Raw genomic sequence first — 57,540 nt, forward strand, 5'->3', positions numbered from 1 at the left:
GAACACCGAGCCTTGAGGTAATCAACGTCCGCCATGGTGAGATTCCCAGTGGCACCCATTCCCTCTCCCCGGCGTCTGAATCCAGAATCAAAAACCACAGTAATCGTCTTCGCGCCGATCTTGCTGAACTGGTTGGTCATGTAGGATTGAAAGCCGTTCGAGATCATCACAGTCATGGTGACCGCCATGACCCCGATGATGACGCCGAACATGGTAAGGAACGCTCGCAACTTATGCAGCCGCAGCATGTCGAGCGCGACCAGAAAACTCTGGATCAGGCTCATTTCTTCGCATCCTTAGCCGCCGCATCATTTCCAACCTTGTCATCAGGATCTCCACCGTCGTCATCAGGACCCATGCTCATAAAGCCTTTTCGAGCGGGTCCGCTAAACGCTGGCTTCACTACATTGTCGCCAGCCTTTACGCCGCTCAAAATCTCGTAGCGACTGTTCGAGATCACCCCAACTTTGATCTTCTGCTTGGTGGGTTTTGCAACCTCACCTTTCTTGACAGCAACCCCTGGGAAGTAAACAAAGAACTCGTTGTCTTTCTTCTCGACGTACTCGACCGGCAAGAAAACCACGTTCTTGCTACTCGCAACGTTCATCGTACACTTCGCAGACATTCCCGAGCGCAGAGCGGGAACGGTCTTGTCGAGAACGATTTCGACTTCGTACTTCACAACCGCGTCGGTACCCACTTGCACCTCTGTACCGGCCGCAGTGAGCTGCCGTGCTGGCGCCATTTTTGAAATCTTGCCCGTGATTTTTTCATTCGGGACGGCGTCGACCGTGACTTCCGAGGGCATCCCAACATTGAGCTTTGCAATGTCGATCTCGTTCACTGCGAGTTTCACGCGCATCTTGGTGCGATCCTCGATCTTAAAGATCGTCGAACCCGCCGAGAATGAGCTGAGCCCGCTCGCCATCTCACCGATCTGTAGCAGTTTCTTGGAAACCGTTCCGGTCAGTGGAGACTTGATCGAGGTCTCATTTAGCTTTCGGTTGCTTTCTTGCAAAGCCGACCGAAGCTGGGCAACACTTGCTTCTCCTTGTTGTCGACTCTTCTCCAGCAAAGCTGGGTCCGATAGGCCGGCCCTTGCCCGCAGAACTTCCGCGCGAGCAGAATTGAGTTCTGCTTTCTTGGAGGGAATTGTATAGAGATTCGTTTTCGCCCGGCGAACCGTTGTCTCCGCAGCCGCGACCGCCTCGTCAGCGCGCTTCATATCCGCCTCAAGCCCGGCTTCCTGGCGGTTCATTGCCACTCGAGAGTTCTCCAACCTGGTCTGTGCTAATTGAACATTGAGCTGCGCATTTTGAACATTTTTCAGCGCAGAGTAGCCCTGTTTCTCTAGTTCAACTTGGCGGTCATACTCAAATTTGGCATTGCGAAGATTCTGCTCAGCTTCTTGCAAGGTGGCTTTGGTGGCGGCAATCTGCGTCGGCTGAGTCGAGTTCTTGATTCGATCTCGATCAGCCTTCGCCGATCTTAGATTTGCTTCAGCAGAAGCGATTTCTGCATTCAAAAGGGCAGGGGTGTTTTTGACTTCCAGTTCAAGTTGAGTTACTCTCGCCTCCGCTTGAGCCAGAGCGACTGCCGCCGTCTTTCGACGCTGAGCAATTTCAATGGTTGAGCGCGCAACTCCGGCCTCGGCCCCGACGAGTTGAGCATTGGTTTGGTCATAGCTCAGCCGAGTCTCCTGCGGGTCGATCACCGCGAGCAGTTGTCCCTGCACAACCTGATCGCCCTCGTCGACTAAAAGGCGAGATATCCGACCAGTGACCTGTGGCTTAACTTCAACGGAGCGGATCGCATCCACTGTCCCCGATTCGATGATCGAAACCGACACATCCCCCTTCGTCACGGTGTACGGTTTTTCAACAACAACTTCTTCGCGCTTGCCGCAACCGACCAAAGCGATGGCGACCAGCGCCATAGAACCAAACTGAACTCTTTTCATTTCCCCAATTCCCCTACTGCGAATAACGCCGATCCGTTGCCAATCAGACCGAAGTCCTATAAAAGTTACGTCTAACGAAAAGTGTACACGCGGTGCGGGTCGTCGGGAGTCTTCACTCCATCCGGGATCATCAGATAGACCGTGCGACTTGAGTAACACCACGCCTTTTCAAAATCGGCTCTCGGATAGGTCTTTCTCACTCGCTCCTTGAAAGCCGGGTCATTGATGATCGGCGTGCCATCTTCCTTAAACCCAACGCACAGCACAAGGTGGCCGCTTTCCGTCTTGCTCAGCTCTTGTCCTCGAAGATAGCTAAAGCTCACGGAGCACGCGACTGGAATACCAGCTTTGGTCAGCCGCTCTAAATCTTCCATCGAGGTCAGTCGCGAAACGCACCCTTTCATGCCCTCCATCGACCCGACGTAAGCCGTATTGAACGGCCAGTTCCCGGCTCCATCATAAACCGGATCCCAAACCGCCGCCTCAACCTCCGGCACATCCTTATTCATGGACGGTCGATCCAACACTTTCGACCAATGCCAAAGAAGCATCGAGGTCGAAGTCGCCGAACAGAGCACGCTCCCATTCGGATAATTCCCTTGGGCCCGCTCCGGAACGTCCACCAAGCTCCCCCAAAACGGCGAAGGAGCCCACTCTTTCGAAACCTGAGTCGTCTTTGTGTTCGCAAAGCAGAGTGTCAACAACTTAAGCCGAACCGGCTTCAAATACTCCGGATTCTGCGTCAGCGTGATCTTCAAATCAACCCGCTCAACCAAACTCTTCGACCGAAAAGTATCTGTGGCGACCGAGGCAAACTCGTCCTTCTGCCCTTTCACGCTTGAGCGAGGCATCCAGCCGGCATCACCCGACCATTCTCCGACGCACAACCAGCCGCTCTTTTCGGTTTTCAGCTCAATTTTTATAGCCCCACCCGCAGCGCCGTCGATGTTCCAAGATGGAATCACCTCATCAAATGCAAACCCCGGCTTGATCCCCTGGAACACCCTGCTCACAGTCTTCCCCGACTCAAAGTTCACCCGCAGAGGAATCCGAATCAGCCTCGCCTGGCTCGGTTGCCACAGCACCGTCGAAGCCACAATCGCAGAAATCATAACTACCTTTTACCCGCCCTGAATCCCCGGCGTTCCCGCTGACGTAACATAACTCACAAGTGGAAACCGTTCGCTACAAACCCGGCCAAGCAATGCGCTGGCTCCATACCGAAGCCGACCGCCTTAAGGAAGACGCTAAAGCAAGCGGCCGCGCCGCCACCGAACCCGCGTCTGGCGACTTCGCCGGATTCACCGAATCCGTAAGAAACGTCGCCGGAGCCGTCTTCAATCTCGGAAAATCCGCTTACGCCGAACTGGCCCACATCCGCTCCACTAGCAGCGAATTTGTCCTTCTCGACGACCGAATGGACGTCGTTTCCGGCAGCTCAATCAAAGCAATCCCTTACAGCTCAATCAAAAAGATCTCACTGGTCAAAGATAAAGCCACCCTCACGCTGGAGAAAGGCACCTTCACCATCAAGCCATTCGCCCACGTCGTCGCCGGCCCTCTCAAAGTCCCGATCGGCTGGGAGCGCAACGGCCTCGAAGCCCCGTACCTACTGATCGTCGAAGAAATTGCCGCGAGAGCTGGCGTCGAAGTAGAAGTCGGCTAATCCGGGAAGGCCCCTGCCCCACTCGGAATGGGTGGGGAAGCCGAAGCACTCCAACCAACTTTGCGCTCAAAATCGCAAGAAATCCCTTGCATAACCGTGCCAAGAGGGATATAGTTGGGTTTCATCGCCTAAACTTAACCACAACCCAGCGGAGCACCCAATGAAGAAGAAGCCGCTCGACCCCTACACTTACATTGAGAACGCATTCCTCGATCGTCCACGGGACGAAGAGGAGGCCCTGCCCAAAATCTCTTCCTATCTAACCGGCAAGAAGAAACGAACGGGCAAATACCAGAAGACCGAGATGCGCGCGCCGCGCCCCCGCGTCGCCGAGCACGACAGCACCCTCAACCCCAAACTGACCCAGGTGCTCGAACAGCTCCCTAAAACTGTCACCTTCCTCAGTAGCGTCTTCGACGATGAAGTCACCGCTCACTACTATCGAGGTGACTTCAAAGAGACCCGCGAGGAGATGATCGAGCGCCTCCTCGACCCCCAGCTCAGCCTGGAAGAAACCAGCCGCCTCCTCGGAGTCTGCCCCGCTACCGTCCGCCGCTATACCAATCGAGGCTGGCTCAACCACCATCGCACCTCTGGCGGCCAACGACGCTTCAAACTAAGCGATATTGTCCTCTTCGTCGACAGACACGGCCGATTCCCGAAGTAAACGTAGATGGGGTGTCCACCTCGCACATCACGGCACTTACCCCGTCGCAGTAAACTACGCCCACGATGCCCGAAAGCTCCAAACCCCAACGGACCCTTCGGATCGCAATGTTCTCCGAGTCCGTGTTGCCTGTCCTCAACGGAGTCAGTATCAGCATCGACACCATCGTCCAAGAGCTTCGGAACCGCGGGCACAGTGTCCACATTTTCGCGCCCAACTACATCCGCCACCGCGAAAAAGACCCGAACACCCACCGGTTCCGAGCCATCGAAACGCCCTGGGCCAAGGGCTACCCTTTCGCCTACCCACCGTTCTGGCGAATGCTTAACACTTTTCGGAAGTACGAGTTCGACGTGATCCACACCCACACCCCCTGGATCGTCGGCTTCGTGGGAATGCGTTGGGCCGAGAGCCACGAGATCCCACTTGTCAGTACCTATCACACCCTTTACGACCGGTACGCCCACTATCTTTGGATGTTCCCTCGCCGCTACATCCGGTTCCGAATCGCCAAGCACACCAACTTCTATTACAACTCCTGCGAGCAAGTGATCGCTCCCACCGCCGCCGCCCACCGCTGGCTCGAACGCCATGGAATCCGCCGCCCCGTCCATGTCATTCCCACCGGAATTCCGCGACCGCACCCCATCGACCGCGCCGACGCACGCGCAAGTTTGGGAATTCCACCTGACCACCAAGTGTTGCTTTATGTAGGTCGCCTCGCTAAAGAAAAGAACCTGGAAACTCTCATCCAAATGGTCGCCAACATCGCCCCCACCCACCCCAGAGCCCGCCTCTGGATGGTCGGCGACGGACCGTACCGCGAGGACATGCGCCTCCTCGCCGCCCGACTCGGAGTCGGCGACCGGGTGAAGTTTGTCGGAGCAGTGCCGCGCAACGAAGTCGAACAATACTACGCCAGTGCCGACCTTTTCACCTTCGCCAGCGTCACCGAAACCCAGGGCCTCGTCGTCCAAGAAGCCATGCAGCACGGCCTCCCCGCCGTAGCAATCTCCGGCGGAGGGGCTAGCGACTCGATCGAAGACGGAGTGAACGGACTGGTCACGAAGAACATTCAAGATGAGTTCAACAGCGCTGTCGCCAGGTTATTGGCTTCGCCCGAAGAACTCGAAAAACTCGCTCTCGGAGCGCACCGAAAAGCCCGCGAAAGCAGTATTGAACTGATGGCCGATAGGATTCTCGAAGTTTACGAACTCGCCATCGCCGGACACGCAACGGAGCAAACCATTGGAACCCGAAATCTCCTATAAACGCTCCGGCTACGCCGACTTCGCCCTAATCCTCGGGGCTCTAGCTCTGGTCCGATTTTTGCTGCCGCGAGTGCCCGTGCCGTTTTCGGTAAAGCCAATTGTTGATGTTTTACTTACTGTCGTCTTTCTGGCATTCCCGCTAATCGCGATTTACAGGGCAATGTCCGAGCAGCCTAAACCCAAACAGGCACTGTATATCTTTCTAGCCGGAGCTCTAATTCATGGCGGATTAGTTGCTTTGGATTTATTGGTCTTCAAGGGCCAAGGCGTTGTCTCGTCTTTCCTGGCTCCACTTAAGCCCGCTGGACTCCAGATCTGGTGCATTGGTTTGGGCGCCCTAGTCGCGGCCCTCATCTCCGACAGAAACATCCTGATCCCCATAGGAATCTTCCTCATCGCCTACGACATCTTCCTAGTTCTCACCCCGCTCGGCTTCACCCAGAAGCTGATGCAAGCCGCTCCAGATATCTTGAAGCAAGGCGGAATGCCAATCCCGGCCTCATCAACAGCTACTCCGCTTAGCGGAAAAGCTGAAATCTCCGGCGTGGTGGGTCCCGCCGACCTGGTGTTCCTCGGAACCTTCTTCCTCGCAATGTTTCGCTTCGACATGAAGCCCTACACCACCCTGCGAGTGATGATCCCGGTCTTGCTTTGCTACCTGTTGTTCGTCATGCTCACCGGCATCGCCCTTCCCGCCCTCGTGCCGATCGGAATCGTCACGCTGGTGGTGAATTGGAAGATGTTCAACATGACCAAAGACGAAAAGCTCTCAACCTTGGTTGTTGCGATTCTTGCGGTGGTGATTCTCGGCTACTCGGCTACTCGGCCAAGGCCGCAAGCTGCGCCTTCGCGGTCGGAGGTCGGTTCAGAATCTCAAAAATCGGGAGTGTTGCCTGGCTCAGCTTTGGAAGGTCAACCCCGGTCGAAAGCCCCTCGCGATGGGCAAAGTAAACCAGGTCCTCAGTAGCCAGGTTCCCGCCCGCGCCTTTGGCATAGGGGCACCCGCCGAGGCCCCCAGCACTGGAGTCGAAGCCACGGTAGCCGAGTTCGAGTGACTTTGCCACGTTGGCTATCGCAGTTCCACGTGTGTCGTGGAAATGCCAGACGATTTTGTTTTGGTCAAGATGCTTGATAGCCTCATGCAACGCCACGACCTCTTTGGGAGTTCCGACCCCGATGGTGTCGCCAAGCGAGATTTCATCAGCTCCCATTTCGAGGAGGGTTTCAGTGAGTTCGGCTACTTTCGACGGTTCGATGCGACCCGCATACGGGCATTCGAAGATGGTCGAAACGTACGCTCTCTTGAACCCCGTGTGTTCTTGCAGAATTGGTCGAAAACCCTCCAGGGAGTCAGCAACCGTCATGTTGATGTTCTTCTGGGTGAATGCATCACTCGCTGCAGTGAAAACCGCAATCCGCTGAACACCAAGTGCCTTCGCGTTCTCGTAACCCTTGGCGTTCGGCACAAGGGCTGAGTAAAGGCCGCCTTTTGGCAGTTGTGTCCATAAATCTGCGACGTCGCCCAATTGCGGAACCCACTTAGGCGAGACGAAGCTACTGACCTCGATCTCGTTCAGTCCGCTTGCTCGAAGCGCGGAAATCAACTCAGCTTTGTTGGGAGTCGGAATGGGCGTCTTCTCGTTCTGAAGACCATCTCTGGGCGAAACCTCAACGATTCGGATCGAATCCATCAAGCCTCTTCTACGACAACCAGCAACTCGCCATCCTTCACCTGCGCGCCTTTGGTTGCGTTAAGCGTCGTGACAGTTCCACCGAATGGAGCGTTGAACGGCTGCTGAGTTTTCATCGCTTCAAGGACAATCAGTTTTTGTCCTTTGCTCACTTTGTCGCCAACTGAAACGAGGACGTCAACGATTTGTCCCGGCATCGGAGCACGATACTCGCCACTCGCCGTTGCACCCTGCGAGCCGGCCCTTGGCCGTCTCGTTTCTAGCCGATACTGATGCCCCTGGTACGAGACGAGGATCGCGTCCCCATCCCGCACGGCTAGAGCTGAAAACAATCCGCTCGGAGTCCGAACAATCAAGCGATCTGTTCCTGCAATTACTTCGGCGCCAGATTCTACAGATGCTTCGATCTCCGAACCATTTAGAAAGAGTTTCATTTTCGTTCCTCTCGATACTTGATTGCTGCCCCAATGAATGCTTTGAACAAGTTCTGGGTCGCCGCATCTTCCGGCGTACGCTCCGGATGCCATTGCACTCCGATACAAAAAGGTCGTGATGGATCTTCGACAGCCTCCACAGTGCCGTCCTCACTGTGAGCAGTAATGACCAGCCCGTCGCCCAACCGATCAACCGACTGGTGGTGATAACTCTTGCCGGAAATCTTCAAGGACTGAGAGGCAGTTGCAAGTCTGCTTTGTTCGGAAACCATATAATCTTGCATCGTTCCCCCACTGTGTTCTTCGTGACCAACGACATCGGGCACGTGCTGGTGCAGCGAGCCTCCGCGGATCACATTCAGGAACTGACAACCGCCGCAGATCCCCAGTATTGGTAGATCTTGGTCAGTCAGCGAGTACATCCGCTCTTCCATTTTCCACCTCTCTGGATGCTGCAGCTCGGCCTTTGGATGAAGTTCTTGACCATAGTGGGCCGAGTCAAAATCCGCACCGCCCGGGATCAGCCATCCATCGAACATGCCAACGATCTCCTTCAAGTCAGTGAGTGGTGAGACGATGACGGGATTTCCGCCAGCTTTCGCGACCTGTTCAGCATAGTTCCAGTTAAGCGTCAGCTTCGAGTCCGCCTGAATATCCGATGTGATCGCGATCAGCGGCTTCAAGCAAGCACATCCTTTATCGACTCCACATTAGCTTTCACTTTGTTGATAAACAACGAGGCACCCACGCCGTTTGCGATGCGGTGATCAAATGTCATCGAGATGTTTACAAACCGTTTCACCCGAATCATATTCGGTGTCGAGTCGAGCCCGTTAAACACTTCGCCCAAGAAGATAGTTGCCATTGATGGGGCAACCACCACCGGAACGGCGTCTCGGAGTCCAAATGCTTGCATGTTAGTCAGAGAAACGGTTACTCCAGCGTGCGCTTGGTCTTTACCGCTTCGAGCAAGCTCGATCTGAGCTCGTGCCGCCGCCGCAAATTCTGTCCAAGACATGGTGTCCGCATTATCCACCACCGCGGTCACCAATTCATCTCCTGGCAAGGAAACGGCGATGCCGAGCGAGACATGGTCATAGGTTCGTAACTTGTCATCCCCTGCTAGGGCTGATCGAAAGGTTGGGAACTCCGCCATTGCTCGAACCACTGCGTAAGCAAACATCGTAAACGCCGATGGCTGGAAACCACGCATCTCTTGCTTCGCCAACGCTCGCTCGGCTTCGATGGCGCTCCACTCGGTAGCAACCGTAATCGTCCCAGGAACGACCAATGAGTTCGAGCGAACCATTCGCGAATTCAACACCCGCTGTTTCGAAGGCAACGCGACCTCTGTATAGCCAGTCCCACTCGACACCGTCGATGCGGAACCTCCGGCTAGAAAAGCGTCAATATCCGCAGGCATCAGCTTCGATCCGCTAAAGGGAATTCCTACCAAAACATCCTCGGAAACTCCCTTCTCCTTTGCATAAGCTCGCGAGCGAGGCGGGATTCCCCGGACATCACCAGAGGACTTCGTCGGAGCTGAGGCGACTTTAGTAGCAGGTGCTACTACCGGAGCCCCGTGCGATGGAGCTGCTGCAACTTCTACGCCAGCCGAAACTGACATTCGGCCAACCTCGAATCCAATTGGAACCACGTCATCCACAGCCGCCAACCATTCGACCAAAGTTCCTTCATAGGGAGACTCGACATCCATAACTGCCTTGTCGGTCTCCATCTGATAGATCGGTTCGTCGCGCTTTACCGCGTCGCCCGCTTGCTTTAGGAAGGCAACAATGCGAGCCTCTTGGAGACCTTCACCGATCTGCGGAATGTAAAGAGCAGCCGCGCTGGGCGATGCCGCAACCGGTGCCGGTGCCCCGTGCGACGGCGCTGCCGGAGCCGCTACCCCGTCCGAAACTGAAACTTCACCGATTGCAAACCCGATTGGAACAATGTCGTCTACCGCTGCCGACCACGAGGCCAACACTCCATCCACCGGCGACTCGACATCCATGACGGCCTTATCGGTCTCCATCTGGTAGATCGGCTCGTCTCGCCGGATCGTGTCGCCAGGTTGCTTCAAAAACGCCACAACGCGCGCTTCTTGAAGCCCTTCACCAATCTGAGGAATGAATATTGAAACGTTCGGCATACCTTCTCTCGCGCTTCATTGCGCCTACTCTGTAGTTTGACATAGCCCGTAGTGGCACGGTTGCAAACTTCCGCAGAATCATGCTTACCCCGCAACCGAACGGCTGGTATCGCGTAAGTACAATGACCGCACTATGTCCGAGAAGCTCTTTTCTGAATCCGAAGTCGCGGAGATCATTCGCCGTGCGGGAGAGCTTCAAGAGGAGAAGTCTGTTGAGGGCTATGTACCGGGAGTCGCCGCTCACGAGCTGATGCAACTGGCCCAAGAAGTTGGGATCCGCCCCGAGTATCTTGAGTTAGCGTTGCGAGAACGCCAGGAGAAAGCCGCTCCGGCCACAAAAAACGCTGATCGGATTGAGCGAGTTATTCCGGTTGAGATCGATCCAGACGATTATGATGTGATTACCGATGGGCTTCGACTGATCCCGGCTTCCAGCGTAAACGGAACCACTTCAGGTGGCATCTCGCAGTTTGGCCGAACCATGCTGGGACAAGTCAGGGAGTCGTGGGATAATCCGCACTTCAAGCTGAGCTCGCGTGGGGGCCGAACCAAGATCGAGGTTTGGACTGACAAAAGTGCAGCTCTGGGCATATCCTTCCTCTGGATGATGCCCCTCATCTTCTCTGCTGGTGCGTTCAAAGTCGGCGGCATTGTCGCAGGATTCGTAGCTCTATTTCTCGTGATCGGTGCAGCCGTAGCGACTTACAGAGGGATGCTTCAGAAGTCGGCTCAGGCGGTCTTGAAGGTGGCTGATCGGCTGGAACAATCTATTCTTGAGTACGGAGAAGGCAGCGACCTACGTGCCAACCTTAGTTCGAGCATCCAGATCATCGCAGAACCAAGCGAACAACGAGATGCGACAAGCGAGTAGCCAAAAAAGAGCCCCACGCAACGATACGTGAGGCCCAATGGCTGGAGAATGGTTTACAAGTTGTGGTTATTCGCCCAAGCGCTGCCGGCGCAGGAACGAAGGGATGTCGAGGTCAATGTCGTCGAGATCTGGCTCGACCAAGGTCGGAGCTGAGCTGACCGGCTTAGCCTGAGCATAGATCGATTCCGATGTGATCGGCTCGACCGCTTTTGGCTGGATGAAAATTCTCTCTGGCTGTGTCGGTGCCACATAAGAAGCTTCCACTCGAGCGACTGGCTCGTCCATGACAGACTGAATGAAGACCGCCTTATCAAATGCTCGATTCACTGTTGGCGTCGCAACGTCCATACCTGCCGCAAGAAGGGTGATCTGAACTTCATGATCTGGAGTCTCGCGAAGGACGTGGCCCATGATGATGTCGGCATTCTCAAGGTCCGTGAACCCGAGGATGTATTCCATCGCCTCGTGAGCTTCGCCAATGGTGAAGTCCGAACCGGCGGTGATATTGACGAGCACTCTTCGAGCGCCTTGGATGTTGGTTTCCAGGAGCGGCGAGTGTGCCGCCGCCTCGGCCGCCAGCCGAGCTCGCTGCTCACCGACGCCTCGACCGAGGCCCATCAAAGCGACCCCGGCGTCTTTCATAATCGAGCGAACGTCAGCGAAGTCAACGTTGATCATTCCTGGAAGAAGAATAATGTCGCTGATTCCCTGAACGCCCTGTCTCAGAACGTCGTCCGCAGCCGCAAAGGCCGCCGACATCGAGGTCTTCTTTTCAACAACATCAAGAAGGCGGTCGTTAGGAACCGTAATCAACGTGTCAACAACTTCTCGAAGTCGCTCGGCACCTTCGGCGGCGAGTTTTCGTCTTCGAGGGCCCTCGAAACCGAATGGCTTGGTAACGACGCCGACGGTCAGGATTCCCATCCGTCGAGCGATGTCGGCGATCATCGGAGCGGCGCCGGTCCCAGTTCCACCGCCCATTCCGGCGGTGATGAAGACCATATCCACATCTTGCAATTCCTCTTCGATGATTGCTTGCGACTCCTTTGCCGAAGCTTGGCCGACCTCAGGGTCTCCCCCAGCCCCGAGGCCACGAGTGATGTCGGTTCCGAGCTGAATCTTCTTAGGCGCCAACGAACTCTGAAGTGCTTGGGCATCGGTGTTCATCGCAATGAAATGAACGCCCATCACGCCTTCGCGGATCATTCGGTTCACGGCGTTGCTACCCGCTCCGCCGACCCCGATCACCTTGATCGTCGCCTGGTTCTCAAACAAATTCTCCGGTCGCATCGTATCTTCCATTTTGTTGACCTCCATTTCGCCGTGCCATCGAGCAATCCCGCGCACGTCATTCCGTTGTTGGCTGTATGGACGGAAGGGCGATTCAAAAAGATTCACATGAAGAGATTCGCTAGTGCAAATGTGGATAAATGCGCTCTTTGGGGATAATTGCCCAGAGTTATCCACACACTGATAAATGTTAACGGATATATGAGTTAGCTGTAAACTAGCTTCATGTCGTTCACGCTGATCCGGGCTGCCAAGTTGGCCGAACTCAACGCTAACCCACTTAGCATCAACGCTGAACAGGTATCGGATTGGCTGATCGAGTTTCTAAAGGCCGAAGTCATCAAACGGCGCGGCATGAACAAGGTCGTGCTCGGCCTTTCGGGCGGGGTCGATTCTGCCGTTGTCGCGTATCTCTGCGCTCGTGCGTTCGGACCGGAGAACACGTTTGCCTTCCGGATGCCCTACAAAATCAGCAGCCAAGAGAGCTTGGATCATGCTCAGCTAGTGATCGACGATCTTGGCATCCAGGTGCGAACGATTGAGATTACGGGGATGGTTGATGGGTACGTATCGCAATATGAGGATGGGATTTCTTCCCAGCGCCTAGGAAACGTCTGCGCCCGCTCGCGAATGATCGTGCTCTTCGACCAATCTGCCGAAGTCGGGGGAGTCCCCATTGGCACCGGGAACAAGTCCGAACGACTCTTTGGCTACTATACTTGGCACGCCGATGACGCTCCCCCGATCAACCCGCTAGGTGACCTGTTCAAGTCCCAAGTGTGGGAAGTCGCCCGCGCCCTTGGGGTCCCCGAAGTCATCATCGACAAACCCGCCACCGCCGACCTCGTGAAGGGCCAAACCGACGAGGGCGACTTTGGAATCAGCTATGCCAAGGCCGACCGCATTCTGCACTACGTCGTCCAAGGCTACGGCCGCGAGCGCCTGGTCGCCATGGGCTTCCCTTCGGCGGACGTTGATATCGTCTGGAAACGAGTCAGCGGCACCCACTGGAAGCGGAAGCTTCCGACGGTCGCGATGCTGAGCAACACCGCCATCAATGAGTACTACCTACGGCCTGTGGATTTCTGACTTTGGGGCGCGCTAAACTTGTAGTCCCTCAGCAGTTGCATCCCTGCGGGCGAAATGCTGTAAGTCGCCGCGTACTCTTGGTGACAATGGGCGCAGCTTCCCAATGTTGCCTTCGACGAGTTGGCCCCACCTCTGCTGTGGAGAATCCCCCCTCCGTACTTGCGAAAATACTCCTTCATCACTTTTCGAGTTCTCAAATCTATCAGCATGTAGTGCCACTTGTCGGCCCCCGATCCTGGGCGAACCTTTTTCATCGTGGTGATGAAATCAGGGGGACCGTACTTCTCCGGCAGGGGGTTTGGGACGGGCTCATAAAAATTGAACGGCTTGGAGAATTTTTCTTTGATGAAGACCGAACCTACTGGCAGCTCACCGTTCAGATTATGGGATAGAGCAACATCGTTTGCGTAGGTTCGAATCCCGCCTTGAACATGCGGACCACGACTCAAGTCCGGCCCTATGCACAGAACCATGAGTCCGTCATCGCCATCTCGTGGCACCTCATTGAGCCTCGTCAGTTTTTGGTAATCAAGTGCCTCTTCTAGAGTCAGCGGAGCCTTGGGGTCGGATACCGGGCGCTTCGGCACCAGAGCCGCGGCGAAGAGACCGACTCCGGCACTGGCTGCGATCATTAACCAGGGCTTCATTCTTCACATTGTAACAAGAAAGCGTCGGTAAGGTGTCCCCCAAAGTACTCTATGAGACGGAAAACAAAGCGCGGTTAGCACCGCGCACTCCACACTAGCTTACGGCAGACGTCAGCCCGGTCACGGCATCCTCAAAACTTGAACCCTCCGCTTTTGCTTGGCGAAGGAATTTGTTGATGCCATCGATCGATTCGATTGCTTTGTCGGTCAGGGGGCGGGCGCCTTTTTTATAGGCCCCAATCGAGACCAGGTCCTCTACGTCGTTGTAAGCCGCCATCAATTCCCGAACATCGGTGGCCGCCTGAATCTGTTCGGGTCCAACCACAAAAGGCATCGTTCGGGAAAGACTATTCAAGATGTCAATCGGCGGATAGTGCCCTCGCGAGGTGAGTTTGCGGTTCAGGACGATGTGGCCGTCCAAGATACCGCGAGTGGCGTCGGCGATTGGCTCGTTGGTGTCGTCTCCGTCGACAAGAACTGTATACAGAGCCGTAATCGCACCCTTCGGTCCCATTCCGGCTCGCTCCATCAAGCGGGGCAGCAGAGCAAACACCGACGGCGTGTAGCCCTTCGTCGAAGGCGGCTCGCCGATAGCAAGACCAACTTCCCTTTGCGCCATGGCGAATCTGGTCACTGAGTCCATCATCAGAAGAACTGACTTGCCTTGATCTCTAAACCCCTCGGCCAGAGCGGTCGCGGTCAGCGCGGCTTTAATACGGACCAAAGCAGGCTGCTCGCCCGTAGCACAAACGATAATCGACCGTTTCAGACCCTCTTCACCCAGGTCGTTCTCCATGAACTCGCGGACTTCCCTACCACGCTCACCAACCAGGCAGATAATGTTAATCTCCGCCTCACAGTTCCGCGCAATCATGCCCAGCAGTGTCGACTTTCCAACGCCCGAGCCCGCGAAGATGCCCATCCTCTGGCCCTCGCCTAGCGTCAACATTCCATCAATCGCCCTCACGCCTGTCGCCAATGGCTTTTCAATCATGCGCCGAGTCATGGCGTTCGGAGGGTTTGCGGTCACGGGATAGTAAACATCCGCCTCGATCGCCGGCCCTCCATCCATCGGCTGACCCAAACCATCCAAAACGCGTCCCAACATCGACTCGGAGATTGGTACGGATAAGCACTGCCCGGTAGATTCCACCAAGTCTCCCGCCCGGATGCCATCGAGGTCACCCAAGGGCATCAGCAAGACTGTGTTGTCTCGAAAGCCAACCACCTCAACGGGGACATTGCGAGTCTCGCCGTTCATGCCGTCGGTTTTGATGTGGCACAGGTCGCCCACCCTGGCAATCGGTCCGTTGGACTCAATTACCAACCCAACCACCTTGCTGACTCGGCCCGAAAGACGATAGGAAGGAGCGTTCATCGCGGCAAATTTCAGCCGAGTGAATCGAGGTTCACGAATCTGAATCATGCTGCGTTCCGAAACTCGTTATCGATCAACTCAAGCCGGGTCTGCACGGTGGCGTCGATGATGCCAGCATCCGTCTCAACGACTACTCCGCTCCGAATCGAGTGATCCTGGACGATCTCGATGTTCTCAAGCTGACGGGACTGCATCACCAGCGCCTCGCGATGGCTCTCGAAAAGCGCAAAGTCGGAGGGGTTGATCATAATCCTAGCCCGACGCGCGTGGGTCACATGCTCCAAAACGTCTTTCGCAATCTCGAGCGCGTAATGCTTGTTAATTTCTAGCTCTGCCGCAAGGATCTGTCGGACGACCTCCATCGACATTTCGGTCAAGACTTCTTCCGATTGCTCGAACCAGGAAATCACGGCTTGCTCGAACTCCTGTCGCAATGTTTCCCAATCAGCAAAAAATTGCCTCGCTTCGATTTTCCGGTCGGCTTCCGCCTGATTTTGGGCCATGATCAATCCCGCGCTTCGCCCTTCGTTGCTCCCTGCCTTGAGGCCGTTTTCGTAGCCAGCGTTGTAGCCGTCTTCGTAGCCCTTTTCCTTTAGGAGATCAACTTGATCTGAAAGGCGATTCGAGACGCGCTTTAGATCGGCAGATAAACGAGGAATCTGACCAAACAGTTGGTCCTGGTTCAGGCTTTGAAACCCGCTCGTGACGACGTTAGACAATCATCTCCTCCTCGCCGCCTCGGCTCAGAACAATTTCGCCTGACTCTTCGAGCTTACGGATAATCGCCACAACTTTCTGTTGGCCCTCTTCGACAACCTTTGTTCGCACCGGCCCCATGAACTCCATGTCTTCCTTCAGCATTGCAACCGCACGGTCTGACATGTTGGTGAAGATTTTCTGGGCAACTTCTGGCTTACTACCCTTGAGAGCCGTCGCCAAATCCTTCATATCAACTTCACGCATCACCGCCTGAATCGCGCGGTCGTCGAGCTGAATAATGTCCTCAAAGACAAACATCATGCCCTTGATGACATCGGCAAGCTCAGGTTCGTTCGCCTCCAACATCTCGATAATCGTTCGCTCAGTAGTTCTATCCACTCGGTTCAGGAGGTCGACCAGTGCTTTGGGACCACCAGCTTGAGTCATCTCCTGCGAGAGAACGCTTGAAATCTTCTTCTCCAGAACTTGCTCGACCTTCTTGATCACTTCAGGAGGCGTTTGCTCCATCATGGCAATCCGGCCGGCGACGTCTCCCCGAAGTTCCTGGGGGAGCTTTCCGATAATTACCGCTGCGCTCTGCATCGGCATGTAGCTCAGAACCAACGCAATGGTCTGTGGATGCTCATCTTGGATGAAGCTGATCACCTGGTGGGGATCTGCTTTCTTAAGGAATTCGAACGGCAAGACCTGCATCGCTGACATGATCTTGCTAAGAATCTCATTTGCCCGATTGGCACCGAACGCTGACTCAAGAACTGCTCGAGCGTTGGCAATACCACCCTCTGCGATAAAGTCTTGAGCAATTGCAAGCTCATAGAACTCACTTATAACCGCCTCTCGAATTTCGGGGAACACCTTTTCCATTCGAGCGACTTCTAGCGCAAGGAGCTCGATTTCCGCTTCCGAGAGATGCTTGACGATATCGCCCGCGATCTCGGGACCCAAGACCATCATCAGCACTGCAGCCTTGGTCTTATTCGGCAACTCTTTCATTTTTGCTGTCGTAGACATCTTCTTAAACCTCCGCTAGCCAAGTTTTGATGAGCATGGCCGTAGGCTCAGGTCGGTCCTTTGCCATCTGTTTGATGGCGGCAAGGTGAACAGATTTCTTCTCTGCAATCTTTTCGACTTCCATGACCGCGCCATTGTCCCGATAGATGATTCCGCCCTCAGCAAGCTGGGCTAGCTCCTCCTCGGTGTACTTGGCCAAGTTGTTTTGCAGGTCCTGAGCGTGTTGCTCAGCCGGAACCAAGCCAGGCTGCTGTCCGATCATCGCGTAGTTCGCCGGAATCTGGCCGTTAACTAACGGAACGCTGATCGTCTGACCGTCAGCTAGGACGATTGAGGTCGATTGAGCAACTGGCTTCATCTTGCCGAGCTGCTTCACGACCATCACACCGATGACCAGGAGGGCTGCGATTGGCAAGAGAGCCATCATCTGCTGCAACTTTGCCCCGGACTCGGCTTGAGCAACCGATTTCTCAACGGCCGACTTGACCGTCTCGTCGAACTTAACTGGCGTCACCTTAGTCTCAAGGATCGTATCACCGGTTTTCTTTTCTGAGTCCACAAACTGCTTCACCTGGGCGACAAACTCGTCCGCCTTAGCCTCTTGCCCTTCTGGGAATCCGGAGGTGTTGGCGGCAACGTTGATCACCATTGACTGGATGCTGCCTACCGCCTTGTTCGAGTGAGTCTCAATCTGAGTGGTGTTCGGCTGCAGTTGCTCGACCTTTGAAGAATAGGCACCTTCTTTGTCCCCCGTGTCTGAATTTGCAGGTGCTCCAATGTTTGCAGCGGAACCTGCGGCACCACCGGCGGGCTTCTTGCCAGCACCCATCTTTTCTTCCATCGACTTAAGCGCAACACCCTTCTTGACGATGTTCTCAGTCTTTCGAACCTCGTTTTCATCCAGGTTCACCGTCGCCCGCACACTGACCCGAGTCTTGCCAGGTCCAAAAATCGCGTCCAGATTATTCTGAATCCGCTGCTCCTCCTTGCGTGCCACAGACTGCTCAAGCTCAATCTTGGAAGAAGCTAGAGCATCCGAAGAACTGCTATCGCTACCACTAAACAGCGGGATGGACTTCTCATCCAAAACCACGACATTCTTCATGTCCATCCCGTCAACCGAGTGAGACACCAACATCGCGATCCCCCGGGCCTGATCTCGAGTGATCGAGCCGGTCCCGTTGGTGACGAGGTTAACGCTCGCGGAAGGCGGTCGCTGCTGATCGCCAAATGGTGATGGATCGCCTAAAGTGATGTGGACTCGTGCCGAACGGACGCCAGGGTTTGTCTCAACAGATCGGGCCAGCTCACCTTCGGCAATCGCCTTCAATCGCTCACGCTCCTTCGCCGGAGTGTCCGATAAGCTCATGTCGGCCAAATTTTCGTAACCCATGTGAGCGGACTTCGGAACCTTCCCAGCCGCCGTTAAGTTCATTCGCAGCTGAGCAACCTTATCCGATGGCACTTCGACCGCACCAGGCATGTCGTACTTTACATTGATTCCCTGAGCCTGAAGCTCGGTGACCATAGCGGCCTTATCGACCTCCGACAAGCCGCCGTACAACATGTCGTACTTGGGCCGCGAGGCGAACGAGAATACTCCGCCAAGCAAAAGGACAAAGAGCATCACTCCGCCCAGCGTCGTATAACGCTGAGTCGGACTCGACTCCGTCCACCAATTCTTCAACCGATCAATAAGTGCCATTGTTGGGTCCTAAACAGGAAGCCAACGCCGCATAGAAATAACTAGACCTGCATTCTTGAAAGCTCTTGATAAGCCTCAAGAACCTTATTCCTAACCGCCATGGTGAGCTGCAGCGAAGTGCCAGCTTTCTCCATCGCGACCATAACGTCCTGAATTTCTATACCGCGTCGACCCGTCATGAAGCCCTCACGTATGTCGCCCGCTTTCGCTTGCGAATCGTTCACTTCTCCAATGACGTCCATCAACATCTGGGCAAAATCACTGCCCTGGCTCTTCCCCGCTGACTGAGTCGCAGTCCCAAGCGAACCCTTATCTAGGGCCTGCTCGATTGCGGGGTTAGACGAAATCCTCATGTGCTACTTTAGGTTTCGGTTAGGCTTTGCCAATCTGGAGGGCGGAATTCATCATTCCTTTCGCGCTGTTAAAAGCCGCGATGTTCGCCTCATAAGCTCGGCTCGCTCCGATCATATCGACCATTTCACTGATCGGATCGATATTGCTCATCGTGACCATGCCTTTTTCGTTGGCAAACGGGTGACCTGGTTCGTACTTCATCTGGAAGTCGTGCTCCATGTCGTTCTCCACGCCATCGATCTTCACACCATTTTCAGAGGCGGTTAAGACAACTGCCCGACGCCGATATCCCTCTTCACCGGGTCGAGCGACCGAGTTAGCGTTTGCCAAGTTGCTCGAAATAGTGTCCATACGAAACCGCTCGGCGGTGAGTCCGGTGGTGCTGTAGCGCATTGCGTCGGCAAGTGATCCTATTCTCATCTAATCGTTACCTTCCTTCCCTGATGACGGATTTGAGCCCGGTGAAATAACGGCTCGTGAGTTCTGTGAGGGCATTAAATCGGTGCTCCGTCTCGGCGATCGACATGACCTCGCGCTCGACATCCACGTTGTTGCCATCAAGCCGGAGCGAGCTGTCATTCTCCGAGTTTCGGGCCTTCCCGCGCTGAAATGCCATGTCAATCTCGTCACCATCTCCGCCCATTGCTTCTTTGAGCTGGAGATTGAAATCCATGTCCTCGCGCTTGTAGTTGGGCACGTTGACGTTTGCCAAGTTCTTCATCAGCATCCCCTGACGTTCTGTTGCCAGGTTCATCGCCTTGTTCAGGCGATCCGATGTCGGTCCAAAAATATTATCCAGATAAGCCACGGCTGTTCCCTTCCGTGCATCCCTGCTGGTTCAACGCCCACCCATCCGTAGGTGCGCTACTTTGGTTATCGGAGAGGTTTCGATTTTCTGGAGTGGGTGGAGTGCGCGATGCAAGCCGCGAATTCACTTTGGTCTCCGATTGACTCGTTTCTGGGCACCACATCCTCTGGCCCTCGCCAATCAAACTCCGAAACCGAACTGTAAAAGTCCACCGAGCGAAGCGAGCCCAGCTATCCAAGCAAGCCGCAAACCCCGAAACACCACCAAACCGGGGCGGGTGGGTGGGAACGGGCGCGATCAGAATGATCGCGCCAGTTCTTCAACTTAAAGCTTTCGCCCCGCCTTCTTCACGAACACCCAGCAAAGCGCCCCTGGCGCTAGCATGCAGCCCAGAGCCGACGTGATCACAAAATACGGATACTTACCAACCAACAGCCCGATTCCGCCACCTACAATTGCCGACAAAATGCAGCCAAAACCCAGGAAACAACCATCCGTCTCGCTCTGGGCCGCTCGACCGAGTTTCTGAGCATAGATGTAGAACCCGATGGCACTGCTCAGCCAGCTAAAGCCGAGCAGGAAGTACGCGCCGCCGGTGCTGAGGAATCCGTTCAATCTACACCGTTGCCAGCCGATAAAGAATCGCCGCGTAAATCCGGCTCATCTTGTAAAGCGACTCAATCGCTAGCCGCTCATCGGTCTGGTGCGCTTCTCCGTCGCCGAGCCAGCCAGTGCCAATCGAAATCGTATTCGGAACAGCTCGCGCATAGGTTCCACCGCCCATCGTCTGCGGCTCCTTCATATCGCCGGTTTGCTCACGATACACGTCCACAATTGTCTGAACCATCGGATGATCCTTGGGGAAGTACAGCGAAGGAGAATCTCGTTCTACTGCCACGGACCAAGCTGAACCCAGTTTCACCATTTTCGCCTCAGCCAACGCCAACAACTCTGATCCCTTCCAAGTGGCCGGATAGCGAACGTTTGCTAGCAAGTGCGCTGCGCCGTCGGAGAACGATACAACTCCAATGTTGCAAGTGAGATCGCCCGTCGCGTCGTCCCGGCCATGGATGCCGAGCCCAACGCCGCTAGGATGGAACGCCTCAAGGAAGTCATCAAAGAACTGCTGATGACTCAGAGGGCAGATCGCTAGAAGCAACCGGGCGACCCGAGTCGCCGCATTATCGCCGTAAAACGGTGTCGACCCATGCGCTGCCTTACCAAAGGCGTCGAGGATCAGCTCATTTCCGGACCAGGCAAAGGTGATATTTTGATCCCAGTTATCCGCCAGTTTCGACTCAACATGCGCCCGGACCTCTGTGCCAACCTCAACAACGGCCCGGCAAGAGTCGATCACAATATTGGGCCGCTGTCCGCCCTCAAACGCAGTCAGCTCAAACGGCCCACCGGGCACTTTGATCGAGACGAGCAGATCTCCTATTCCCTTCTCACCGTGATAACAGGGCCAACCCGAGTCGGGGGCAATCCCGTACGTCGGAGCCTCTTCGGTCTTCACATACCGCTCGACGCATCCGAACCCGCTCTCCTCATCACAGCCAAACGCCGCTCGGAAGCGAACACCAAGATCGGGGAAACACTCTTTGATCGCACGAAGGGCAAAGTATGAAGCAATCGTCGGGCCTTTGTCATCCACGGCGCCACGAGCATAGATGTAGCCGCCGTCGATCTCCGCTCCAAAAGGCTCGTGCTTCCAGCCCGGCCCAACCGGCACCACATCGATATGACCCAACGTCATCACCAACCGATCGCCCGACCCAAAATCGGCGTAGCCCAAATGACCTTCCAAGTCCGTCGTCTTCATGCCATGGCTCTGCGCTAGGTTGAGCATGAAGTCTAGAGCTTCGCGATTGCCTTTTCCGTAAGGTGCATTTGGCTCGGCAGGACCCTCAATCGTATTGAACCGAAGTATCGACTGAGTTGTCTCAAGAAGTTCTTGTTCATGATCTTTCAACCATGCATGCAGTGTCTCAACGGGAGTGGACATCTCCGGAGTTTACTTTGGATGGAGGACGGCACTGGGCGCAGGCGGTTGAATTCGCACCCGCACCGTCCGAACCTATCATTCCGAGTTCGCCACCAGTACCACCCGGTAAGGATGACAGGTCAAGCGTGACAACCCCAGAACCTGGTATCTACTACAGGATATGTCATTCGAGCGGGCTCTAACTCTGCATCGCAACTACTTCGGAGTTGAACCTAAAGCGGCAGTGTTTGCACCCGGACGAATCAACCTCATTGGCGAGCATACGGACTACAACGGCGGATTCGTAATGCCTTGCGCCATCGATCGAGGCATCTGGGTAGTCGGCAGAATCGTTGACGGCGAGTCTAAATTGATGTCCGATTCCGCTGGTCCCGGAAAGCCATTCGACTCCGCGAACCCGGATCGAAAGCCCACCGGCTGGGCAAAATATCCTGCAGGAATGGCAAGTGTGCTGACCGAGCCATTTGGCATAATGCCTAACATCGAGGCAACCGTCGTGAGCAACCTCCCCATGGGGAGTGGCGTCAGTAGCAGCGCCGCGATGGAACTTGCCTTCGCCAAGCTTTACCAAGCTCTTACCGGTTTTGAAGCGAGCGCAAAGCAGCTTGCCCTCTTGGGTCAGAAGTGCGAGAACCAGTATGTTGGGGTCAACTGCGGAATCATGGATCAGATGGCATCTGCCTGTGGGAAAAAGAACCACGCCATCTGCATTGACACGCGGTCTTTGGAAATTGAATACGCACCCGTCGATCCATCGCTCGCCGTCGTTCTGCTCGATACAAAAAAGCCAAGAGCACTCACGGACTCCGCATACAACGAACGACGATCTCAGTGTGAGGCAGCCGCAGCGGCAATTGGAGTCCCACAGCTGCGAGACGCAAACTTGGAAATGCTCCTTGCCAAAAAGAGCGAGCTGAACCACGTCACTTTCCGCCGTGCCCGCCATGTCGTCACCGAAGACGCACGTTCAATTGCCTTCAAGTCGGCCCTTGCCACCCGGGACCGCAACGGCATTTTCGCGTTGATGAAAGGCTCCCACGACTCGCTTCGGGACGACTATGAAGTCTCTTGCGCCGAACTTGATGCAATGGTCAACGCCGCCTGGCTAGCACCGGGCGTCTTTGGGGCTCGGATGACCGGAGCCGGGTTCGGCGGGGCTTGCGTCGCCTTGGTGGCCCGCGATGAAGTCGAAGACTTCTGCATTTCAGTGCTCCCGATCTACAAGAAGAACACGGGCAAGGACGGAGAGGCAATCGTCTGCGGAATCGATGACGGGGCCCGGGTCTTGTCATAGTTTCTCATGACAGGAAGCTAAAGATTTCTACCGAGCTGGTGAAAGTGATGGGTCTGACCAATGATTGAGGAAACTAGGAGTCTCTTTAACGATGAAGTCACAGGTAACTCTGCTACCCCTCGCCAAGATTCAAGCAACCCTTGATGCCTACCGCATCTCAAATGGGGACCTCGACGCCCTCAAAACGTACGGTCCGAAGCTCTTCGCGGCGATGGATCAGATTGTCGACGAGTTCTACGCTCACGTGCTCTCACTTCCCGGTGCCGTCGAAATCATCGAGGGAGCCGGCTCAAGTGTCGCAACGCTGAGGAAGTCCAACCCGGACTACTTCAAACACATGGTTGCTGGCGAGCTCAGTTCGGATTACTTTGAAAGTCGTCGCATGATCGGTGCGATCCACGCGAGAATCGGTCTTGCACCCGACCTGTTCTTTGCCGGTATGAGCACCTACGTACAAGTTCTCTATCCAAAGATCATTGCGGATCATCGGTTCAAACCAGCGCAAGGCGTCAAAGTCCTGGTTGCACTCGGAAAACTGTTCAACCTAGACCAGTCACTGATTCTAGAGTCCTATATTGAGAATGGATTCAAAGCACAGATATCGAAGGTCGCGGAGGACACCTCCGGCGTCCTGTACCAAATCAGCGATGACTTGGTGGCAAAGTGCGACGACATTTCGATGAATGTCTCTGGTCTTGCCGGTGTGGTCGATCAAGTCAAACTTGCAACGGATTCACAAGCCAATGCCGCACAAGAAGTCTCAATCAAAACCGAGTACTTCGAGAGTGAGCTCGTTGGATTTGACGAGAAGTTCCGCGAGCAGATGAATGCGGTGGAAACCGCTCATCAATTGATCATGGACACTGCGGAGTCGATGTCCTTCATGGAAGTTCTTTCTTCCGAGGGATCAAGTATGCGGACTCAGCTGAAAATCATTGATAGCGTGGTGCAATCCGCTCAGCTAACCGCTGAGAAAGCGTCGGAAATGGATAGTCGGGCAAGGGAGATCGGAACCATCACCCAAACCATCGAGGCGATTTCTGCACAAACAAACCTTCTCGCACTCAACGCCGCAATTGAAGCAGCGCGAGCCGGAGAAGCCGGTCGTGGATTTGCGGTCGTCGCGGACGAAGTTCGCAAACTGGCTGAGAACTCGAAGGAGGCTGCAAACACGATTTCCCGCCTCGTACGGGCGGTTCAGCTCAGTAGCGTCGAAGTCGATGGCGCGATGAAGACAATGGTTGAAACGCTTGGTGAAACGATTGAGATTACAAATAAGAGTTCCCAGCTGTTTGAAGACATCCGCTCAAAGACGGTTGAGGTCAGTGGGAAGCAAGATGAGCTTTCTGCGAACATGACTCATGTGCTCTCGGTTGCGGACGACACGACGGCACGGTTGAGTACGATGAAAACCGAATCTGAGGGAATCACGTTGCAGATGTCCACGGTGGCAGCAGCTGCGGAAGAAAACTCGGCAGCTGCTGGTGAGATGAGCAACACTGCTGTTCAAATGCAGCGTGAACTGTCTAAGTTTGTCGATGAAATCGGCTCCTTGAAAGAGACCATTTCTATGCTCGAACAGGAGATCAAAGGAGCAGACTTACGAAAGGCTCAGAAGAAAGTTGCGAAAGCCGCTTAGGCTGGTTTCAGGCCGCGCGCAGCTCGCGCGCGGTCGATCGCTTGTTGCGGAACCGCCTTCTCGAACGACCGGAACCCTGCTAGTTCGAAGCCGTGTTTGTCAGCCCACGTCATTGTCTCTTCCACCTGCGCTACGCTAACTTCTTTGCCAAGCGTAAAGCTCTCGATCCGACCCTCGAGAGCTAGCATCATCGTTTCGCTCATGCAGGCGTAAGCGGTGCCTTCTGGAAATCCAAACTGAATTCTGAAGTTCGGGTTGCCGGGGACTTTCACGACTCCGCCTTCTATAACCAGTACATCGGGGCGTTCGGCCGCGACTTTTCCGCTGACATCGCGTGGCCGCGAAACATCGCAGACCACTGCACCCTGTTTAAGATGCTCAGGATAGATCAGATCGGCCCCCGCGGAAGTGACAGTGATGATTACATCCGCATCTTGGATATCGGCGACCTGCACGGTAGCTCGTGCGCGATCCAGTTCATCAGCGATCTGCTGAGTTCGTTCCTCATCCCGGCCGACCACGATGGTTGATCCAAACTGAGGGGCAAGCATTCGGGCGCAAGTCTTGCCGATCGAGCCCGTTGCTCCGACAACCCCTAGAGTAGCGTTTTTGGGATCGACCCCTACGAGGCTTGCTGCCTTGAGCGCACCTTGAACCGCGGTCGCGATCGTGTAACTGTTTCCTGTGGTGATAGGGAAACCGGTTCGCTTCTGAACGGTCACTCCACCATCCCCTACTACCGAAGTAAACGCGCCTAGACCCATCACTTCGGCACCTTCGGCTTTGGCGAGTTCGGCGCACTGTTCAAGCCTTTCGTAAACTCTCTCCAGCGGCAGTTCCTTCATCATCATGTCCGGCGTCAGCGGGCAGATGATGAACCAGCCTTCGGTTTTTGCCCCAGTTGTGGATTCAATTCCATCTACAAATGAGCCGATGAATGGCTTACGTGAGCCATAGACCTTCTTGATCACCCATTCCGGAAAATACTTAGCGATGGGGAATTTTCGTGCGGCGTCTTTCGCCTTGAGCGGATGGATGACGAATGCGAATCGGTGCAATGTGGCTCCTAAGGTACCTTACGTCGCAGAATTGCTAGGCGTTGAGGGTGATCACGTTCGGCTTCCAGTTCAGCTGATCGAGAACGGCAAGGTATTCCTGTTCCGAAATCTGGTCGGGATGCTTGCCGAGGTGGGCGACAATCACGCCTTGCATCACGTTGGTCGCAAAGGTCTCGCCGTTGATGACCGGAGTTGTGGTGATCGCTTGCTTCACCCCGGCCGCCTTAAGCAATTCTAGATCCGCTGCTCGAAGGGTTTGGGTCAGGATGGTTTTTCCGGGTAGCTGGTCGGGCATGAACCGTCGAATGTAGTGCCAATCGCCACAGATGAGATCGGCATCTAGGAAGTACTTCGGGAATTTCGGAGTCCGCTTTTCTTGCTTTTCTCCCGTGGGATAAAACCACTTGAACGGAAGGTTCGTGATGATCGGAAGAAGAATTCTGCCAAGGATTTTGACCGCGCGGTAGCTCCGAACCGGAATCGGAAGGCCGATTCCAAACAGGAAGTCGCCGTAAACCACACTAGCTCCCGACTGATCCAATGCTTGAGCCATTCCGAAGCGGTCCACCGCGCTGACGATCAGCGCTTTCTTGCCCTTCAATGGAAAGATTCCTTCTGTGGTCAGCTGCTCGATCGCCTTCCTTTCAAGGGTGTGTTTGAGGCCACCGCCGTCCACAACGGGAGTTGTCTTTGCGCCAGTGATCAGAGCCTTGATCTCGCGAAAAGCGAACTTTTGATTTTCGACCTGAAGGTAGATGTCTGCCCCGCCGACCCCAAGGCAGTCGACCTTTCCATCCAGCTCAGTAAACAGTTCGCCAAACCGCTTCATGTCTCCGTCAGTTCCTCGGCGTTCAAGGCTGAAGGTCTCGCCAAGCATCTCAACTTCCGCGATTTTGTCGCGTTTGCTGGTTCCGAGGCTGATGGAGATGATGCGTTTCAATGGTGGCTTTTCGCTTTGGGCATTTCGCTGTTCGCTGCGGGGAACGATTGGCGAACTGCTTACTAGAAGACTGCGATGGCTTCGATTTCGACATCGACTCCACGGGGGAGTTTAAGGACGGCGACGGTTGAGCGAGCGGGCGGGTTCTCGGGGAACTTCTTGCCATAGTGCTCATTCACGACCGCGAAGTGATCCATGGAGGAGAGGAAGATTGTGGTCTTGACGATATTGCTCCAGCCGAGTCCGGCCTCGGTGAGGATGGCCTCCATGTTGGCAAGAACTTGCTCGGTCTGAGCCGCGACGTCCCCTTCCACCTGCGTTCCGTCTGACCGAAGCGGAATTGACCCGCTCATAAAGAGGAAGTTGCCGGAGGCTTTGATTGCCTGGCTATACGGCCCGATGGCGGCGGGTGCGTTCGACGTTGAGACGATCTCGCGTATCATGCCTTGAGATTACCGCCTCTTCACTTGGAGCTTTTCCCTGTTCGCTGCTCGCTCTTCGCGCGGATGGTTGATCCACGGCGTACCAGCGCAACTTCTCTCGCTGTAAACTAGCTTCCATATGCCGAGCGGGCTTGAGACTGAGGTGCAGTTTGTGAAGGGGGTGGGGCCTCGGGTGGCGAAGCTGTATACCAAGCTCGGGGTGGTGACGGTGGATGATTTGCTGTTTCATCTGCCGCGCAAGTATCAAGATCGGCGGAACATCCCGCCGATTTCGCAGGCAAAGCCGGGTGAAGTTGTCACAGTAAGGGGCAAGTTGCGGCGGGTCGAGTCGCGGCCGATCAGCGGCGGACGCGTGATTCTGAAGGCGATTATCGAGGATGCGAGCGGGGCGATTAACCTCACTTGGTTCAACCAGCCGTGGGTTCGCAAGCAGCTTGAGGAATCGAGCGGGGATATTATTGCTTATGGGTTGGTCAAGGCGGGATCTCACCTGGAGGAAATGGCGGCTCCGGAGTGGGAGTCGGTTGAGGATGAGGACGGGATCGATGGGTTTGCGCGGATTGTTCCGCTGTACCCGTTGACCGAAGGGTTGCCTCAGAAGCTGGCGCGGCGAGCCGCGCAGTCGGCGGTTGACACGTTTGTTTCGCTGGTTGAGGAGCCTTTGCCGCAGTTTTTGCTTGAAAGCCAGAAGCTGAAGGGGGTTCAGTGGTGCCTGCGGCAGATCCATAACCCGGAGAACGAGGAGTCGCGGATTCAGGCGAGGCGGCGGCTGGTTTTCGAGGAGTTTTTGTATTTACAGTTGGAGCTCGCCTTGCGGCGGGCGGAGACTCAGCAGGAGTTGGGGATAGCGTTTCCGGTTGCGGAACTTATTGCGGGAGAGGATCCGGCGCCACCGGCTCCGGCGAAGTCGGATCGGAAGGTCGAGGCGGCGGAGAATCTGTTTAACTTGATCGAGGAAGAAAAACGGAAGGGCGAACCGCTATGGGAGCAGATTGATCGGATGCTTCCCTTCTCGCTGACGGGGGCACAACGGCGGGTGATTGGCGAGGTTTTTGGAGATATGGAGCGGCCGTTTCCGATGAACCGTTTGGTTCAGGGCGACGTTGGATCGGGAAAGACGGCGGTGGCGGCGGCCTGTATGTTTGCGGCGGTGCGGAGCGGGTACCAGGCGGCGCTGATGGCTCCGACGGAGATTTTGGCGGAGCAGCACGCGAAGGGCTTGCGTCGCCTATTGGAACCACTCGGTATCCAGATCGATCTCCTGGTCGGCAAGATGAACTCGAAGGAACGGAAGCACGCTTATCAGAACGTGCGGGATGGCTCTTGCCAGGTCGCAGTTGGAACTCATGCGCTCATCCAGGAAGGGGTTGAGTTCAAAAGCCTCGGTTTCGTGGTTGTGGACGAGCAGCACAAATTCGGAGTTCTTCAACGCAAGGCGTTGCGGGATAAGGGGTTGGGAAATCCGGACGTGCTCGTTTTGACCGCGACTCCGATTCCGCGGACTTTGACGATGACCCTGTACGGCGATTTGGATGTCAGTGTGATCGACGAGCTTCCTCCAGGTCGAAAGCCGATCAAGACTCACTTTAAGCGGAAGGGGGATCGGCGTTCGGTCTATGAGAATGTTCGATTGCTACTCGACCAAGGGCGGCAGGCTTACGTGGTTTGCCCAATGGTGAGCGAGAGCGAGAAAATGATGGCTCAGGCGGCGGAAGAGCTATTTCTTGAGTTGTCTCAATCGACTTTCTCGGATAAGCGGGTGGGGTTGTTGCACGGGCAGATGAAGCCGGCGGAGAAGGACGCGGTGATGGATGCGTTTCGGCGGCATGAGCTGGACGTGTTGGTGGCGACGACGGTGATTGAAGTTGGCGTGGACGTTCCGAATGCGTCGGTGATGGTGGTGGAGGACGCGAACCGGTTTGGGCTTTCGCAGCTTCACCAGCTAAGGGGCCGGGTTGGACGGGGCGAGCATCAGTCGTTTTGCATTTTGGTAGCGGATGCTAAATCTGAGGACGCGATGGCTCGGATGGACATCATGGTTGCTACGACAGATGGGTTTAAGATCGCTGAGGAGGATTTGGTCCTGCGGGGTCCGGGGAACTTGGCGGGGACGGAGCAGAGTGGGCAGATGGATTTTAAGGTCGCGGATCTGATTCAAGACTCAAAACTGCTCGAGGTCGCGCGGCAATGCGCCTTGCGGATCATCGAAGAGAATCCTCGGCTGGAAGGGGCCGAATGGGCGAAAGTGCGCGAAAGATTGTCAAAACGTCGGTCGGATGTAGCCCTTGTGACGGTTTCTTAGTGGACAATCTAGATGTTATGAGCAGCATCGCCGAAGTCACTCCTGTCGAACTTTCCGCCGAGATGGAAGGAGGGGCAACACCGTTCCTGCTTGATGTTCGCGAGGCCGATGAGCTTGAAGTGATCGCCCTGCCCGGAATCCATCACATTCCGCTCGGGGAAGTTGAAGCGCGATTTGCGGAGGTTCCTATGGATCAGGACGTGGTTGTGATTTGCCGTTCCGGGGGACGGAGTGGAAAGGCGACGGCGTTTTTGATGTCGCAAGGCTACACTCGGGTTCGCAACATGGTCACGGGCATGAACGGCTGGGCGACTACGGTTGACACAACAATGACTCCGTATTGAGTTTTGTGCCATAATATTGGTTCGACTGCTCGGGGCATTTGCCCCCGAATTGGAGACCACGAGCATGAGTGAAGAACTAAAAGCCGGCCTCGGAGCCGTTATGGACAAGGATGCGGATGCTGCCGCGCGCCCTCGCAAAACGCGAAAGCGCAAGATCAGCTACCTCACCACCAACAAGATTTACGTCGTTGACTACAAGGACACTGCCCTTCTGCGAAAGTTCATTAACGATCGCGGCAAAATGGTTTCGAGCCGACAGTCTGGTACGACTGCAAAGCAGCAACGACAGGTCGCCAAGGCGATTAAGCTCGCGCGAGAAATGGCTTTGTTGCCGTTCGTTGTGACCGAAATGAACACCGAGCGACGCGAGCGACGCAACGTGGAAGCCCCATCTGCCGAGCGAGCACCAGCTCCAGCAGCAGCAGCTGAGTAAGATCAGACAAAGATAGATGTCCTAGATGTCCCGTAGGGCATCTAGGACTTTTTAATTTTGAAGCCAATCGCCGTCTACGTTCACACCCCGTTCTGCCCATCGAAGTGTGGGTATTGCGACTTCAATAGCTATGCCATGGACGGTGAGATTGTGGATCGTACGGTTCGGGCGATCTGTTCCGAGATTTTGCGCTCGCCTCTGCGGGGTGCTCCGGCGAAGACGATTTTCTTCGGCGGTGGAACGCCGACGTTTCTTTCCGGTTTGCAGTTGGATTCGTTACTGAAAGCGGTCTTTGAGGTTCATCCTCCGATTGAAGGGTGCGAGATTACAAGCGAAGCGAATCCGGGGACGGTGGATGCCACCAAGTTTGCTTCGATGAGGGAGTCAGGTTGGAACCGGATTTCGCTTGGGGCACAGAGTTTTTTGGATTCCGATCTTCTGCGCCTCGAGAGAGTTCACAAGGCCGGAGAGATTGAACGGGCGGTTTTAGCGGCTCGGGAAGCCGGGTTTGATAATGTCAACCTCGACCTGATGTTTGCTTTGCCGGATCAGAGTCGTCACGCTTGGCGGGCGAATCTGGAGCGGGCGCTGGCTTTATCGCCTGAGCATCTTTCGTTGTACTGCTTGACGATTGAACAGAACACAGCCTTCTACAAGAAGAATCTACGCGGCGAATTGAACCTGCCGGATGATGATTCGCAGCGAGAGATGTATGAGGACTGTCTTCGGATTTGTGCGGAGCGGGGGTACGAGCAATACGAGATCTCCAATTTTTCGAAGCCGTCTATGGAGTGTCGGCATAACCTTTGCTACTGGTACGGCGAACCGTACGCGGGGTACGGGCCCGGAGCAGTAGGGTGTTTACCCGGTGGTTCGGATCTTATCAGGTACACCAATCTTAAGCACCCTGAACGTTACTGCGCCGCCGTCGAAAACAACGACCCTATCCCCTTTGAGAGCGAAATCATTGATGCCGCCACGCAAAGGGTGGAGCGAATTATGCTTGGGCTTCGTCTGAATAAGGGAGTGAGCCACGAAGGGATGCCCGAAGGCACCCTGGCGAAGCTTGAACAACGAGGGTGGATCGGACGGGACGACCGGCGGGTCTGGTTGACGGCGGAGGGGCGACATTTTTGCTCCGAAGTCGCGCTAGAACTGATATGATGTCTCTATAGATTTGCCGGGTTTTGGACTTGGTTTAGGTTCTAGGTGTGAAAACTTTACAAAAAGTGTGAGGTTTTCTCTAAAGAAATCTGATGAGGTGCCGATAACCGTAGCGTGGGAGAAATCTCACAGAAAATTTGGGACAGAAAACGGCACGACGGGGGAGACCCCGATCACGCAAAGCCTAAGGGTCTGTTTGTTGTATGACGAACAGAAAGCCGGGTTACCTGTCTGAGATCATTGGAGCAATAAACATGCGGATTTCAGATGCGGAAGTAAAAAAGGCCCTCAGTGGATTCACTGCGGTTGATCATGCGGCGGAAGTCGAAGCCCTCAAGCAAGTTCTTGGGGTCGAGTCGGAAGCAGAGGCCGCCGAGCGCGACGCGCTCATGGTTCGGGATCTCACCCGAAAAGTCCTAGACGCCCCCGATCGCGAGGACATGATTGAGTCCCTGAAGGAACGGATTGCGGCAGGAACCTACAACCCCTCGGCGGAGGACATCGTGGATACGATGGTTCGACGCGCGATTGCTGATCGGATGCGCTGATCCAGTTAGCAGTGGGAGGTTAACTGCTCACTGCTAACTCTGCAACCACTGGATAGTGGTCGCTTGGCCAAAAGCCGTCGACTTGCGCCCGGATCACTTCAAGTTTTGTACAGCGAAAGTCGATCGAGCTAACCACGTGGTCGATCTTCTCTCCTTCGGTGCCGCCTCTAAAGTCGTGGAAGGTTCCGCCTTCGAGTCCAGCGGTGTGCAAGATTCCGGGGAGGGCGAGGACTTCGGGCCAGTCGGGCTCGGCGTTGAGGTCTCCGACGACAATCCAGGGAGTGAGTGGCAAGTGGCGGTGGATCAGGTTTGCGCTCTTCTGTCTTGCTTCTTTCGATTCGTGATCCCAGTGGGTGTTGAAAAGGGCAAAGGTTCCAAAATCGACCCAGCTACAGATTCGGGTGATGTTGTTCCCCCAGCTTTTGCTTCCCGGTTCGTTCGGCGTATCGCTGAGCCAAAAGGTGCCTTGGTCGAGCGGAGCGAAGCGGCTCTTGCGCCAGAGGATGCTGCAGGCTTCGCCTTGGTTTTTTCCGTCATCGCGGCCGACGGAGTAGGCGGCGTAGTCGGGGAGTTGTTCGAGAAGATACTGGAGCTGGAAGTCGAGGTCTTCTTGAAGGCAGACGATGTCGGCGTTGGCTTCGCGGATTGTTTGGGCAGTGGCGTGGCGGCGCAGCGGCCAGGAGTGGTTGCCGTCATCGGCGAGGCCGTAGCGAATGTTGAAGGTGAGGATTGTCATTTTGGCTGAAACTCTCGAAGCCTACTCATGAACGACTCAATCGCACCATCAAACTTGACGTCGCTCTCACGAATACTCCTTGACAAAGACACTCCTTCCAGGGTCGTCGCTCGGCTTAACGCTACGTAAAGTTGCCCAGTTGAAAACAGACTACTACCGAGATCAATGTGTACCCGTTCAAGAGTTTGCCCTTGACTCTTGTGTATCGTCGTCGCCCACGCAGGCATGAGTGGAAACTGTTCGAAGGTCCCCACCAACTTACTCTTCAGAACATCCGCGTTCGCATCGTAATCTACTTCAAAGTTCTCCCAACACTCACGGAGGACGGTTTCAGTTCTCCCAGAGTTATCGATCTTCACTTTGATTTCGTCATCGTCTAATTTTCGAATTGTACCGACCGTGCCGTTAACCCATTTAGATCCGTTGTTCTTCGTAAACATCACTCTAGCGCCAACTTTAAGTTCCAGCACCTGGGGTGCTGGCAGCTTGTCCGGTTGTTTGTCTTTTGCTATTCCAATGTACTTTCTTAAGTTGCTGTTGATCAATGAGAGCCGAGTCTGATTGATTTGAGCGGCGTCTCTGTTCGTAGGGCAGAGCACTAAGAGATTATCCTTTTCAGCCCCATTCTTATCAACAAGCGTATTCAGCATCGCAACATGAGTTTTTGACAGCTTTCCAATCCGCAAAGCATTTAGCAATGAAGTGAAAACAAGGTCAGACTGTCTTTTCACATCAAGCAACTCGTGCAATCGAATAGGCAAATTCTTGAATGCAGGCGCCGAGAAAAAGTGCTCTGAGCCGTATCTCTTCCTCAACATTTCTAACTCAGGCTTCTCAACCACGACAGGTGGCAACTGGTACAAATCCCCGACTAAAAGAAGATTAACACCACCGAACGGCGCGTCCGGTTGCTCTCTATATTTCCGAAGTGAAAAATCAATATTGTCCATGACATCGGCTCGAACCATCGATATCTCATCAATAACTAGAGTCTCAATGCGCCTGAAAAGCAACGAGTTTTTGCTTAACTGAAGGGCATCTTTGTCTACTGAGCGAGCTGGAAAGCCAAAAAACTTGTGGATTGTCTGACCACCACAATTTAACGCTGCGATGCCCGTCGGTGCAACGACCGCCGTTCCGCCTGGATATTTTTCAACAAATTGTTTGAGCAGCGTGGTCTTTCCAGTACCTGCTCCGCCAGTCACGAAGACACAAGAATACTTTTCCACACCTAAGTCTAGCTAAATCACGCGCTGATTGTCTTCGACAACAGTTCGTTCGCCAGAGCTTCCTGAACCACGCCGACGTACCAGACATCCCCCTCTACCGGCGGAGATTCGTGCCAGTCGTACAGGTAGCCGGTCACCAGCTCCTCGCCCGGCAAGCGGTCGATTAGCCGATACGTCGGCAGGTAGGTCTCCCGAAGGATCGGGTAGAAGTCGGAGGGCAGGGGGGGTTGCATCAGTCGATAGTCATCCGTGACATCGACCACTACCACCCTGGCCATATTGTATTCCCAGAGGTTTCCGGCGAGATTTGCCATGTTGTGAGTCCGTTCGATAGGTACAGACGGTATCGAGTGTTAAAACGAAGCGCGAGTTAGTCACCACGGTGAAGATCGGGCTGGATGGCAGGCACCTTGTCGACGGGTGCTGGGGCTATATTTGCCTTGATCGCGTTGTTCGCTTCCTTGGTTTGACTGACATTCAGCGACTTATCCCACGGCAGCAGCAGTGAAACGCGACGATTCTTTGGGCTCAGCGGTTTGAGTGGGTATTTGAGCTTGGTATCGGCAAACCCTGTCACACCACGAAATCGCGAAGTTGGAACCCCCGAATAGGCAAGAACCTGCCGCACGGAGATCGCGCGTTCGCCCGAAAGCTCCCAGTTGGTCATGATATTGCCCGAGTAAGGCTGGGCGTCCGTGTGACCTTCAACCGCAATATTTCGTTGGGTATTGATCAATACCGGAGCGAGCTTCTTCAGAAGCTGACGTCCGACCGGGCTGACAACTGACTGACCCGATTGGAAGAAGACGCTTCCCTTGTCTTCGAGAAGCTCGATGCGAATACCATCGGTGCCGACCGTCACCTCGATGTGATCCAGCATCTTCTTGAGGTCGGGAATTCCTTGGATCTGCTTTTGAATTTGAGTCTGGATTAACTGTCCTTCGCTCGCGGTTGTCACGCTTAGTCCTTGGAAATCTCCAAGTCCTTGGCCCTTGGAACTCGTCTGATCCGAAGCAGATTTCGCTTTGTTGACGCCATTAATTGCCGTGATGACGTTCTTTGAACGAGGCGGATTTTTCATGAATCCGTTTGGGTCGTTAAAGTAGCCACTGATGCTCATTTTAGTCTCATCGCTGAGACCCATAATCCACATGACCATGAAGAACGCCATCATGGCGGTAACGAAGTCAGCATACGCAACCTTCCATGACCCGCCATGATGACCTCCGTGCCCAGAGACCTTTTTCTTTTTGATGATGATGGAGTCGTTGGCCATGTCTTTCAGAGTCTTGAGTCTTGGGTCTTGAGTCTTGAGTTGGGGGCTACAATGAACTGGTGCAACGATCCGACTTCAAGGATTTGAAGGTGTGGCAGAAGGGCATGAGCCTGACTGAGGATATCTACGACATAACAGGAGCATTTCCAGAGTCTGAGCGATTTGGAATGACCTCCCAGATTCGGCGTTCGAGCGTTTCGATTCCAACAAACATTGCCGAGGGCCACGGTCGCGGATCGAAGGATGATTTTGCGAGGTTTCTTTACATCGCGCTTGGTTCTGCCCGTGAGCTTGAAACACTGTTGTTGCTTTCCCAGCGCATCGGCCTCATCGGCTACGATGCGCCCCACATTCAGCAAGTTCAAGAAATTAGTCGAATGCTGACCGCACTCATCCGAACGCTCAAGACTAAAGACTAAAGACTCAAGACTCTTCATCATGCCGCCTTTGCTTCCTTAACTCCAGCTTCCATTTCGGCGAAGCCGGGGCGGACAGCGGGGTCGATGTTGCGGCGGGCGAACTCGACGCAGGTAATTGGAGCTTCGCCTCGGGCGAAGCTGAAGAGGGCGTGTCGCATGCAATTCATGAACATGCCTTCATCGGCGAGCCTAAGTTCCATCGCCTTCGCAAGCGGCGCCATGATGCCGTAGGCGAGAAGAATTCCAAGGAACGTTCCGACGAGAGCAGCCGCAACCGACTGACCAATTGCCGCCGCGTCGCCGCCGATCTTACCCATCGTGATGATAACGCCGAGAACCGCAGCAACGATTCCGAATCCGGGCATCGCGTCGCCAGCGGTTTGGACTGCCTGGCTGGGGAGCAAAGCGGCGTGGTGGGCGACCTCAAGGTCGAGCTCCATCATCTCGCTGAGGTCATGAGGACCGACCGAGCCGGAAAGAATGACCTTCAAGGTGTCGCAGAAGAAGTCGCTGGCATGGTGATTGTTTATGAACGCTGGATATTTGCCAAGAATTTCGGATTCAGCCGGATTCTCAATGTGTTTTTCCAATCCCAGCAGCCCCTCTTTACGAGCGACGTTGAAGAGCTGGTACATCATCTTCAACAGGTCGTTGTAAGCGTCTTTGGTGTAAGGGTTAGGCTTCAGCAAGCCCATCGTTCCGGTGATCGCGCCTTTCACGCCGGCCATTCCGTGACCTGCCATGAGCGAGCCAAAGCCCGCTCCAAAAAGGATGACAAACTCGTTCGGCTGGATGAGAACGGCGAGGTTGCCGTGGTGCATCACATAGCCAACGATAACCGCCGCCAAAACCACAACAATACCGATGATCGTAAACATAACCCGAGACTCTTCCCGGGCTAGTTGTTCCACTGGGCGGTGAGTTTGCTGGCTGGTGTTTTTGCTAGGTTACTCTGCCTTTCGCAGACACAAAAAGTGCCGAGATTGAATACAATTCTCGGCACTATTGCGGGGCTAAGTTAGCCTTACTTGAAGCTAGCGATCTGTTGATCGATGAACTTTGTGACGCTATCTCGACCGGTTTCTGGGTAATCCTTCACGGCTCCCTTTGCCTTGTCGGCCCAAGCCAGCGCGCCCTCTTTGTTGCCTGAGTTGTAGAGAACTCCGGCGTGGTAGATGTAGGCAATCGCGGCGAGGTCCGGTTTGGACATGTTCGCACACTCTTCGCTCATCTTCACGGCTTGAGCCTGATCGTCGCCCTTGAGTCCCTTGACGAGCATTCGAGCGGCTCCACACCAGTTGTAAGCGTCGACGCCGTCGACCTTTCCAACGTACGTCTTGAAGTAGTCGAACGCCATGGTTAGGTTTGAGCTTGAAGACATTTGGATGACCTGCATAACTCGGCCTCCCTTGGCTTGAGCTGGTCCGGTAGCGATGAACTTGTCGATCGCTTCCTTGTTGCCGGCTTTCATGTCAGCCATGAGCTTCTTCTGAGCTTCTTGCGCGGCTTTGGCGGCGGCAGCTTTCTTCTCGAAATCGACCTTGAATGCTTCGACGTCAAAGGTTCCGTTGACGATCTCTTCCAGCGGCTTGTCCATCGTCATGGGGTGGCCGATCCAATTGATCGCGCCGTCTTTGACGATGAAAGCGCAAGGGATTCCGTTTTGTCCGGCGGCTCGCATCCAGGTATTGGCAATCGTGTCTTTATCGTCGTCGAATGCGATGTTGTAGCGCATCTTCTCATCGTTCTTTGCGACCCAATCCTTGACGCGTGACTTGTGCTCATCGCCCGACTCCTTAGCGTCGCCTTTCTTGGCGTAATCCCAGGTGTTGACGCTAATGAAGTCAGCCTTGCCTTGGTACTTGTCGGCCATGTCGCTGAGGTGGGGCATCGACGAGATGCAAGGTCCGCACCAAGTTGCCCAAAACTCGACGACGTAGACTTTGCCGGGTTCAAAATTGGTGATGTTCTTCCCCTTGACGTAACCATCAACTGGGAATGCGGGAGCCTTGTTCCCGATAGTGAGCGGCTTGGGGTCTTCGGCAAGCGCCGTTGCTCCGACCAATACCGCAGAAATGATTGCAAGTGCGTTTCTGAGTCGCATGACACCATCTTACGCCCTTTTGCGATTTATTGGTGCCCAGTGGCGTCAAAATGTTAAGCATTAGCACTTCCCTGTCCTCCCGAATTCAGCTCTTGGACCCGACGACAATCAACCAGATCGCGGCGGGTGAGGTGGTGGAGCGTCCGGCGGCGGCGGTTAAAGAGTTGGTGGAGAATTCCCTCGATGCCGGGGCAACTCGGGTTGAAATTGAGCTTCGAGGGGCAGGGCGGGAGCTGATCCGGATCAGCGATAACGGGTGCGGGATGACTGCTGAGGAAGCTCGGATGTCGCTGCTTCGCCACGCGACATCGAAGATTCGATCCTTGGACGATCTGAATGGGGTTTTGTCGTTGGGCTTTCGTGGTGAGGCGGTGCCATCGATTGGGTCCGTTTCAAGAATGACGATTTCTTCCGCGACTGAGGATGGGATGCGGACTGTTGTTCGCGTCGAAGGAGGGGAACTCCTCTCTGACACCGCCGAGGCGGGTCCGAAAGGCACGACGTTGACTGTCGAGGACCTGTTTTACAACACTCCGGCGCGGCTCAAATTCTTGAAGTCCGACACCACGGAAGTTGGACAAATCGTCGAGGCGATCATGAAGTATTCGATCGCCTACCCGGGCGTTGCGTTTACATTGACTCACAACGATCAGAAGGTTTTGCAGACCAGCGGGAGTGGTGATCAGCTCGAGGCAATCAGCGACGTCTGGGGTCGCGATACGGCTCGGTCGCTAGTCCCGGTTGAAGCTTCTCTGGGCGCCTTGAAGCTCAGCGGCTACGTCTCACCGCCCCACATCACCAAGCCAACACGCTCGCTCCAGTACCTGTACGTCAACGGACGCCCGATGAAATCTCGAACGCTGACCGTCGCGTTGGATCAGGCTTTCCGTGACCTGACCCCAGAACGCCGGTATCCGCTGGTGGCTCTCAACATCGAAATCGACCCCGAGCAGATCGATGTCAACGTCTCGCCCACCAAAAGCGAAGTTAAGTTCCAAAAGGAGGGGATCGCTTTTGAAGCTCTTCGCGTTTGTATTCGCGAAGCCCTGCTCGCGCACGGCATGATGCCTTCGGCGGCCCAGATTGCGCTAGCGAACCAGGCTCTTCGCGAAGCCCAGGCTCCGACTTCGACTCTGAACGAAATGTCGTTCTGGGCGCAGTCGCCGCTCGGCGGTCCAGTGACCCCGATGAGCGATAACGCGGTGGTCGACCAGGCCCGGATTGAGATGCCAGCGGTTTTTGGCGCGGCGCCCGAGCTGGCGCAAGGGGCGATGCCTTACATCCGGCTGCTTGACGATCTAAGGGTTATCGGGCAGGCGATGAACACGTTTATCATCGCGGAGACTCGCCACGGGCTGATTGTAGTGGATCAGCATGTTGCCCATGAGCGCATCATTTACGAGTACCTGTGTGGTCTGAAGCGTTCGACAATCATCGAAAAGCAGCCGCTTCTGGTTCCCCAGACTCTGCACATTGACCACCGGGCGGCTCTGATGCTCTCGGAGAGATTGGACGAGATTCACTCGGTTGGGTTTGATCTGGAGCCGTTTGGCGGGGACGCCTACGTCATCCGTGCAGTTCCGGCGGCGCTGCGCTCGAAGGACCCGGTGAAGTATCTGAAGGATTTGATCGATGAGTTGGTCGAGTCCTCGGTGACTCGAAAACTGGTTCCGACCCGCGAGCAGATTTGGATCATGTCGTCGTGCAAAATGGCGGTGAAGGCGGGCGATCCGCTTAGCAACGCAGAGATGGAGAAGTTGCTCGTCGATTTGGCAACCACGGAGAATCCGTATCATTGCCCACACGGTCGGCCGATCACGGCGACGCTGACGCATGACGATTTGCTCCGTCTGTTCAAACGTATCTGACCGACGAATCGCACAGAAGTGTAGATCCGTCGATCCTCCCAGGTTAAACTTTCCCGAAGTGCGGCCTGATCCTATTCAGATGGAGAAGAAAAATTGCTAAAGAGCCACGTTCGAGTAACCATCCGAACAGTGTTGCTCTCGGTGCTCACCCTCGTCACTCTTCAGGCGGTCACAATCGGATTCACCGTCTACCAACTCCTCTATTCAGAGGAGATGCTTACGGAGTTCCAAACATCGGTTAACCGTGGAACCGACGAGGCACGAGTTTTTGTGCTCAATGGAGAGCTTCAGTCGAGAATACTGGAGAAATGGTTCTTGGCCAAAACCAGCCTCGAATCACTTAACCCCGGTGGATTGTTTGAAGAGACTGAACTGCAAACACCATTCGACATATGGCTCACTGATCCGGCCGGGAGAATCTTGCTCAAAAGTGGACCGAACGCAAACGTCAGCGCGATGCGTGACTACGAGCGACAAGCCCTGGCGGACGCCGCACAAGGTCAATTGAAGACCAAGCGAATCGACAACCGATTGGTATCATCGGCAGCCATACGAGATGGAGACAAGCTGATCGCGATCGCGTCAATCTCAAGCCCCAGACTCCTCCGGCCCTCGAACCTCATTTTGCGCGGATTAGGGGTTCTCGCCCTTCAAGGCTTTGCCATTCTTGTGCTCACCGCAGGAATCGGCTTTCTTGCGTCTGTCTCGTCTTATCGAGCCACGCGAGCAAAACTGAAACAGGTCGAGAACATCTTGGATGATTGGGGGAACGGCAATTTCTCGCAGTCGATCGACGAACACTCCTCAGAGATGTTTTCAGATATCGCGAAGCATCTCAATCAAATGTCTGCAACCCTTCAGCAAACGATCTCGCTACAAAAGCAGTTAGGCACCCAACAAGAGCGAAACAAAATGATTCTACAATTGCACGATGGGGTCAAGCAGAGGTTGTTCGCTCTCAACCTGACCATCTCGGCAATAGCCGAACAAGCCAATTCTAGTGCCTCGAAGCCAGTAGAGACGTATATCGAGAACCTCGTTGATCAAGGTCAACAGCTTCAACATGAAGTGAACAGAGTCGTCCAAGATGAGTCAGGGGATCTAACGGAATTCGTGACCGACAATGTCAACTCGGTGATTGATCGCTGGAAGCTCGTGACCAAGCTCCCCTTTGAAGTCGAGATCGATCCCGCGGCGTCGGACATTGACCGTCGATTGAGAATTCACCTCTGCTACATCTTGGAAGAAGCGATTTCGAACGTGGTCCGACACGCAGGGGCATCGAAGATCAACGTCAGCTTGCGTCGCGTTGAGGGCACTTGGAGTTTACTGGTACAGGACAACGGTCTCGGGCTTCATGGCGGTAACCCATCCGGCCTCGGCACATACACGATGAATACTCGGGCAACTTTCTTTCCCGGCGGAGTTTTTGATCTTAGCTCCAGTGAAACTGGCACTCAAGCGAGCTTGAGGTGGGACGCATGAGAATTCGTCTGATCTGCTTCGACGATCATCCCATCGTCAGAGAAGGTCTCGTCGCCTATCTCTGTCAACAACCAGAACTCCTCGTCTTAGGAGCATACGAGGGCTTCCAAGATTTCTTAAATTCGGATGTCACTCACCAAGGATTCGATGTCGCCCTGGTGGACGTTCTCAATCCGAGTAGCCCTGGTCCTCAGCTCGTTAAACAACTCATTGCGTTCAATCCTACGTGCCGCGTCATTGCCCTTTCTAGCTCCGACGACCCGATTCACAAATCGGAGATGCTGCGACGCGGCGCTTCCGAATACCTCCTGAAATCTACCACCGGGAGAACTCTTCTCAAGACCATCATCGAAACCATGGCCGCGCCACCGGTTGGCCTCCGAGAACAAGCACCCGATCTGAAGTCAATCGGCGAGAAGCTCCAGCTATCCGCGAAGGAACTCGAAGTTTTCAGCCTCATCTCAGAGGGGCTTTCCAACGCAGAAATCTCCAAGCTTCTCTTTATCAGTGAGTCGACTGTGAAGACTCATGTCTCAAACTTGCTTGCAAAAGTTGGAGTGGAATCGCGCAGTCAGCTCGTTGTTTTTGCTTGGAAAACCGGCTTTGAGCGGTGAAATCCTACTTTAGGCGGAGCTTGTCTCGTTCTTTGGTCTGAAGGATTGTCGGAGCCTCACTCGTAGTCTCTTCGGTGTGGATAGCCACATCGGAACAACTATGAACTCTCAATACCTTCTCATCAAGACCACCGTAGCTCTGCTTTTGGGCGCGGTGGCGATGGGCTGCGGTGGCATTGACACCGCTGGCCATCCTACTACCAATGATGCGCGACTAGCAAGCGCAACAAGTGATCTCATTTCTAAATACAAACTCCCCGCGATGGCCGGTGCCGTAGTTACACCCACTTCCATCCGCGTGGGTGTCTCCGGCGTACAGAAGGTCGGCGGGAGCCTTCGCGTCTCCACCGATTCCCTGTGGCACCTAGGCTCGAACGCAAAGGCTCTCAACAGTGCCCTCGTCGCCAAGCTTGTTGAGCGAGGAACCATCAAGTGGTCAACGACGCTGGGATCGGTGTTTCCGGAGCTGAGCTCGACCGCCCGACCCCAAACTCTTGCCCTCACCGTTGAGCAGCTACTCCTCATGAGGGCTGGCCTCCCTGCACTTCAGGTTCAGACCGAAATTCTGCTCGTACCGAAGTTTCAGGGCAGTGAACGACAGCAAAGATTCGAATTCGTCAAATGGGCGACACAACAGGCTCCCGAAGCTAACCCAGGGGAGTTCCTCTACTCTAACTCGAACAACCCGGTTGTGGCTGCGATGTTGGAAAAGGTCACCGGTGAAGACTGGTTCAAGCTGCTCAAAAGAGAAATCCTCGCTCCGATGGGGATGAACAACGTGGTGTACGGCTGGCCAGCCCAAAGTGGGAGCGATCAGCCTTGGGGGCACCTGTATGAAACAACTGCTGGAATCCACGTCCCGCTCAACCCCGATATTCCAGAGAACCAGTTGCCTGCCTATCTGGTTCCATCGGGTGGACTGAGCATGACCGCAACCGACTACGCTCGCTTCCTCCAAGAGTCGCTGAACGGGCTGAAGGGCAAGAATGGAGTTCTGCTCGCATCAAGCGTCCAGAGGATTTTCTCACCAAGTCTGGGCGGTACCTATGCGATGGGATGGGAAGCGGTGGAGTTCGAAGGGCGACGAGTCTACAGCTTTACTGGCTCTCTAGAACTGTTCAACTCACAAGCGGCAATCGACCCAACTAACTCAAGAGCTGCCCTGTGTTTCACCAACGGAGGTGCTTCCGAGCCTGTCTTCAACGCTATCCTTGAGGGCACTCAGACCTTCAATTAGACTGGTGTGGTCGCCTCCACTTTTCTAAAGTGGAGGCGATGACGGCTACTAGCTCGTAAATTGACCAAGCAAGGGGCCTTCAGGGGCATTCGCTAACTACTTCAGGACTTCTTTCACCACGTGCCCATGCACGTCCGTCAGTCGGAAGTCGCGCCCCTGATACCGATAGGTCAGCTTCGTGTGGTCGATGCCCATCTGGTGCATGATCGTAGCGTTCATGTCGTGGATGTGCATGGTGCCGGGGGTGTAGGTGTCTAGGCTTGGGTTAAGGGGCTTGCCGTCGTTGTCGACGATGTTGTAGCCATAGTCATCGGTGCGACCGAAGACGATTCCAGGCTGGACTCCGCCGCCCGCCATCCAACGGGTGAAGCTGCGGGGGTGGTGGTCGCGGCCATAGTTGGTCCTCGAAAGCTGACCTTGTGAGTAAACCGTTCGGCCAAATTCGCCACCCCAGATGACGAGGGTGTCATCGAGCATTCCGAGCCGTTTGAGGTCTTTGACGAGTGCCGCCGAGGCTTGGTCAACGTCTTTGCACTGAATCGGGAGCTGGTTGGCAAGGTCGCCGTGTTGATCCCAGCCACGGTGGAAGATCTGAATAAACCGAACTCCGCGCTGCGCCATGCGTCGAGCGAGGAGGCAGTTCGCCGCAAACGTCCCCGGAATCTTCGCGTCTTCGCCGTAAAGGTCAAAGACTTCCTGCGGCTCCGACTTGGTGTCCATCAACTCCGGAACGCTGGTCTGCATCCGGTACGCCATCTCGTACTGCTCGATGCGAGCGACGATTTCAGGGTCGCCGAAGTCGTCGTGCTGCATGGTGTTGAGCTTGGAGATGTCATCTAACATGTTTCTGCGCGTCGTGCGATCCATGCCATTGGGATCCTTCAGATACAAAACCGGATCTCCTGCAGAACGCATGCTGACCCCCTGGTGCTGCCCTGGCAAGAATCCAGTTCCCCAAAGGCGAGTGTATAGAGCCTGATCTGCGTCGCCGCGAGTCACTTTAGAGTGGAGAACGACATAGGTCGGCAGGTCGCGGTTGAGCGAGCCTAGACCGTAGCTCACCCATGCGCCGAAGCTTGGACGACCCGGCAACTGACTTCCCGTTTGGATATAGGTCACCGCAGGATCGTGGTTGATCGCCTCGGTCCACATTGACTTTACGACGCAAAGTTCCTTGGCAATGCTTCCCGCATGCGGCAACAACTCGCTGACCCAAAGGCCGTCCTGATTGTTGTCGTATTTCTTGAACTTGAACTTTGATGGAGCAAGTGGGAACCGCGCTTGACCGCTGCTCATCGTCGTCAACCGTTGCCCATTTCGAATCGTCTCCGGTAAGTCCTTGTCATACTCCGCCTCAAGAGTCGGCTTGTAGTCAAACAGATCGAGCTGGCTCGGCCCGCCGTTCATAAACAGCATGATGACCGTCTTCGCCTTTGGCGCGAAATGTGGCATTCCTGGGAGCCCTGGCATAGCTTTGCCCATCGGCACCTTCTGCGCCATCGCTTCGCTAGCGGCAAGAAAGCCGCCCACAAGGCCGCCTGACCTGAGGAGGGTGTGCAGGGCGGCGGAACCGACGCCCATGGCCGAACGACCAAACAGCTCGCGTCGGGTCATCAGGAGTTCTGCTTCGCGTAAAGGATTCATGGCTATCTAGTGTTGGGTCAAAAATTCGTCAAGGTTGAAAAGGGTCGAGGCAATAAGGCTCCAAGCAGCTTGATCGACAAAGTCCTGCTTTCGATCAATCGGAGCGAGACCGACTTGGATCACACCCGCGGCGTCTTGGGGGCGTTCTGAAAACATCTTCTGATAGCGCTTCAAGCTTGCGAGGAGAATTGTTCGTTCTCGTTCGCTCGGCTTACGACTCAGGGCGGTTCGGAACGCAAAGTCCAATCGGCTTTCGTCGGTCGGCTTGGTTGTCAAAATCCGCTCGCCAAACTTGCGCGCCGCCTCAAAGAAGGCTGGTTCATTCATGGTGGTGAGAGCTTGCAGAGGAGTGTTAGTAATCGATCGACGCACCGAACAGGCTTCGCGAGTAGGCGCATCGAAGGTACTCATCACCGGATGAGGCGAGGTTCGTTTCCAGAACAGATACAGCGTCCTTCTGTAGATTGATGGGTCGACGTCCTGGACATAATCCTTCGTGTTCGAAGCCGACTGTGCAACTTCCTCCCAAAGTCCGGCTGGCTGGTAAGGCTTGAATCCGTGGCCATACTGGCGGTTCAGAAGAAGTCCGCTTGCTTGCAGCACTCGATCTCGGAGGACTTCAGCATCGAGCCTAAACTTAGGACCTCGGCAGACCAACCGGTTCTCCGGATCTTTCTGAAGCTTCTCAGCAGTAACTGCAGATGATTGTCGAAACGCCGCACTCGTGACGATCATCCGATGGAGCTTCTTGAGGCTGAACCCATCCTTACGGAACTTAATCGCCAAGTAGTCGAGAAGCTCAGGTTGAGATGGCCACTCGCCTTGATTGCCGAAGTCTTCTGCGGTCTTCACGATTCCTGTGCCGAAGTGCTGGAGCCAAATTCTGTTGACCAAAACCCTCGTCGTCAATGGGTTCCTCTCATCGATCAACCACTGCGCTAACCCAAGCCGGTTCGCTTGCGACAATTTTGTTTCAAATACTGCCGGAAGCTTCCGCTCCACCGGCTCTTTGCGGCGGTCGTATTCGCCACGATCGAGAACAAAAGCCGGCCGAGGCTTCAACATTTCTTCAGCAATGAGCGTTTGAGGAATCGCCTTTTCCGTAAGAATCTTCTCAGCGATGAGCTTGCGGTATTCATCGCAAGCCTTTGTTTCAGGACCGTATTGAAGAAACGCTTGAACGACTTTAACCGGCTCGGTCCCTTTGAGCGCCGCACCAATACGGTTCACAGCTTCACTACCCATCGTTACCATCAGTCCGTCCGGTCCGCTTCCGTTGGCAACCTTGATGAGCAGCTCATTCTCACCTTTGCGGAGCTGTGCCTTGACTGCATCAACGCCTTGGGTGATCCCTCGCGAAACAAAATTGCTATGAACTAACTTGCCGTTCACCCAAACTCGAACTCCGTCGTCGCTAGAAACTCCAAACTCGAAAAGCTGCTCTCGATCCGAAACTAACTTTGTCCGGAAGTAGGCATTTGCCTGGTCTGCGTTGATCGCTTGAACAGCCACACCCGAGGTGATCTTGATCGGCCTCCAATGATCTAGTTTTTCGTCGCTATTAAACGCCTCTTCGAAAGAGCCTCGCTTGAACGGCCCGCAAATCTCCCAGTCCGCAGTTGTCACCAGCGGAGGCGCGTTTGTCTCAAGCCACGTTCTTGCTTCTGCTGCATCGATGCTTTGCTCCAGCTGGGTCATCCGCGACTGAACCTTCGTTAACGTCGCCTCCTGTGCGGGAGTTGGATCGGCAATAACAGGCGGAGGCAGAAGATCGTTGCCGTCGAACGGGGAGTCCTTCGTTGAGTTGAAGAACGCGTACATCCCGTAATAATCTTTTTGTGAAATCGGATCGTATTTGTGATCGTGACACTTAGCGCAACCTACGCTTAATCCAAGAAAGACTGTCGAGGTTGTATCCACCCGGTCAAACGTATTGCGGACCAAGACTTCTTCTTCGATCGATCCGCCTTCGTTCGTCGTGGGATTCATGCGGATGTAGCCCGTCGCGACTTTCATTTCCCGCGTCGGGTTTGGCAACATGTCGCCCGCGAGTTGCCAGAGAGTGAATTTATCGAACGGCAGATCTTTGTTAAAGGCGTTGACGACCCAATCCCGATAAGGATAGATGCTGCGCTCGTTATCCAGGTGGAGTCCGTGAGTATCTCCATACCGAACCGCGTCTAGCCAATACCGAGCCTCATGCTCCCCATAGCGCTGGCTGGCGAGCATCCTGTCAACCGCTCTCTCATAAGAATCAGGAGCAGAGTCCGCAAGATAAACATTGAGCTCATCAGTTGTCGGATCCAATCCGGTCAGCGCTAGCGAAGCTCGTCGGAGCAGCGTTGCGCGGTCCGCCTCGGGAGCCGGTGTCAGACCCTTTTCTTCCAACTTTGCGAGGACGAATCGATCGATCTCATTACGAACCCACTTCGAGTTCTTGACGGTGGGCAGTTCCGAGACCTTCGGCGGAACAAGCGCCCAGTGCTTTTCATACTTTCCACCCTGGTTGATCCACTCCGACAAAACCTTTACTTGCGCGGCCGTGAGCCTGGGCAGGCCGGAATCCGGCGGAGGCATCTGAGCTGACTTCTCCGTAGACATTGCCCGTTTGATCAGCAATGACTCTTTGGCCTCTCCCGGAAGAATCGCAAACTCACCGTCACGATCCTTTTTCGCATCTTTCTCGTCGCTCAGCCGGAGATTGCCCTTTACAAACTTCGCATCAGGCCCGTGACACTTAAAGCAGTTTTCACTCAGAATCGGCCGAACGTCTTTATTGAAATCAATTCGTTTCGCACCCTTTGCGGCCCTCTGTGCTGGCGCGAAAACCACACCTGCTGCAAGTAAGGTCAGCGAGAGAACCGGGACAAAAAACCGAATACTGTTCATTGGGCGTTTCAGTTCTAGCTTAGCGAATTCTGCGGCATACTGAGTGGATTTCTCCAATGTTAGTGTTGAGAAAGGAATTCATCCAAGTTGAACAGTGTTGAGGCCACCAGGCTCCACGCCGCCTGGTCCACAAAGTCTTGCTTCCGATCAACAGGAGCCAGACCAACCTGGATCACCCCAGCGGCGTCTTGCGGCCGCTCCGAGAACATCTTCTGATACCGCCGCAAGCTTCCCATCAAAATAGATTTCTCTTTCACCGATGGTTTTCGACTCAACGCTGTGCGGAAGGCGTAATCAAGTCGGCTCTCGTCAGTAGATTTTGTAGCAACAATCCGTTCTCCGAACTTCCGAGCTGCTTCAAAGAAGGCAGGTTCGTTCATCGTCGTCAACGCCTGCAACGGGGTGTTCGTGATGGATCGCCGAACCACACAAGCTTCTCGTGTCGGGGCATCAAAAGTGCTCATCACTGGGTGCGGAGAGGTTCGCTTCCAGAACAAGTACAGCGTTCGGCGATAGATTCCTGCGTCTGTGTCCTGTGTGTAGCGGGCCGTATTTGAGCCAGGAAATGCCACGTCTTCCCACAGCCCGGCGGGCTGGTAGGGTTTGAAACCGTGACCACCCTGGCGCTGGACGAGGAGCCCACTTGCTTGTAGGACTTGGTCGCGCAGAACTTCGGCGTCTAGTCGGAACCTTGGCCCGCGGCTGACCAGGCGGTTTTCGGGGTCTTTTTGAAGCTTTTCTGGGCTGACTTGAGAAGACTGCCGGAATGCGGCACTCGTCAGGAGCAACTTGTGAAGTTTTTTGAGACTGAAGCCGTCCTTTCGGAACTTGATTGCCAGATAGTCCAGCAGCTCAGGATTAGAGGGCCAGTCTCCTTGGTTGCCAAAGTCTTCGGCGGTTTTCACAATGCCAGTCCCGAAGTGCTGTTGCCAGATTCGGTTGACAAAGACCCGGGTAGTAAGTGGATTCTTTTCGTCAATGAGCCATTTGGCGAGGCCAAGGCGATTGGGCTCCGGAAGTTTAGTTTCAAACACCGCTGGAAGCGTTCGTGAGACTTGTTCCTTTCGCTGATCGTACTCGCCTCGATTCAACAAGTAGGCAGGTCGGGGTTTGGGCATCTCTTCTGCGATCAGCGTCCGAGGAACTTGGGCTTCTATCTTGGCTTTTTCGGCTACCGTGGCCCGGTACTGCTTCGAGACGGTGGTCTCTGGTCCGTAGACGAGGTACGCCCGTACAATTTCTTCTGGCTTATCTGACTTGAGCGCGGCGGCAAGTTTGGCCTGAGCTTCACTGCCGATGTCAAATCGGATTCCATCGGCTCCACCACCGTTCACGATCTTGATAACTAGTTGGTTTGCACCCTTTTTGAGTCGAACTTTAACTTGGTCAGTCGCTTGATCGACTCCACGCAAGGCTGGATTGCTGTGGACCTGGGCACCATTCAGCCAGATTTTGACTCCATCGTCGCTTCCTATGGCAATGTCAGCTTCTTGTTCAGTTTCGGCGGTCAGGGTCGTCCGGTGGTAGGCATTTCCGATGTTTACCTTGACCGTGCTAATCGACTTTCCGAGTTCAAGCTTGAGGGGCTTCCAGTCGGTTGGCTTATCGTCGAACTCGAACGCTTCGTTAAAGTTTTTGTGGGGAAATGGTCCTGCGATTTCCCAGCTACCGACGGCTACGACCGGAGGCGAACTGGTTTCGATCCATCGCTTGGCAGCGTCTGCATTTGTGGCCCTTTCCAGATCCACAAGGCGGTTGGTGGCTTGGTTGATCGCCGCTTCCTGTTCTGGGGTTGGGTCAGCGATGACGGGTGGTGGGACCAGGTCATTGCTGTCTAATGGAGCATCCTTCGTCGAATTGAAAAATGCGAACAGGCCATAGTAGTCCTTCTGGCTGATGGGGTCGTACTTGTGGTCGTGGCACTTTGCGCAACCGACAGTCAGCCCAAGGAACACGGTAGACGTTGTATCAACTCGGTCGAAAGTGTTTTTGACCAAGAACTCCTCCTCAATCGCTCCGCCTTCTGCGGTCGTTGGGTTCATGCGCACGTAGCCTGTGGCAACTTTCATCTCGCGGGTTGGGTTCGGGAGCATGTCTCCGGCGAGTTGCCAGAGGGTGAACTTATCAAAACTCAGGTCTTTATTGAAAGCATTAACGACCCAGTCCCGATAGGGATAGACGCTGCGCTCATTGTCGAGGTGAAGACCGTGGGTGTCGCCGTACCGAACGGCGTCGAGCCAGTACCTAGCTTGATTCTCACCGTAACGCTGACTGGCCAAGAGGCGATCAACCGCCCTTTCGTAGGCATCGGCCTGGGTGTCGTTCAGGAAACGATTGAGTTCATCGGTGGTTGGGGGAAGCCCAGTGAGAGTTAGAGAAGCTCTGCGGAGCAGAGTAGCCCGGTCGGCTTCGGGAGCGGGCTTGAGACCCTTTTCTTCCAGCTTTGCAAGAACAAACCTATCAATATCGTTCCGCACCCACATCTGGTTCTTGACGGTCGGGAGTTCGGTTGGCTTTGGCGGGACAAGTGCCCAGTGCTTCTCGTACTTGCCTCCTTGGTCGATCCAGTCCGACAAAAGTTTGATCTTCTCTGCGGTTAGCCTTGGGAGACCAGAATCTGGAGGCGGCATCTGGGCAAACTTCTCTTTGCTCAGTGCCCGCTTGATTATCAAAGATTCCTTGGCATTTCCCGGCAGAATCGCAAATTCGCCGTCTCGATCCTTCTTGGCGTCCGTCTCGTCGCTCAACCGAAGACCTCCTTTCACAAACTTCGCATCGGGGCCGTGGCATTTAAAGCAGTTCTCGCTCAGAATATGTCGAATATCCCGATTGAAGTCGATTTTCTTGACCGCTTTCCCCGTTTTTTGGGCGGGCGAAAGCACGACCCCTGCGCCGAGCAGGGCCACGGACAAAACTGGCAGAACAAATCGAGCACTCTTCATCGGGTGGTTCGTTTCTAGCATAGCGAATATCGCCCGATTTTGAGTCTGTTTTCAGAAGATTAACTGACTCTGGTGTAGTAGTTCACCATATAGGTCACCCAGTTCCCGTCCTTGTCTTGTCCGGTCGAGGTGTGCGTACGATGATTCTCATCAACCAGCTGGATGATATCGCGATAGAAAGCACTCGGGGCGTCGCCCATGATGTCCGGACCTTCGCAGTTCATGGTCAGAATTTTGCCATCTTCGCTGAGTTCGCAGTCGTACTGCCACAGGTGCGATGAAACATTGGCGATCCAGAAAGCTTTGTACTGCTTGTCGGAAACGTCGTAGCCCACGCCCATTCGAGTGATCATCGAATTCCCGTCAGGAAAGGTGATTTCGCCATCACCAAGTGCCCACAAATCGCCAAGCATTGTGAAGATTTCTCGCCCCTTACCTCGAGGTGCGTCCCCTCCGTGATCAAATTCGGTTTCGGTCGTCCATTCGCCGACGAGGTTCTGGAGCCACGCATGTTCGGGCGCGGCCATTGTTGGTCCAGAGTTTTCTTGTTCGCTCATTCCAGCTATCATATCATTCCAAACAAAAAATGGCTCCCCTTTCGGAGAGCCACTTTCTGTATTTGTTTACTAGACTTAACCAGCGAGCTTGGAAGCAAGCGTGGTGTCCAGAGCAATTCCGGGGCCCATGGTTGCGCTGAGGGTGAGCGACTTGATGTACTTACCCTTGGAGCTGGCCGGCTTCGCTCGAAGGACGGCACCGAAGCCAGCCTTGAAGTTCTCCATCAACTGCTCGTCGGTGAAACTGACCTTGCCGAGGCACATGTGAACAACGCCGGCTTTGTCGGTTCGGTACTCAACGCGGGTTGCCGCCTTGATTTCCTTAACGGCGGTTGCGATGTTGTTGGTGACGGTTCCGTTTCGCTTGTTCGGAGTCTTGGGTCCGAGAGCTCGGCCGATCTTACCGATCTGTGGAGCCATGTCTTCGGTGGCAAGAATCACGTCGAAATCCTTGAATCCGCCCTGAATCTTTGCGATCAGGTCGTCTGCGCCAACCACGTCTGCGCCAGCCTTCTCGGCTTCGTTAGCGGCGTCTCCCTTAGCAAGGACGGCGACGGTTCGCTTCTTACCAGTTCCGTGAGGAAGCTGGGTAAGGCCTCGGACGTTCTGGTCGCTCTTTCGAGGATCCACGCCAAGGACGATTGCCATATCGACGGACTCGACAAACTTCGCGTTAGCGGTCTTCTTGACCTGAGCGAGGGCTTCTTCGACAGTGACCAAGGTCTCCTTGTCGACGGTAGCGGCGATGGCCACGAAACGTGGCGAGTGCAGGTTCTTTTTAACGTTCTTTCGCAAGATGTTCACCTCGTGGTTCAGGCGGCCTTACGGCCTCCCACGTTTTGAAGCCTATATTGTACCTCGGGCACTGAAAGAGAGGTTTAACCATTCTCAAACGGGTGGGGAATTGATCCACTAAGCGATCCGTTTGAGCCACGACTGTATCGGTACTGGGCTGAAATGGTAAGTTGCTTGTCCAACGACAATGACAGACTTTTCGTTCATTATCGGAAACATCTGATAAGCTTCGCTTTCAATAGTTGCGCGACGAAGAAAGTGATCGAGGAAGTCTGGAACAGGAATCTCTAGCGTAGTTTCGATGATCGGACTGTCGAATACGTTGATTTTGAATAGTGGAAACTCGGAAGTGGGCGAATGGCAGTCCATTTCGACTTTTGCACTTGTCCCAAACTCAGAAGAAGCCCAGTCGACACTTTTCGGTTCACTGAGTGCATCGATCCAGGCGACCATTTTATCATATCCTTCTAGCAACTGGCTTGTAAGCCCATTGGCTCTGTCTCGCGAACCTGATTTCGCGGCGAGCTGAAAGAGTGCTAAGCGAAAGTTTGATTCCAAACACATTTGCTGCCCCGAATTTTCGGCAATCTCTGACTCCCTTAGTAGCCCCTCCAAAGCGAGAAGTGCGGTGTCGGCATCGCCGAGCGTCATCTCTGAAACAAGCTTTTGTGCTTCACCGAACGCTGACATATGATCATGTTACTGCTTCGCGCAGGGAAAGTCACACCACACACATCCAGAACCGACTCTACATAACTCGCCGTCCGCTTCTTCAAAGACGCCGCCAGCCCTTCTTATCCTTCCCCCGAAGTTGGAAGCTCGCCAACAACAATGAGACCAGAGCGAGGAACATATCGTTTTGAATCCCTCAGTGTCATGTGGCCCTCCGTCCAAATTCTTCCACAGCCTGTCTGCGGCACTCCCGACTCTCCACACCAAACTTCCAACTACCTGGTTGACTTTTGCCCCGAAACGTTGACTATTAACTGGTGAATACACTTGGAGTGCGCGAAGCAATTCGCGCTTTCGCTTGCTCTACCGACCACTCGCCGCACAATGCCCTCAGCCACGAGCCTATTCATATGGAACAAGACCGCGAACATGCCTCGTTCCCGTCTACCCAACCCTACCCAACTTTATCTAGAAAATCAGAACCCGTTGAACCTGACTACCCAACCAAATGCGTCGCAGTTCTCTCTCAGAGAATCGCTACTCAACTTCCGGAACCGACTCCACGAAGCTCGCCGTTCGCTTCTCCAAAAACGCAGCCAAACCTTCCTGCCCTTCCTCTGAAGCCCGAAAAGCCGCCAACCTCGCCGCTGTCTCCTCGTAGCTCAGCGGCATATCCAGAACAAGCTTCTTCGATCCTGCAACTGCCTTCGGCCCAGCCGAGAGGACATGGCGGAGTTTCTTGGCGATCAGGGCCTCCTTATCTTTCGATGCCACCACTTCATGAATCAGCCCAATCTCGTACGCCCGCTGAGCAGAAAAAACTTCGCCGGTCGCGAACAATGCCCGAGCATAACCCTTCCCAATCTTGTCGACCACAAACGGCCCGATCGTCGCCGGAATCAGGCCGAGCTTCACTTCGCTAAACGCGAACTTCGAGTCCTCGGTTGCGATTGCCATGTCGCAACACGCGACTAGTCCTGAGCCGCCACCCATCGCGGCTCCGTGGACGTTGGCCAAAGTAAACGCATGACAGTTCTGCACCGCCGCCCACAGCTTGCTCACCATCATCGCGTCCCGCTTATTCTCTTCCTCGGTGTAAGCCGCCGCCTTCCGCATCCACTCCAAATCGCCGCCAGCGCAAAAGGACGCCCCCTCACCGCCAAGAACAATCGCGCGAATATCGGTCGAAACGGTGGTGAAAACCTGATACAAAGTCCCAATCAGCTCATCATTCAGGGCATTCCGAACCTCGGGGCGGTTCAGTTGAACCCGCAGAACCGGGCCGTGGCGATCCACTTTTATCATGACTACCATCTTACATAATGAAGCTTGCTTGAAGCGAATCGAAACCACCGTCTACAGCGTTTCCCGTTCGCAGCTCGCGTACTGGACCGCTTTTGAATACGCACGCCGCTTCTGGCCCTTCTTCATCTCAATCCCGGTCACGGGCTTGCTGATCTCCCTGCTCTTCCAAGGAAACCTTTACAAAGGCCTCGGAATGATGATGATCCTCTGGCCAATCAGCATCCCAGCCCGCTCAATCCTACTCACCACCAAAGCCTCCAAACGAGCAATCCTGCCCACAAAAATGGTTACCGAAGGCGAACACGTCTATTTCGTCACCGAACCGCTCTCCTTCAATTACCGTATCCACCGCGACCAGATTCGAGACGTGAAGACCCGAGTCGAATACGTCGTCATCGAATTGTGGAAATACCGGTTCGTCTATGTGCCGTACAAGGCATTCGAGTCGCCCGAAGCGATTCAGGACTTCCGTCGGGCGGTTGGTGTGGAAGACTGAAATGAACACCGAAACAATGCTTTTCTAGTCGGATTTCAGACTCGAGATCGCAACTTCTTCGCGCTCTCGAGTCATGCCGTACTTACCCAAGCCGTCGTTGCCTTCGGCCCGAATCCAAGCAAGAGTATCCCGAATAGTCTCCTGGATCGTTCGCAAAGAAAGCCCTGCAGAGATAGCCGAAGCCGGATCGTAGTTGAACGTCTGAGAACCCGGTGGAAGGGTCACGGGAAGGTCCTGCCAGAGCTTGACGTCGACTTTCTCGAGGTCTTCAAGCGAAGCAACTACCAGCTTATGCTCTCGCTCCGTCTGGAATCGAATCTCGTCGATAATGTCACCGAAGGTGACCCGCGGACCAACCGCGTTCCACTGTCCAACCTTCTTCTGTGCGGTGCAAAGCTCGGTGAAAGCCGCGAGGTCACGAGCATCGATCCCCTGGAACCGTTCAGTAAACGTTTCCGGGATCAAAACCTCATCAAATTGGTCGAGCCGCGCCACCCAATACGGAAATCGCCCCGTGTGGTCGTGGGGGCCAATGATAATTCCTGGACGAATCATCGCATGGTTGTTGGGGAATGCCTCGCGAACAATCCGCTCGCAGGTCACTTTCAGCGGACCGTAGTTCGCGCCAGTCACCTCTGTAGCGTCCATTTCACCTTCGGCATACTGTTTCGTTTGCTCATCAAAGGGGCCTTGTAGTCCTTCGGTGTCATAGATGCTGATGGTCGAAATGAATGTATAGAAGTCCGTTTTGAGCTGAGTGCTCGCAACAAGTTGGGAGGGGAGGTAACCACTGACATCAATCACAGCATCCCAGTGAGTCTCCTTCGCTTTCTCAATATCCGCCACTCGGTCGCCGATGATGTGCTCGCAGTTCGGGAAGAGCCCCGGATTGGTCTTGCCTCGATGAAAAAGGGTGACTTGATGCTCCTTTGTCAAAAGCTGATCAACAATCGCACGCCCCACAAACTGCGTTCCGCCAAGGACAAGGATATTCATATTTGTAATGTTAGCCTACGCTCGGCTTGATAGAATGAGTTTCCGATGGTGCTTGGATTAGTTGGCTTCGATAGGTTCCTTGCCGGGTCAATCGACCAAGCGGTGACTCAACAGGGTCACTTCTGTATGGTTTTCCACGAGTGTGCTCAACTCGAATCCATGATCCGGGACAGCGTGGAACTACCGTGCTTCGATGCGCTGATTTACGAAGGAACCCAAAATGCCCGTGTCGTCCGATTTGCACTTGGAAAGATCACTCCGCTGCGCGGCGAACTCTTCAAAGAGCTCTCTGTCGTTGCCCTGGAATCAGACTTCGACTTCTGGGAGCCAATTCGCGACGAAGTCGATCACTGGCTCCAGGGCCTTCAAGACTGGCGATGCGAACTGGTCTACCTGTTTCCCACCGACGAAGGCGGCCGAGCCTAGAACCAATCCTTCCCACCAATGATGTACTCGTGATACCAATCCTGATCGGATTTGGTGAGATAGATGATGCCTTCAACGATGGAGATGACTGTGAGGACGGGGATCGCGAGTCCGCATGTCAGGAACGTCAGCAGCAAGGAGGTCACGCCTGCCTTCGTCTTGCCCATCATGAACTTGTGCATGCCGAAGGTTCCGAAGGCTGTGAAACCAAGGACAATAGCAACAATTCCACACGCCGTTCTCTGAGAAGGTGAAACACCATTCATTTCAACAACATGATACGCGTGATGGTCGCCAAGGGTTCGGCGGGGACCGGAAGTCCCTTCGCCGGGTACAATCACGAGGTTAGATGCGTCTGAAACGACGCAATGAGATTTGACCCGTGGCAGAAGAAAATAACGATCAGCTGAATACGACGATCGCCGTAGACATGGAGCTCGGACGCTCGTATGTCAACTACGCGATGTCGGTTATCATCGCCCGAGCGCTTCCCGATGTTCGCGACGGAATGAAGCCGGTTCAACGCCGAATTCTCTACGCGATGCGCGGCCTTAACCTCACGCCGGCGAACGCTCACACGAAGTGTGCGAAGGTCACCGGCGAGACCACCGCAAACTTCCACCCCCACGGTAACGAAGTCGTTTACCCCACCCTCGTCCGAATGGCCCAGCCCTGGTCGCTCCGCTACCCGTTGATCGATGGACAAGGAAACTTTGGCTCCGTTGACGGCGACTCTCCGGCTGCGATGCGATATACAGAGTGCCGACTCACTCCAATCGCAATGGAGCTCCTGGAAGACCTCGACCGAGAAACGGTTGACTTCACGCCGAACTATCTGCAGTCCACGAACGAGCCGCTCGTTCTGCCAGGTAAGTTCCCCCACCTGCTTTGTAACGGAACTGAAGGTATTGCAGTTGGAATGGCAACCAAGCTTCCTCCGCACAACCTCACCGAGGTCTGTAACGGCGTTCTGCACCGAATTGATAATCCTGATTGCACGCTCGATGACATCATGGAGCACATCCCTGGGCCGGACTTCCCGACCTACGGAATCATCATGGGCACCAAGGGGCTTCGCTCAGCATACGAAACCGGTCGCGGTTCCATCGTGATGCAGGCAAAAACCATGATCGAGCCGGGTGACGCTGGAAAGTCGGTGATCGTTGTTACTGAGATTCCCTACCAGGTCAACAAAACGACCTTGATGAAGAACATCGCGACCATCGCGAAAGAGCGAAAGTTCGACGGCATTCTGAACGTTCAGGACTACTCGGACAAGCGCGGAATGCGAATGGAGATCGAAGTTCGCCGTGACGTCAACCCGAACAAGGCGCTTAACTATCTTCTCAAGCACACGGCCCTGAGAACTTCGTTCGGCTGTATCCTGCTTTCCCTCGTCGATGGCTCGCCCCGCACCGCGCCGCTGCTCACGATGATTGATGAGTACATCAAGCACCGCCGCGACGTCATCCTGCGCCGAACCAAGTACGAGCTTTGCCGGGCACTCGAAGAAGTCCACGTTCTTGAAGGCTATCAAATCGCCCGCCGGTTCATGGACGAGGTCATCGCGCTGATTCGCCGTTCGAGAGATCCAGGTATCGCTCGAGCCGAACTCGTTCGTGAGTTCGACATGTCGGCGTTCCAAGCCAACACCATCCTTGCCATGCCCCTCCGCCAACTCACGATGATGGAGCAGGCGAAGCTGGAAGACGACTATAAGGCGGCTCTGCGAAAGACTCAAGACCTCCTCGACATCCTCAACAGCGAAGAGCGCCTGACGACGGTCATGAAGGCCGAAATCGTAGCCATGCGCGACAAGCACGGTGACGAGCGACGCACCAAAATCCAAGCTCGCGAAGCCGGAGAGTTCACCGAAGAAGATCTGATTCCCGACGAGGAAGCAATCATCTCGATCTCGCGAGATGGCTACATCAAGCGGGTGAGCATCGACGCCTACCGCCAG

At 54.7% G+C, this 57,540-nt stretch carries 55 protein-coding genes, 1 pseudogene and 1 riboswitch (2 of these 57 only partly in view); of the genes and pseudogenes, 20 read left to right on the forward strand and 36 right to left on the reverse strand.

Translation table 11 applies throughout. The features are described 5' to 3' along the window. The 3 genes from WCK51_11745 to WCK51_11755 form a co-directional block, all read right to left on the reverse strand. Positions 1-284: the beginning of an ABC transporter permease gene (locus tag WCK51_11745; protein ID MEI7577557.1), read on the reverse strand. Its footprint begins 946 nt before the window's first position; only the first 284 of its 1,230 coding nucleotides appear in the window; the start codon lies at positions 282-284; its stop codon lies beyond the left edge, outside the window. Further along, positions 281-1,960, reverse strand: coding sequence for an efflux RND transporter periplasmic adaptor subunit (locus WCK51_11750; GenBank protein MEI7577558.1), 1,680 nt, complete (start codon positions 1,958-1,960; stop codon positions 281-283). The genes WCK51_11745 and WCK51_11750 overlap by 4 nt, the downstream gene beginning before the upstream one ends. 71 nt (positions 1,961-2,031) lie before the next feature. Beyond that, positions 2,032-3,072, reverse strand: a complete 1,041-nt coding sequence (locus WCK51_11755) for a C39 family peptidase (GenBank protein MEI7577559.1) — start codon at positions 3,070-3,072, stop codon at positions 2,032-2,034. A 59-nt stretch (positions 3,073-3,131) separates the two neighbouring features. On the opposite strand from WCK51_11755, the gene WCK51_11760 reads away from it, so the two are divergent. From WCK51_11760 to WCK51_11770, 3 genes are all read left to right on the forward strand, one after another. Then, complete coding sequence (locus WCK51_11760) at positions 3,132-3,626, forward strand: hypothetical protein (protein MEI7577560.1); 495 nt, start codon at positions 3,132-3,134, stop codon at positions 3,624-3,626. A gap of 160 nt (positions 3,627-3,786) precedes the next feature. Next, positions 3,787-4,293 (forward strand): helix-turn-helix domain-containing protein, encoded by a 507-nt coding sequence (locus WCK51_11765; protein MEI7577561.1) that lies wholly within the window; start codon positions 3,787-3,789, stop codon positions 4,291-4,293. Positions 4,294-4,358: 65 nt separating this feature from the next. Next, a complete protein-coding gene (locus WCK51_11770) occupies positions 4,359-5,564 on the forward strand; it encodes a glycosyltransferase (GenBank protein ID MEI7577562.1) in 1,206 nt (401 codons plus the stop codon). Positions 5,565-6,382: 818 nt separating this feature from the next. Here the strand turns inward: WCK51_11770 and WCK51_11775 are convergent. From WCK51_11775 to WCK51_11790, 4 genes are read right to left on the reverse strand one after another with little or no spacing between them, the layout of a single operon-like run. Beyond that, positions 6,383-7,255 carry a hydroxymethylglutaryl-CoA lyase gene (locus tag WCK51_11775; protein MEI7577563.1) on the reverse strand — a complete coding sequence of 291 codons (873 nt, stop codon included), beginning with the start codon at positions 7,253-7,255 and terminating at the stop codon, positions 6,383-6,385. Continuing rightward, the gene (locus WCK51_11780; protein MEI7577564.1) at positions 7,255-7,689 is read right to left on the reverse strand and encodes a biotin/lipoyl-containing protein; all 435 of its coding nucleotides are present in this window, start codon (positions 7,687-7,689) and stop codon (positions 7,255-7,257) included. Before WCK51_11780 ends, WCK51_11775 begins: the two co-directional genes overlap by 1 nt. Further along, positions 7,686-8,372, reverse strand: coding sequence for a gamma-glutamyl-gamma-aminobutyrate hydrolase family protein (locus WCK51_11785; GenBank protein MEI7577565.1), 687 nt, complete (start codon positions 8,370-8,372; stop codon positions 7,686-7,688). Before WCK51_11785 ends, WCK51_11780 begins: the two co-directional genes overlap by 4 nt. Next, positions 8,369-9,844 (reverse strand): 2-oxo acid dehydrogenase subunit E2, encoded by a 1,476-nt coding sequence (locus WCK51_11790; GenBank protein MEI7577566.1) that lies wholly within the window; start codon positions 9,842-9,844, stop codon positions 8,369-8,371. The genes WCK51_11785 and WCK51_11790 overlap by 4 nt, the downstream gene beginning before the upstream one ends. A 133-nt stretch (positions 9,845-9,977) precedes the next feature. Here WCK51_11790 and WCK51_11795 point away from each other — a divergent pair, with 133 nt between their 5' ends. Next, entirely contained in the window at positions 9,978-10,715 is a 738-nt protein-coding gene (locus WCK51_11795) for a hypothetical protein (GenBank protein ID MEI7577567.1), read from the forward strand. 66 nt (positions 10,716-10,781) lie between these two features. On the opposite strand, the gene ftsZ is transcribed toward WCK51_11795, so the two are convergent. After that, positions 10,782-12,113, reverse strand: coding sequence for a cell division protein FtsZ (ftsZ, locus tag WCK51_11800; protein MEI7577568.1), 1,332 nt, complete (start codon positions 12,111-12,113; stop codon positions 10,782-10,784). Positions 12,114-12,230: 117 nt separating this feature from the next. On the opposite strand from ftsZ, the gene WCK51_11805 reads away from it, so the two are divergent. Beyond that, the gene (locus WCK51_11805; protein ID MEI7577569.1) at positions 12,231-13,094 is read left to right on the forward strand and encodes an NAD+ synthase; all 864 of its coding nucleotides are present in this window, start codon (positions 12,231-12,233) and stop codon (positions 13,092-13,094) included. On the opposite strand, the gene WCK51_11810 is transcribed toward WCK51_11805, so the two are convergent. The 10 genes from WCK51_11810 to WCK51_11855 form a co-directional block, all read right to left on the reverse strand. Next, entirely contained in the window at positions 13,070-13,741 is a 672-nt protein-coding gene (locus WCK51_11810; GenBank protein MEI7577570.1) for a hypothetical protein, read from the reverse strand. The two genes, WCK51_11805 and WCK51_11810, sit on opposite strands and share 25 nt — an antisense overlap. A gap of 94 nt (positions 13,742-13,835) precedes the next feature. Then, entirely contained in the window at positions 13,836-15,119 is a 1,284-nt protein-coding gene (locus WCK51_11815; protein ID MEI7577571.1) for a FliI/YscN family ATPase, read from the reverse strand. A 44-nt stretch (positions 15,120-15,163) separates the two neighbouring features. After that, the gene (locus tag WCK51_11820) at positions 15,164-15,838 is read right to left on the reverse strand and encodes a FliH/SctL family protein (protein MEI7577572.1); all 675 of its coding nucleotides are present in this window, start codon (positions 15,836-15,838) and stop codon (positions 15,164-15,166) included. Then, positions 15,831-16,850: a flagellar motor switch protein FliG gene (gene fliG, locus WCK51_11825; protein ID MEI7577573.1), complete on the reverse strand. Its 1,020-nt coding sequence runs from the start codon at positions 16,848-16,850 to the stop codon at positions 15,831-15,833. The genes WCK51_11820 and fliG overlap by 8 nt, the downstream gene beginning before the upstream one ends. Before the next feature lie 4 nt (positions 16,851-16,854). Continuing rightward, positions 16,855-18,555, reverse strand: coding sequence for a flagellar basal-body MS-ring/collar protein FliF (fliF, locus tag WCK51_11830; protein MEI7577574.1), 1,701 nt, complete (start codon positions 18,553-18,555; stop codon positions 16,855-16,857). A gap of 41 nt (positions 18,556-18,596) precedes the next feature. Further along, on the reverse strand, positions 18,597-18,908 hold the full coding sequence (gene fliE / locus WCK51_11835) for a flagellar hook-basal body complex protein FliE (GenBank protein ID MEI7577575.1): 312 nt from the start codon (positions 18,906-18,908) through the stop codon (positions 18,597-18,599). A gap of 19 nt (positions 18,909-18,927) precedes the next feature. After that, positions 18,928-19,329 (reverse strand): flagellar basal body rod protein FlgC, encoded by a 402-nt coding sequence (gene flgC / locus WCK51_11840; protein ID MEI7577576.1) that lies wholly within the window; start codon positions 19,327-19,329, stop codon positions 18,928-18,930. A 7-nt stretch (positions 19,330-19,336) separates the two neighbouring features. Then, entirely contained in the window at positions 19,337-19,717 is a 381-nt protein-coding gene (gene flgB, locus WCK51_11845; protein MEI7577577.1) for a flagellar basal body rod protein FlgB, read from the reverse strand. Between the two features lie 324 nt (positions 19,718-20,041). Beyond that, positions 20,042-20,332, reverse strand: a complete 291-nt coding sequence (locus WCK51_11850) for a hypothetical protein (protein ID MEI7577578.1) — start codon at positions 20,330-20,332, stop codon at positions 20,042-20,044. A 1-nt stretch (position 20,333) separates the two neighbouring features. Next, positions 20,334-21,722, reverse strand: coding sequence for a Sapep family Mn(2+)-dependent dipeptidase (locus WCK51_11855; protein ID MEI7577579.1), 1,389 nt, complete (start codon positions 21,720-21,722; stop codon positions 20,334-20,336). A 160-nt stretch (positions 21,723-21,882) separates the two neighbouring features. Between WCK51_11855 and galK the strand changes: the two genes are divergently transcribed. Further along, positions 21,883-23,016, forward strand: a complete 1,134-nt coding sequence (galK, locus tag WCK51_11860) for a galactokinase (protein MEI7577580.1) — start codon at positions 21,883-21,885, stop codon at positions 23,014-23,016. A 91-nt stretch (positions 23,017-23,107) separates the two neighbouring features. Then, complete coding sequence (locus tag WCK51_11865; protein MEI7577581.1) at positions 23,108-24,655, forward strand: globin-coupled sensor protein; 1,548 nt, start codon at positions 23,108-23,110, stop codon at positions 24,653-24,655. Here the strand turns inward: WCK51_11865 and WCK51_11870 are convergent. The 3 genes from WCK51_11870 to WCK51_11880 all read right to left on the reverse strand — a co-directional run bounded on the left by WCK51_11870 (position 24,652) and on the right by WCK51_11880 (position 27,096). After that, positions 24,652-25,713: a polysaccharide biosynthesis protein gene (locus WCK51_11870; protein ID MEI7577582.1), complete on the reverse strand. Its 1,062-nt coding sequence runs from the start codon at positions 25,711-25,713 to the stop codon at positions 24,652-24,654. The genes WCK51_11865 and WCK51_11870 overlap by 4 nt on opposite strands. 34 nt (positions 25,714-25,747) lie before the next feature. Next, positions 25,748-26,653: a quinate 5-dehydrogenase gene (locus WCK51_11875; GenBank protein ID MEI7577583.1), complete on the reverse strand. Its 906-nt coding sequence runs from the start codon at positions 26,651-26,653 to the stop codon at positions 25,748-25,750. A gap of 62 nt (positions 26,654-26,715) precedes the next feature. Continuing rightward, the gene (locus WCK51_11880; GenBank protein ID MEI7577584.1) at positions 26,716-27,096 is read right to left on the reverse strand and encodes a RidA family protein; all 381 of its coding nucleotides are present in this window, start codon (positions 27,094-27,096) and stop codon (positions 26,716-26,718) included. 118 nt (positions 27,097-27,214) lie between these two features. On the opposite strand from WCK51_11880, the gene recG reads away from it, so the two are divergent. The 5 genes and pseudogenes from recG (at position 27,215) to WCK51_11905 (ending at position 31,887) form a co-directional block, all read left to right on the forward strand. Then, on the forward strand, positions 27,215-29,398 hold the full coding sequence (recG, locus tag WCK51_11885) for an ATP-dependent DNA helicase RecG (protein ID MEI7577585.1): 2,184 nt from the start codon (positions 27,215-27,217) through the stop codon (positions 29,396-29,398). Between the two features lie 17 nt (positions 29,399-29,415). Next, complete coding sequence (locus WCK51_11890; GenBank protein ID MEI7577586.1) at positions 29,416-29,742, forward strand: rhodanese-like domain-containing protein; 327 nt, start codon at positions 29,416-29,418, stop codon at positions 29,740-29,742. Between the two features lie 100 nt (positions 29,743-29,842). After that, a pseudogene (gene rpsR, locus WCK51_11895) lies at positions 29,843-30,079 on the forward strand (30S ribosomal protein S18). 153 nt (positions 30,080-30,232) lie between these two features. After that, the gene (gene hemW, locus WCK51_11900; protein MEI7577587.1) at positions 30,233-31,339 is read left to right on the forward strand and encodes a radical SAM family heme chaperone HemW; all 1,107 of its coding nucleotides are present in this window, start codon (positions 30,233-30,235) and stop codon (positions 31,337-31,339) included. Between the two features lie 141 nt (positions 31,340-31,480). Continuing rightward, positions 31,481-31,570: riboswitch (cyclic di-GMP riboswitch) on the forward strand. Then, entirely contained in the window at positions 31,543-31,887 is a 345-nt protein-coding gene (locus WCK51_11905) for a flagellar biosynthesis anti-sigma factor FlgM (protein MEI7577588.1), read from the forward strand. Its footprint overlaps the riboswitch before it by 28 nt. A gap of 19 nt (positions 31,888-31,906) precedes the next feature. Here the strand turns inward: WCK51_11905 and WCK51_11910 are convergent, their stop codons facing one another. The 4 genes from WCK51_11910 to WCK51_11925 form a co-directional block, all read right to left on the reverse strand. Continuing rightward, positions 31,907-32,623: an endonuclease/exonuclease/phosphatase family protein gene (locus tag WCK51_11910; protein MEI7577589.1), complete on the reverse strand. Its 717-nt coding sequence runs from the start codon at positions 32,621-32,623 to the stop codon at positions 31,907-31,909. Continuing rightward, positions 32,620-33,852, reverse strand: coding sequence for an AAA family ATPase (locus WCK51_11915; GenBank protein MEI7577590.1), 1,233 nt, complete (start codon positions 33,850-33,852; stop codon positions 32,620-32,622). The genes WCK51_11910 and WCK51_11915 overlap by 4 nt, the downstream gene beginning before the upstream one ends. A gap of 17 nt (positions 33,853-33,869) precedes the next feature. Beyond that, complete coding sequence (locus WCK51_11920; protein ID MEI7577591.1) at positions 33,870-34,130, reverse strand: hypothetical protein; 261 nt, start codon at positions 34,128-34,130, stop codon at positions 33,870-33,872. A 92-nt stretch (positions 34,131-34,222) separates the two neighbouring features. Then, positions 34,223-35,128, reverse strand: coding sequence for a flagellar motor protein MotB (locus tag WCK51_11925; GenBank protein ID MEI7577592.1), 906 nt, complete (start codon positions 35,126-35,128; stop codon positions 34,223-34,225). Between the two features lie 59 nt (positions 35,129-35,187). Between WCK51_11925 and WCK51_11930 the strand changes: the two genes are divergently transcribed. Further along, positions 35,188-35,547 carry a four helix bundle protein gene (locus WCK51_11930; GenBank protein MEI7577593.1) on the forward strand — a complete coding sequence of 120 codons (360 nt, stop codon included), beginning with the start codon at positions 35,188-35,190 and terminating at the stop codon, positions 35,545-35,547. A gap of 17 nt (positions 35,548-35,564) precedes the next feature. On the opposite strand, the gene motA is transcribed toward WCK51_11930, so the two are convergent. Beyond that, positions 35,565-36,458, reverse strand: a complete 894-nt coding sequence (motA, locus tag WCK51_11935; protein ID MEI7577594.1) for a flagellar motor stator protein MotA — start codon at positions 36,456-36,458, stop codon at positions 35,565-35,567. A 113-nt stretch (positions 36,459-36,571) separates the two neighbouring features. Then, on the reverse strand, positions 36,572-37,651 hold the full coding sequence (locus tag WCK51_11940) for a TlpA disulfide reductase family protein (protein ID MEI7577595.1): 1,080 nt from the start codon (positions 37,649-37,651) through the stop codon (positions 36,572-36,574). 50 nt (positions 37,652-37,701) lie between these two features. Between WCK51_11940 and mutL the strand changes: the two genes are divergently transcribed. The 4 genes from mutL to WCK51_11960 all read left to right on the forward strand — a co-directional run bounded on the left by mutL (position 37,702) and on the right by WCK51_11960 (position 42,855). Next, on the forward strand, positions 37,702-39,519 hold the full coding sequence (gene mutL, locus WCK51_11945) for a DNA mismatch repair endonuclease MutL (protein MEI7577596.1): 1,818 nt from the start codon (positions 37,702-37,704) through the stop codon (positions 39,517-39,519). Between the two features lie 93 nt (positions 39,520-39,612). Continuing rightward, positions 39,613-41,004 (forward strand): histidine kinase, encoded by a 1,392-nt coding sequence (locus WCK51_11950; GenBank protein MEI7577597.1) that lies wholly within the window; start codon positions 39,613-39,615, stop codon positions 41,002-41,004. Continuing rightward, on the forward strand, positions 41,001-41,618 hold the full coding sequence (locus WCK51_11955) for a response regulator transcription factor (protein ID MEI7577598.1): 618 nt from the start codon (positions 41,001-41,003) through the stop codon (positions 41,616-41,618). The genes WCK51_11950 and WCK51_11955 overlap by 4 nt, the downstream gene beginning before the upstream one ends. Positions 41,619-41,718: 100 nt before the next feature. After that, on the forward strand, positions 41,719-42,855 hold the full coding sequence (locus tag WCK51_11960; GenBank protein MEI7577599.1) for a serine hydrolase domain-containing protein: 1,137 nt from the start codon (positions 41,719-41,721) through the stop codon (positions 42,853-42,855). Between the two features lie 96 nt (positions 42,856-42,951). On the opposite strand, the gene WCK51_11965 is transcribed toward WCK51_11960, so the two are convergent. The 7 genes from WCK51_11965 to WCK51_11995 form a co-directional block, all read right to left on the reverse strand. Next, on the reverse strand, positions 42,952-44,499 hold the full coding sequence (locus tag WCK51_11965) for a DUF1501 domain-containing protein (protein MEI7577600.1): 1,548 nt from the start codon (positions 44,497-44,499) through the stop codon (positions 42,952-42,954). A gap of 6 nt (positions 44,500-44,505) precedes the next feature. Further along, positions 44,506-47,388 (reverse strand): DUF1553 domain-containing protein, encoded by a 2,883-nt coding sequence (locus tag WCK51_11970; protein ID MEI7577601.1) that lies wholly within the window; start codon positions 47,386-47,388, stop codon positions 44,506-44,508. A gap of 59 nt (positions 47,389-47,447) precedes the next feature. Beyond that, positions 47,448-50,330 (reverse strand): PSD1 and planctomycete cytochrome C domain-containing protein, encoded by a 2,883-nt coding sequence (locus tag WCK51_11975; GenBank protein MEI7577602.1) that lies wholly within the window; start codon positions 50,328-50,330, stop codon positions 47,448-47,450. Positions 50,331-50,389: 59 nt separating this feature from the next. Then, the gene (locus WCK51_11980) at positions 50,390-50,887 is read right to left on the reverse strand and encodes a DUF1579 domain-containing protein (GenBank protein MEI7577603.1); all 498 of its coding nucleotides are present in this window, start codon (positions 50,885-50,887) and stop codon (positions 50,390-50,392) included. Positions 50,888-50,962: 75 nt separating this feature from the next. Continuing rightward, positions 50,963-51,682 (reverse strand): 50S ribosomal protein L1, encoded by a 720-nt coding sequence (rplA, locus tag WCK51_11985; protein MEI7577604.1) that lies wholly within the window; start codon positions 51,680-51,682, stop codon positions 50,963-50,965. A gap of 117 nt (positions 51,683-51,799) precedes the next feature. Further along, positions 51,800-52,372 carry a hypothetical protein gene (locus WCK51_11990; GenBank protein ID MEI7577605.1) on the reverse strand — a complete coding sequence of 191 codons (573 nt, stop codon included), beginning with the start codon at positions 52,370-52,372 and terminating at the stop codon, positions 51,800-51,802. Between the two features lie 519 nt (positions 52,373-52,891). After that, the gene (locus WCK51_11995; GenBank protein MEI7577606.1) at positions 52,892-53,659 is read right to left on the reverse strand and encodes an enoyl-CoA hydratase-related protein; all 768 of its coding nucleotides are present in this window, start codon (positions 53,657-53,659) and stop codon (positions 52,892-52,894) included. Here WCK51_11995 and WCK51_12000 point away from each other — a divergent pair. Continuing rightward, positions 53,658-54,155 carry a hypothetical protein gene (locus WCK51_12000; GenBank protein ID MEI7577607.1) on the forward strand — a complete coding sequence of 166 codons (498 nt, stop codon included), beginning with the start codon at positions 53,658-53,660 and terminating at the stop codon, positions 54,153-54,155. The genes WCK51_11995 and WCK51_12000 overlap by 2 nt on opposite strands. A gap of 24 nt (positions 54,156-54,179) precedes the next feature. On the opposite strand, the gene WCK51_12005 is transcribed toward WCK51_12000, so the two are convergent. Continuing rightward, the gene (locus tag WCK51_12005; protein MEI7577608.1) at positions 54,180-55,151 is read right to left on the reverse strand and encodes a hypothetical protein; all 972 of its coding nucleotides are present in this window, start codon (positions 55,149-55,151) and stop codon (positions 54,180-54,182) included. 45 nt (positions 55,152-55,196) lie between these two features. Here WCK51_12005 and WCK51_12010 point away from each other — a divergent pair, with 45 nt between their 5' ends. After that, on the forward strand, positions 55,197-55,577 hold the full coding sequence (locus tag WCK51_12010; protein ID MEI7577609.1) for a hypothetical protein: 381 nt from the start codon (positions 55,197-55,199) through the stop codon (positions 55,575-55,577). On the opposite strand, the gene WCK51_12015 is transcribed toward WCK51_12010, so the two are convergent. Further along, entirely contained in the window at positions 55,574-55,843 is a 270-nt protein-coding gene (locus WCK51_12015; GenBank protein ID MEI7577610.1) for an NINE protein, read from the reverse strand. The genes WCK51_12010 and WCK51_12015 overlap by 4 nt on opposite strands. Positions 55,844-55,959: 116 nt before the next feature. On the opposite strand from WCK51_12015, the gene gyrA reads away from it, so the two are divergent. Continuing rightward, positions 55,960-57,540 carry the 5' portion of a DNA gyrase subunit A gene (gene gyrA, locus WCK51_12020; GenBank protein ID MEI7577611.1) on the forward strand. Its footprint extends 927 nt past the window's final position, so the window shows 1,581 of its 2,508 coding nt (coding positions 1-1,581); its start codon is at positions 55,960-55,962; its stop codon lies off the right edge, out of view.

Source organism: Armatimonadota bacterium, from assembly GCA_037138755.1.
In the GTDB taxonomy this organism is placed as follows: domain Bacteria; phylum Armatimonadota; class Fimbriimonadia; order Fimbriimonadales; family Fimbriimonadaceae; genus Fimbriimonas.

Excerpts from the sequence above, each read along its gene's own strand:
- WCK51_11750 (MEI7577558.1), bottom strand. The coding sequence starts at position 1,960 with ATGAAAAGAGTTCAGTTTGGTTCTATGGCGCTGGTCGCCATCGCTTTG.
- WCK51_11755 (MEI7577559.1), bottom strand. The coding sequence starts at position 3,072 with ATGATTTCTGCGATTGTGGCTTCGACGGTGCTGTGGCAACCGAGCCAG.
- WCK51_11765 (MEI7577561.1), top strand. The coding sequence starts at position 3,787 with ATGAAGAAGAAGCCGCTCGACCCCTACACTTACATTGAGAACGCATTC.
- WCK51_11770 (MEI7577562.1), top strand. The coding sequence starts at position 4,359 with ATGCCCGAAAGCTCCAAACCCCAACGGACCCTTCGGATCGCAATGTTC.
- WCK51_11775 (MEI7577563.1), bottom strand. The coding sequence starts at position 7,255 with ATGGATTCGATCCGAATCGTTGAGGTTTCGCCCAGAGATGGTCTTCAG.
- WCK51_11780 (MEI7577564.1), bottom strand. The coding sequence starts at position 7,689 with ATGAAACTCTTTCTAAATGGTTCGGAGATCGAAGCATCTGTAGAATCT.
- WCK51_11790 (MEI7577566.1), bottom strand. The coding sequence starts at position 9,844 with ATGCCGAACGTTTCAATATTCATTCCTCAGATTGGTGAAGGGCTTCAA.
- WCK51_11795 (MEI7577567.1), top strand. The coding sequence starts at position 9,978 with ATGTCCGAGAAGCTCTTTTCTGAATCCGAAGTCGCGGAGATCATTCGC.
- WCK51_11805 (MEI7577569.1), top strand. The coding sequence starts at position 12,231 with ATGTCGTTCACGCTGATCCGGGCTGCCAAGTTGGCCGAACTCAACGCT.
- WCK51_11810 (MEI7577570.1), bottom strand. The coding sequence starts at position 13,741 with ATGAAGCCCTGGTTAATGATCGCAGCCAGTGCCGGAGTCGGTCTCTTC.
- WCK51_11815 (MEI7577571.1), bottom strand. The coding sequence starts at position 15,119 with ATGAACGCTCCTTCCTATCGTCTTTCGGGCCGAGTCAGCAAGGTGGTT.
- fliG (MEI7577573.1), bottom strand. The coding sequence starts at position 16,850 with ATGTCTACGACAGCAAAAATGAAAGAGTTGCCGAATAAGACCAAGGCT.
- fliF (MEI7577574.1), bottom strand. The coding sequence starts at position 18,555 with ATGGCACTTATTGATCGGTTGAAGAATTGGTGGACGGAGTCGAGTCCG.
- fliE (MEI7577575.1), bottom strand. The coding sequence starts at position 18,908 with ATGAGGATTTCGTCTAACCCCGCAATCGAGCAGGCCCTAGATAAGGGT.
- flgC (MEI7577576.1), bottom strand. The coding sequence starts at position 19,329 with ATGAGAATAGGATCACTTGCCGACGCAATGCGCTACAGCACCACCGGA.
- WCK51_11855 (MEI7577579.1), bottom strand. The coding sequence starts at position 21,722 with ATGTCCACTCCCGTTGAGACACTGCATGCATGGTTGAAAGATCATGAA.
- galK (MEI7577580.1), top strand. The coding sequence starts at position 21,883 with ATGTCATTCGAGCGGGCTCTAACTCTGCATCGCAACTACTTCGGAGTT.
- WCK51_11865 (MEI7577581.1), top strand. The coding sequence starts at position 23,108 with ATGAAGTCACAGGTAACTCTGCTACCCCTCGCCAAGATTCAAGCAACC.
- WCK51_11880 (MEI7577584.1), bottom strand. The coding sequence starts at position 27,096 with ATGATACGCGAGATCGTCTCAACGTCGAACGCACCCGCCGCCATCGGG.
- recG (MEI7577585.1), top strand. The coding sequence starts at position 27,215 with ATGCCGAGCGGGCTTGAGACTGAGGTGCAGTTTGTGAAGGGGGTGGGG.
- WCK51_11890 (MEI7577586.1), top strand. The coding sequence starts at position 29,416 with ATGAGCAGCATCGCCGAAGTCACTCCTGTCGAACTTTCCGCCGAGATG.
- WCK51_11905 (MEI7577588.1), top strand. The coding sequence starts at position 31,543 with ATGACGAACAGAAAGCCGGGTTACCTGTCTGAGATCATTGGAGCAATA.
- WCK51_11910 (MEI7577589.1), bottom strand. The coding sequence starts at position 32,623 with ATGACAATCCTCACCTTCAACATTCGCTACGGCCTCGCCGATGACGGC.
- WCK51_11920 (MEI7577591.1), bottom strand. The coding sequence starts at position 34,130 with ATGGCCAGGGTGGTAGTGGTCGATGTCACGGATGACTATCGACTGATG.
- WCK51_11925 (MEI7577592.1), bottom strand. The coding sequence starts at position 35,128 with ATGGCCAACGACTCCATCATCATCAAAAAGAAAAAGGTCTCTGGGCAC.
- WCK51_11940 (MEI7577595.1), bottom strand. The coding sequence starts at position 37,651 with ATGCGACTCAGAAACGCACTTGCAATCATTTCTGCGGTATTGGTCGGA.
- mutL (MEI7577596.1), top strand. The coding sequence starts at position 37,702 with ATGTTAAGCATTAGCACTTCCCTGTCCTCCCGAATTCAGCTCTTGGAC.
- WCK51_11955 (MEI7577598.1), top strand. The coding sequence starts at position 41,001 with ATGAGAATTCGTCTGATCTGCTTCGACGATCATCCCATCGTCAGAGAA.
- WCK51_11960 (MEI7577599.1), top strand. The coding sequence starts at position 41,719 with ATGAACTCTCAATACCTTCTCATCAAGACCACCGTAGCTCTGCTTTTG.
- WCK51_11965 (MEI7577600.1), bottom strand. The coding sequence starts at position 44,499 with ATGAATCCTTTACGCGAAGCAGAACTCCTGATGACCCGACGCGAGCTG.
- WCK51_11970 (MEI7577601.1), bottom strand. The coding sequence starts at position 47,388 with ATGAACAGTATTCGGTTTTTTGTCCCGGTTCTCTCGCTGACCTTACTT.
- WCK51_11975 (MEI7577602.1), bottom strand. The coding sequence starts at position 50,330 with ATGAAGAGTGCTCGATTTGTTCTGCCAGTTTTGTCCGTGGCCCTGCTC.
- WCK51_11980 (MEI7577603.1), bottom strand. The coding sequence starts at position 50,887 with ATGAGCGAACAAGAAAACTCTGGACCAACAATGGCCGCGCCCGAACAT.
- WCK51_11990 (MEI7577605.1), bottom strand. The coding sequence starts at position 52,372 with ATGTCAGCGTTCGGTGAAGCACAAAAGCTTGTTTCAGAGATGACGCTC.
- WCK51_12000 (MEI7577607.1), top strand. The coding sequence starts at position 53,658 with ATGACTACCATCTTACATAATGAAGCTTGCTTGAAGCGAATCGAAACC.
- WCK51_11995 (MEI7577606.1), bottom strand. The coding sequence starts at position 53,659 with ATGATAAAAGTGGATCGCCACGGCCCGGTTCTGCGGGTTCAACTGAAC.
- WCK51_12005 (MEI7577608.1), bottom strand. The coding sequence starts at position 55,151 with ATGAATATCCTTGTCCTTGGCGGAACGCAGTTTGTGGGGCGTGCGATT.
- WCK51_12010 (MEI7577609.1), top strand. The coding sequence starts at position 55,197 with ATGGTGCTTGGATTAGTTGGCTTCGATAGGTTCCTTGCCGGGTCAATC.
- WCK51_12015 (MEI7577610.1), bottom strand. The coding sequence starts at position 55,843 with ATGAATGGTGTTTCACCTTCTCAGAGAACGGCGTGTGGAATTGTTGCT.